The 57,671-nt window shown below is 55.4% G+C and carries 53 protein-coding genes (1 of these 53 running past the window's edge); 4 read left to right on the top strand and 49 right to left on the bottom strand.

The genetic code is table 11. The annotated features are described in order from the left end of the window. The coding region (locus ABNS66_RS06275) for a TetR/AcrR family transcriptional regulator C-terminal domain-containing protein (protein WP_348655250.1) at positions 1-223 on the top strand (223 nt) is incomplete at its 5' end. On the opposite strand, the gene ABNS66_RS06280 is transcribed toward ABNS66_RS06275, so the two are convergent. From ABNS66_RS06280 to leuC, 20 genes are all read right to left on the bottom strand, one after another. Further along, positions 211-741, bottom strand: coding sequence for a mechanosensitive ion channel family protein (locus ABNS66_RS06280; RefSeq protein ID WP_204995755.1), 531 nt, complete (start codon positions 739-741; stop codon positions 211-213). The genes ABNS66_RS06275 and ABNS66_RS06280 overlap by 13 nt on opposite strands. Then, on the bottom strand, positions 734-2,704 hold the full coding sequence (locus tag ABNS66_RS06285) for a DUF3488 and transglutaminase-like domain-containing protein (RefSeq protein ID WP_348655251.1): 1,971 nt from the start codon (positions 2,702-2,704) through the stop codon (positions 734-736). Before ABNS66_RS06285 ends, ABNS66_RS06280 begins: the two co-directional genes overlap by 8 nt. Continuing rightward, on the bottom strand, positions 2,701-3,669 hold the full coding sequence (locus ABNS66_RS06290; RefSeq protein WP_348655252.1) for a DUF58 domain-containing protein: 969 nt from the start codon (positions 3,667-3,669) through the stop codon (positions 2,701-2,703). Before ABNS66_RS06290 ends, ABNS66_RS06285 begins: the two co-directional genes overlap by 4 nt. Positions 3,670-3,671: 2 nt before the next feature. Continuing rightward, positions 3,672-4,598: a MoxR family ATPase gene (locus tag ABNS66_RS06295; protein ID WP_348655253.1), complete on the bottom strand. Its 927-nt coding sequence runs from the start codon at positions 4,596-4,598 to the stop codon at positions 3,672-3,674. Beyond that, positions 4,588-5,799, bottom strand: coding sequence for an O-succinylhomoserine sulfhydrylase (locus ABNS66_RS06300; protein ID WP_204995759.1), 1,212 nt, complete (start codon positions 5,797-5,799; stop codon positions 4,588-4,590). The genes ABNS66_RS06295 and ABNS66_RS06300 overlap by 11 nt, the downstream gene beginning before the upstream one ends. A 12-nt stretch (positions 5,800-5,811) precedes the next feature. Then, the gene (purF, locus tag ABNS66_RS06305; RefSeq protein ID WP_027873906.1) at positions 5,812-7,332 is read right to left on the bottom strand and encodes an amidophosphoribosyltransferase; all 1,521 of its coding nucleotides are present in this window, start codon (positions 7,330-7,332) and stop codon (positions 5,812-5,814) included. Between the two features lie 33 nt (positions 7,333-7,365). Next, positions 7,366-7,887, bottom strand: coding sequence for a CvpA family protein (locus ABNS66_RS06310; RefSeq protein ID WP_051171142.1), 522 nt, complete (start codon positions 7,885-7,887; stop codon positions 7,366-7,368). A gap of 66 nt (positions 7,888-7,953) precedes the next feature. Continuing rightward, positions 7,954-8,523: an SPOR domain-containing protein gene (locus tag ABNS66_RS06315; RefSeq protein WP_286695720.1), complete on the bottom strand. Its 570-nt coding sequence runs from the start codon at positions 8,521-8,523 to the stop codon at positions 7,954-7,956. 92 nt (positions 8,524-8,615) lie between these two features. Next, complete coding sequence (gene folC / locus ABNS66_RS06320; RefSeq protein WP_348655254.1) at positions 8,616-9,908, bottom strand: bifunctional tetrahydrofolate synthase/dihydrofolate synthase; 1,293 nt, start codon at positions 9,906-9,908, stop codon at positions 8,616-8,618. 15 nt (positions 9,909-9,923) lie between these two features. Next, a complete protein-coding gene (gene accD, locus ABNS66_RS06325) occupies positions 9,924-10,796 on the bottom strand; it encodes an acetyl-CoA carboxylase, carboxyltransferase subunit beta (RefSeq protein WP_027873910.1) in 873 nt (290 codons plus the stop codon). A gap of 50 nt (positions 10,797-10,846) precedes the next feature. Next, on the bottom strand, positions 10,847-11,668 hold the full coding sequence (gene trpA, locus ABNS66_RS06330) for a tryptophan synthase subunit alpha (RefSeq protein ID WP_348655255.1): 822 nt from the start codon (positions 11,666-11,668) through the stop codon (positions 10,847-10,849). Positions 11,669-11,680: 12 nt separating this feature from the next. Then, positions 11,681-12,904 carry a tryptophan synthase subunit beta gene (gene trpB, locus ABNS66_RS06335; protein WP_204995764.1) on the bottom strand — a complete coding sequence of 408 codons (1,224 nt, stop codon included), beginning with the start codon at positions 12,902-12,904 and terminating at the stop codon, positions 11,681-11,683. Continuing rightward, positions 12,905-13,540, bottom strand: coding sequence for a phosphoribosylanthranilate isomerase (locus ABNS66_RS06340; RefSeq protein WP_286695724.1), 636 nt, complete (start codon positions 13,538-13,540; stop codon positions 12,905-12,907). A 43-nt stretch (positions 13,541-13,583) separates the two neighbouring features. Next, a complete protein-coding gene (gene truA, locus ABNS66_RS06345; RefSeq protein ID WP_348655256.1) occupies positions 13,584-14,471 on the bottom strand; it encodes a tRNA pseudouridine(38-40) synthase TruA in 888 nt (295 codons plus the stop codon). Positions 14,472-14,473: 2 nt separating this feature from the next. Then, the gene (locus ABNS66_RS06350; protein WP_348655257.1) at positions 14,474-17,596 is read right to left on the bottom strand and encodes a FimV/HubP family polar landmark protein; all 3,123 of its coding nucleotides are present in this window, start codon (positions 17,594-17,596) and stop codon (positions 14,474-14,476) included. A 148-nt stretch (positions 17,597-17,744) separates the two neighbouring features. Beyond that, positions 17,745-18,710 carry an Asd/ArgC dimerization domain-containing protein gene (locus ABNS66_RS06355; RefSeq protein WP_348655258.1) on the bottom strand — a complete coding sequence of 322 codons (966 nt, stop codon included), beginning with the start codon at positions 18,708-18,710 and terminating at the stop codon, positions 17,745-17,747. Continuing rightward, positions 18,710-19,825 carry an aspartate-semialdehyde dehydrogenase gene (asd, locus tag ABNS66_RS06360; protein ID WP_204995768.1) on the bottom strand — a complete coding sequence of 372 codons (1,116 nt, stop codon included), beginning with the start codon at positions 19,823-19,825 and terminating at the stop codon, positions 18,710-18,712. The genes ABNS66_RS06355 and asd overlap by 1 nt, the downstream gene beginning before the upstream one ends. An 86-nt stretch (positions 19,826-19,911) precedes the next feature. Beyond that, positions 19,912-20,979, bottom strand: a complete 1,068-nt coding sequence (leuB, locus tag ABNS66_RS06365; RefSeq protein ID WP_348655283.1) for a 3-isopropylmalate dehydrogenase — start codon at positions 20,977-20,979, stop codon at positions 19,912-19,914. Positions 20,980-21,042: 63 nt separating this feature from the next. Then, on the bottom strand, positions 21,043-21,693 hold the full coding sequence (leuD, locus tag ABNS66_RS06370) for a 3-isopropylmalate dehydratase small subunit (RefSeq protein WP_204995769.1): 651 nt from the start codon (positions 21,691-21,693) through the stop codon (positions 21,043-21,045). Positions 21,694-21,703: 10 nt separating this feature from the next. Next, on the bottom strand, positions 21,704-23,125 hold the full coding sequence (gene leuC / locus ABNS66_RS06375; RefSeq protein ID WP_348655259.1) for a 3-isopropylmalate dehydratase large subunit: 1,422 nt from the start codon (positions 23,123-23,125) through the stop codon (positions 21,704-21,706). 115 nt (positions 23,126-23,240) lie between these two features. Between leuC and ABNS66_RS06380 the strand changes: the two genes are divergently transcribed. Then, entirely contained in the window at positions 23,241-24,125 is an 885-nt protein-coding gene (locus tag ABNS66_RS06380) for a LysR family transcriptional regulator (RefSeq protein ID WP_348655284.1), read from the top strand. Here ABNS66_RS06380 and ABNS66_RS06385 read toward each other — a convergent pair. The 5 genes from ABNS66_RS06385 to ABNS66_RS06405 all read right to left on the bottom strand — a co-directional run bounded on the left by ABNS66_RS06385 (position 24,107) and on the right by ABNS66_RS06405 (position 31,648). Next, positions 24,107-24,751, bottom strand: a complete 645-nt coding sequence (locus ABNS66_RS06385; RefSeq protein ID WP_348655260.1) for a nucleotidyltransferase family protein — start codon at positions 24,749-24,751, stop codon at positions 24,107-24,109. The genes ABNS66_RS06380 and ABNS66_RS06385 overlap by 19 nt on opposite strands. Beyond that, positions 24,751-25,707, bottom strand: coding sequence for an XdhC family protein (locus ABNS66_RS06390; RefSeq protein WP_348655261.1), 957 nt, complete (start codon positions 25,705-25,707; stop codon positions 24,751-24,753). Before ABNS66_RS06390 ends, ABNS66_RS06385 begins: the two co-directional genes overlap by 1 nt. A gap of 115 nt (positions 25,708-25,822) precedes the next feature. Next, a complete protein-coding gene (locus tag ABNS66_RS06395) occupies positions 25,823-28,423 on the bottom strand; it encodes a TonB-dependent receptor (RefSeq protein ID WP_348655262.1) in 2,601 nt (866 codons plus the stop codon). Between the two features lie 241 nt (positions 28,424-28,664). Continuing rightward, positions 28,665-31,037 (bottom strand): TonB-dependent receptor, encoded by a 2,373-nt coding sequence (locus ABNS66_RS06400; protein ID WP_286695731.1) that lies wholly within the window; start codon positions 31,035-31,037, stop codon positions 28,665-28,667. Between the two features lie 152 nt (positions 31,038-31,189). Then, on the bottom strand, positions 31,190-31,648 hold the full coding sequence (locus ABNS66_RS06405; RefSeq protein ID WP_239547685.1) for an NAD(P)H-dependent oxidoreductase: 459 nt from the start codon (positions 31,646-31,648) through the stop codon (positions 31,190-31,192). Between the two features lie 115 nt (positions 31,649-31,763). On the opposite strand from ABNS66_RS06405, the gene ABNS66_RS06410 reads away from it, so the two are divergent. Next, on the top strand, positions 31,764-32,204 hold the full coding sequence (locus ABNS66_RS06410; RefSeq protein WP_204995775.1) for a VOC family protein: 441 nt from the start codon (positions 31,764-31,766) through the stop codon (positions 32,202-32,204). A gap of 3 nt (positions 32,205-32,207) precedes the next feature. On the opposite strand, the gene ABNS66_RS06415 is transcribed toward ABNS66_RS06410, so the two are convergent. The 23 genes from ABNS66_RS06415 to ABNS66_RS06525 all read right to left on the bottom strand — a co-directional run bounded on the left by ABNS66_RS06415 (position 32,208) and on the right by ABNS66_RS06525 (position 55,212). Next, positions 32,208-32,813, bottom strand: coding sequence for a transglycosylase SLT domain-containing protein (locus ABNS66_RS06415; protein WP_027873927.1), 606 nt, complete (start codon positions 32,811-32,813; stop codon positions 32,208-32,210). Beyond that, the gene (gene ligA, locus ABNS66_RS06420; protein ID WP_348655263.1) at positions 32,813-34,834 is read right to left on the bottom strand and encodes an NAD-dependent DNA ligase LigA; all 2,022 of its coding nucleotides are present in this window, start codon (positions 34,832-34,834) and stop codon (positions 32,813-32,815) included. Before ligA ends, ABNS66_RS06415 begins: the two co-directional genes overlap by 1 nt. Positions 34,835-34,856: 22 nt before the next feature. Beyond that, a complete protein-coding gene (zipA, locus tag ABNS66_RS06425; RefSeq protein ID WP_348655264.1) occupies positions 34,857-35,768 on the bottom strand; it encodes a cell division protein ZipA in 912 nt (303 codons plus the stop codon). Between the two features lie 109 nt (positions 35,769-35,877). Next, positions 35,878-39,378, bottom strand: a complete 3,501-nt coding sequence (smc, locus tag ABNS66_RS06430) for a chromosome segregation protein SMC (RefSeq protein WP_348655265.1) — start codon at positions 39,376-39,378, stop codon at positions 35,878-35,880. A gap of 125 nt (positions 39,379-39,503) precedes the next feature. After that, a complete protein-coding gene (gene ccmI, locus ABNS66_RS06435; protein ID WP_348655266.1) occupies positions 39,504-40,721 on the bottom strand; it encodes a c-type cytochrome biogenesis protein CcmI in 1,218 nt (405 codons plus the stop codon). Continuing rightward, on the bottom strand, positions 40,718-41,206 hold the full coding sequence (locus ABNS66_RS06440) for a cytochrome c-type biogenesis protein (protein WP_204995780.1): 489 nt from the start codon (positions 41,204-41,206) through the stop codon (positions 40,718-40,720). Before ABNS66_RS06440 ends, ccmI begins: the two co-directional genes overlap by 4 nt. Continuing rightward, positions 41,203-41,751: a DsbE family thiol:disulfide interchange protein gene (locus ABNS66_RS06445; RefSeq protein WP_204995781.1), complete on the bottom strand. Its 549-nt coding sequence runs from the start codon at positions 41,749-41,751 to the stop codon at positions 41,203-41,205. The genes ABNS66_RS06440 and ABNS66_RS06445 overlap by 4 nt, the downstream gene beginning before the upstream one ends. After that, the gene (locus ABNS66_RS06450) at positions 41,748-43,712 is read right to left on the bottom strand and encodes a heme lyase CcmF/NrfE family subunit (protein ID WP_348655267.1); all 1,965 of its coding nucleotides are present in this window, start codon (positions 43,710-43,712) and stop codon (positions 41,748-41,750) included. The genes ABNS66_RS06445 and ABNS66_RS06450 overlap by 4 nt, the downstream gene beginning before the upstream one ends. Further along, on the bottom strand, positions 43,709-44,182 hold the full coding sequence (ccmE, locus tag ABNS66_RS06455; protein ID WP_204996043.1) for a cytochrome c maturation protein CcmE: 474 nt from the start codon (positions 44,180-44,182) through the stop codon (positions 43,709-43,711). Before ccmE ends, ABNS66_RS06450 begins: the two co-directional genes overlap by 4 nt. A 27-nt stretch (positions 44,183-44,209) precedes the next feature. After that, on the bottom strand, positions 44,210-44,395 hold the full coding sequence (ccmD, locus tag ABNS66_RS06460) for a heme exporter protein CcmD (protein WP_348655268.1): 186 nt from the start codon (positions 44,393-44,395) through the stop codon (positions 44,210-44,212). A 13-nt stretch (positions 44,396-44,408) separates the two neighbouring features. After that, positions 44,409-45,152: a heme ABC transporter permease gene (locus ABNS66_RS06465; RefSeq protein ID WP_027873936.1), complete on the bottom strand. Its 744-nt coding sequence runs from the start codon at positions 45,150-45,152 to the stop codon at positions 44,409-44,411. 30 nt (positions 45,153-45,182) lie between these two features. After that, entirely contained in the window at positions 45,183-45,860 is a 678-nt protein-coding gene (gene ccmB / locus ABNS66_RS06470; RefSeq protein ID WP_348655285.1) for a heme exporter protein CcmB, read from the bottom strand. Between the two features lie 5 nt (positions 45,861-45,865). Continuing rightward, a complete protein-coding gene (ccmA, locus tag ABNS66_RS06475) occupies positions 45,866-46,528 on the bottom strand; it encodes a cytochrome c biogenesis heme-transporting ATPase CcmA (RefSeq protein ID WP_348655269.1) in 663 nt (220 codons plus the stop codon). 140 nt (positions 46,529-46,668) lie between these two features. Beyond that, positions 46,669-47,475 carry an Hpt domain-containing protein gene (locus ABNS66_RS06480; RefSeq protein ID WP_286695740.1) on the bottom strand — a complete coding sequence of 269 codons (807 nt, stop codon included), beginning with the start codon at positions 47,473-47,475 and terminating at the stop codon, positions 46,669-46,671. A 137-nt stretch (positions 47,476-47,612) separates the two neighbouring features. Then, positions 47,613-47,993 (bottom strand): response regulator, encoded by a 381-nt coding sequence (locus ABNS66_RS06485; RefSeq protein WP_286696198.1) that lies wholly within the window; start codon positions 47,991-47,993, stop codon positions 47,613-47,615. Positions 47,994-48,072: 79 nt separating this feature from the next. Further along, entirely contained in the window at positions 48,073-48,900 is an 828-nt protein-coding gene (locus tag ABNS66_RS06490; protein ID WP_348655270.1) for a MinD/ParA family protein, read from the bottom strand. Next, positions 48,897-49,454: a hypothetical protein gene (locus ABNS66_RS06495; protein ID WP_348655271.1), complete on the bottom strand. Its 558-nt coding sequence runs from the start codon at positions 49,452-49,454 to the stop codon at positions 48,897-48,899. The genes ABNS66_RS06490 and ABNS66_RS06495 overlap by 4 nt, the downstream gene beginning before the upstream one ends. A gap of 3 nt (positions 49,455-49,457) precedes the next feature. Beyond that, positions 49,458-49,847 carry a flagellar motor switch protein FliN gene (gene fliN / locus ABNS66_RS06500; RefSeq protein WP_204995788.1) on the bottom strand — a complete coding sequence of 130 codons (390 nt, stop codon included), beginning with the start codon at positions 49,845-49,847 and terminating at the stop codon, positions 49,458-49,460. 18 nt (positions 49,848-49,865) lie between these two features. Continuing rightward, positions 49,866-50,819 (bottom strand): flagellar motor switch protein FliM, encoded by a 954-nt coding sequence (fliM, locus tag ABNS66_RS06505; protein ID WP_286695743.1) that lies wholly within the window; start codon positions 50,817-50,819, stop codon positions 49,866-49,868. 59 nt (positions 50,820-50,878) lie between these two features. Beyond that, on the bottom strand, positions 50,879-51,211 hold the full coding sequence (locus tag ABNS66_RS06510) for an Hpt domain-containing protein (RefSeq protein ID WP_348655272.1): 333 nt from the start codon (positions 51,209-51,211) through the stop codon (positions 50,879-50,881). A 29-nt stretch (positions 51,212-51,240) separates the two neighbouring features. Continuing rightward, the gene (locus ABNS66_RS06515; RefSeq protein WP_348655273.1) at positions 51,241-52,521 is read right to left on the bottom strand and encodes a FliG C-terminal domain-containing protein; all 1,281 of its coding nucleotides are present in this window, start codon (positions 52,519-52,521) and stop codon (positions 51,241-51,243) included. Between the two features lie 176 nt (positions 52,522-52,697). Then, positions 52,698-53,483, bottom strand: coding sequence for a tRNA 2-thiocytidine(32) synthetase TtcA (gene ttcA, locus ABNS66_RS06520; RefSeq protein WP_348655274.1), 786 nt, complete (start codon positions 53,481-53,483; stop codon positions 52,698-52,700). A 523-nt stretch (positions 53,484-54,006) separates the two neighbouring features. After that, a complete protein-coding gene (locus ABNS66_RS06525; RefSeq protein ID WP_027873947.1) occupies positions 54,007-55,212 on the bottom strand; it encodes a cytochrome P450 in 1,206 nt (401 codons plus the stop codon). A gap of 658 nt (positions 55,213-55,870) precedes the next feature. On the opposite strand from ABNS66_RS06525, the gene ABNS66_RS06530 reads away from it, so the two are divergent. Further along, a complete protein-coding gene (locus ABNS66_RS06530) occupies positions 55,871-56,644 on the top strand; it encodes an AraC family transcriptional regulator (RefSeq protein ID WP_027873948.1) in 774 nt (257 codons plus the stop codon). 133 nt (positions 56,645-56,777) lie between these two features. Here the strand turns inward: ABNS66_RS06530 and ABNS66_RS06535 are convergent, their stop codons facing one another. Continuing rightward, a protein-coding gene (locus ABNS66_RS06535; protein ID WP_051171146.1) for a cytochrome P450 crosses the window boundary here: on the bottom strand, positions 56,778-57,671 show its 3' portion. 468 nt of this gene lie beyond the right edge of the window; the window shows 894 of its 1,362 coding nt (coding positions 469-1,362); its start codon lies beyond the right edge, outside the window — the gene reads right to left on this strand; the stop codon is at positions 56,778-56,780.

The following is a 57,671-nucleotide window of genomic DNA, read 5'->3' on the forward strand; positions in this document are numbered from 1 at the left end:
GCTCTTCCGATCTCAGCTGCACGTTTTTTTGAGTAAACAATGCCAGTTGGGCAATTTGGTTATTCCCAATATCGACCAAGCCTGCAGCCAATTGATTGCCATGCTCCACGGTGAGGCTCACGCCTGCGCCCTACTCGGCATGCCCTGCGATGAAAGCAACAGAGACCTGTCGAATTACAGCCGCGCCTGCGTTGATATGTTTCTCTGCCGCTACGAGGCCTGATCGTCCTCTTTCAATGCCTTCGGCGGCGCTACCCACCCCGGCGGTAATTTAATCACCGGCTTCTGCAATAGCGCGCTATTCGGGTAGGTGATCGTGCCACCGTCGTCGCGCCGAATCAGCACATGGAACGAGGCAATTTCCACTATCTCGCCGGAAATATCTTCATCGGCATCAACCACCTTTACTCGGTCGCCAACCCGGTACGGGAAGGCAAAGAAGATAATCACCCCCGCCGTTAAATGACTCAGAATCGACCACTGAGCAAACAGGGCAATACCAATTACTGCGAGCACAGAACTGAGGAAGATATACACCTGGTGATACCCCAGGCCCAGCACGAAACACGCCGCCAATATAGAGAGAAGCACCATAGAAAAGTTGAGTAGCTTGCGCAGCGCAAACACTCGACGGCTAGCTATCGAGCGCCGCTCAGCAAAGTCGTCCACCAGTCTATTAAGGGCTCTATTGAAATAAATAAGGGCCACAACCACAGCAATGGCCAACAGTGCCTTAAGCATTTGCTATTTCCTTCTCACTGAGTTTTTTCGGGCGCTTTAATGCCCGCAACTGGGATAACGCGTCACTGTCTCGGCGGTACTGACAGCGCTCAAAGGCGCTGCTAAACGCGGCAAACCACGGCGCCCACTCCGGTGCTTGCTCACCGACCCGCCGAGAAAAAGCAGCGACCGTTTCCCCTGGCTCACGCCGCAGGCCCGTTCGCCGAGCCAGTCGCCGACACGCCGTATGATAATAACGCAATGCCGGCTCGCGGCGAGACGCACGCCAGGCGGGTTTGAACATCATTAATGCCACAAGTGCCATCGGCAATGCACCAAATATCAATAAACCCACCAACATCCGCTTAACACTGATCCCTCCCATCAGCGACGACAGCACACCACTCTGACGCTCGCTATCGTAATTCAGCACCCAATTTGCCCATGCGTAGTTCACGCTATCCAAGTACAGCCGTATATCCCGCGCCCAGTCAAAGCGTCGCAAAGACAGCGGTGATTTACCGAGAAAGCCCTGTTGCGCACTCAGCATAGAATCTGCACCCAATGCCACACGATCCGGCGCGACTGTCGATGTTGGATCAATTCGCTGCCAGCCTCGCGCTGGTAACCATACTTCGGCCCAGGCGTGGGCATCACTCTGGTGAACCAATAAATAGTTGTCGGTGGTATTGACCTCGCCACCTTGATAGCCCACTACCAGCCTTGATGGCACACCGGCGGCGCGCATCAAGAATACAAAGCTGCCGGCGTAATGCTCGCAAAAGCCCTGCCGGCTCTCAAAAAGGAACTCGTCGACATTGTCCCGCCCCAATAACGCCGGCTTGAGCGTATATTCAAACGGGCTATTCCTAAAATACCGCAGGGCGGCAGCGACGCGATCAGCAGGGTCCGGGTATTGTCTCGCCCACTGCAAGGCCAGTTCCCGCGCTCTGGGGCTATCGTTCCCGGGCAGTCGCAGGTTTCGCTGCAATACACGATTGCTGGCCTCGGTTCGCGGTTGCGTCAGCACAGAATCCACCACGTACTGAAGGCGCCCGGTCAGCGGCGCTTTTGGCAACCACTGATAGGCGCCAGCGTATCGAATATCATCCCGGTTTACCCGCGCGACCGGCAAGCTATAGAGCCACTCATGAGCCCCCGGCTCCAGCGTGACTACGTAGCGCTGTCTCTCCCCTTGTAAAGGCGGTGGTGGTGGCGTTGTCAGTCTCCCCATGCGGTTGACCGTCCACCGCTGGGAATCGTAATTTTCAAGCACCAATCCGCGCCAATAGCGCTGCGACGGGGGAGGCAATTGGCCACCTTCAAAGCGCACACGAAAGGCTAATGCAGCGTTTTGACTCAGCTCCGCAATATCCCCAAAACGCAGCTCATCCGACATACCGGTCTGGGCCTTTGCGCCAGGCAAGGGCATGGACCACAGCGGGCCAATGCGCGGAAATACCAAAAACAGGAAGAGCATTAGCGGTAAGGCCTGGATCAACATCAGCGCCGAAAGGCGCACACTCGCGGCAATAGCAGGCTTTTCTCGATACAACATTTGCTGGGCAGCAAGTATCGCCAGCAGTTGTAAAACGGCAACGGGCACCGCGTTGATCTGCTGCTCGAAAAGAAAGCGGCAGGCAACTACGAAATAGCACAGCAGCAATACCAACCAGTGATCGCGGCGCTGTTTCAGCTCCAGGACTTTGAGAATGACGGCCAGCACCAGTGTTGCCACCATCGGCTCTAGCGCTAACCACTGGCGATATTGCAAGTAAATGCCCGCGACAGAGAACACCACCAAGGCCACTTTCACCAGTGCCGACGGAAAGCTCCAAGCCGCTGTCACAATGCGCCAATACCACCACGCCACCGCGCCCCAGACCAAGACCATCCAAATCGGTATGGTGGGCGCCAAGGGCGCAATCGCGGCAAGCTGCGCCAGCAACAGCCACATAACAGCAGGGGCAGAAGTTCTGGTCACCGGCCTGCCTCTGCGGGATAAATGGCCAGTTCGCGCAGCACCGCAGCGAGATGGGCAGGCCCTTGGCCCGCCGAAATATCCGCGGTCGGTAAATGAAGGGAAAACGGTAACTCTCGGCGGTCACATTCCAGCGCCCAGGCACACAGCGTGCTCAACCGATCCTCTACTGCCAATTCGGGCAAACTCTCCCAATCCAACGATAGGTCATCGGCCCTGCTCTCTTCGTAGCGCTTGCTAAACAAGCCCTGCCCTTTGGCATATGCCTTCCAAAAAATACGTCGCGGCGATTCACCCGGCTGGTATCGTTCGAAGCCGCTGAACTCGTCGCTGTCACTGCGCATATCGAACACCTCTCCGTGCCCATCACCGCGCGCGCTGCTCATGAGTGGCCGCAGCGCTCTCGGGCGCGGGTACACCAAGCAGTGCCAGTCCAGCGCTGGCATTGCCCAGCAACGAATCACGCCCAATGGGTAATCAGAGCGAACTTGTATGCGGCCGGGATAGAGCCTCCCACGGCGCGGTGCCGGACAGGGCACCCTAACTTCAACGCCCTCGCCTTTGGCTAACTCGCTCACCTGCTTGCGTTGTTGGGGGAAACCGACCTGCAACTGGAAGCGCGGGCGCTGCTGGCTGTTGATATGAACGTGAAAATGCGCGGTATCACCAGCGAAAACCGGCTCACAGGCACCCGCCCGAATCTGCAAACCCGACAAATTGGTGTAGGTGTGCAGAATCACCACCAAGAACAAGCTGAACAGCAGGAATGCCAGCGCAAAAATAAGGTTGTTTTGGTAGTTAATGGCCAGCAGAAGCAAGCCCGATAGCATCAGTAAAAAACCGAGACCTGCTGAGGATGGGAAAATGAAGATCTTATTCTGACTCAGCACCCACGCGTTGCGCCGGGGGTTTCGCTTATCCAGCCACGCCTCGAAGCGTCGCTGAATTGCCGAGCGCAATGCTGACATGGCTAGGCCAGTACCGATACCTGCGCGAGCATCTTTGCAACCAGCTCGGCGCCATCGGCATTGCTATCTGCTGCAGGCTGCAAACGGTGCGCCGCCACCGGCTCTAACACAGCCTGCACATCGTCGGGCAGCAGGTAGTCCCGACCCTCGAGCAAGGCCCACGCCTTGGCACACTGCAGCAGGGCGAGACCAGCGCGCGTCGAGAGACCAAAGGCTATTTCGGCATCCTGACGGCTAAAAGCGATGAGGCGCTGAATGTAGCTGACGACGCTACTGCGCACCTCCACTTGTTTTACCAATTCCTGCAAACGCTGTATTTGCGCGTCATCGAGGCAACTTGGGAGCGTCGTCAGCATCTCTCTAGGGTCACCGCCCTCCAGTAGCTGTCGCTCGGAGCGCTCGTCGGGATAGCCGAGAGAAATACGCATTAAGAAGCGGTCAAGCTGGGACTCGGGCAGCGGAAAAGTGCCCGACTGAAACCAGGGGTTCTGCGTTGCAATAACGAAAAAGGGTTTCGGCAACGACCGCGTTTCCCCTTCGGTGGTCACCCTGCCCTCTGCCATCGCTTCCAACAGCGCACTCTGGGTTTTGGGGCTCGCCCGGTTGATCTCATCAACGAGCAAAAACTGGGTGAATACCGGGCCGGGGTGGAAGTGAAAGGCGTTACTATTGCGGTCAAATACCGACACGCCAAGAATGTCCGACGGCAGCATGTCACTGGTGAATTGCACTCTGCGGTAAGCCAAACCTGTCACCGCCGCAAAGGCCTGGGAGAGCGTCGTTTTACCGACGCCAGGCAAATCCTCGACCAGCAGGTGCCCGCCGGCAAGCAAACAACACATTGCCTGCTGTATCTGCCGATCCTTACCCAGCAGAACGCTACCAATCTCTGCGCGCGCGGCGCTCAGCTGTTCCAGATCAGACGGCATCTAGCCCTCTCTGCAAATCGGCCTTGAGATCGGTGAGCTCTTCCAGGCCCACAGCAAGCCGGATCAAATTGTCACTGATGCCGCTCTCGGCGCGCTGCGCGTCACTGAGACGGCCATGAGTGGTGGTCGCTGGATGAACAATCGTGGTCTTTGCATCACCCAAATTGGCGGTGATTGACACCAAGCGGGTAGCATCGATAAAGCGCCAGGCGGCATCGCGCTGCCCTCTCACGGTGAAAGACAATACACCACCAAAAGCTTTTTGTTGCTGCGCTGCAAGTTTGTGCCCTGGGTGCGAGGGCAAACCGGCATAATAGACCGTTTCAATCTTATCTTGCTGCGCTAACCATTGCGCCAGTGCCAGCGCACTCGCACTGTGCGCCATCATACGCAGACGCAATGTTTCTAGGCCTTTTAAAAATACCCAAGCATTGAAAGGGCTCATTGTCGGGCCAGCGGTGCGGATAAACCCGAGGATCTCATCCATATGTTCGCGGCGCCCAACCACAGCGCCACCTACGCATCGTCCCTGGCCATCGAGATATTTGGTCGCCGAATGCACGACGATATCGGCGCCCAGGGCCAAGGGCTGCTGTAGCGCAGGGGTGCAGAAACAGTTGTCGACCACCAGCAAACTGTCGCTCGCTTTTGCAAGCGCTGCCATCGCCGCAATATCGGCGACTTCGGCCAAGGGGTTGGAGGGCGACTCCAGAAACAACAGTCGAGTCTGTGGGCGAATCGCATCGCGCCACGCGTCCATATCCAGCGGCGAAACAAAGCTGGTTTCAACGCCAAGTTTGGCCATGTACTTGCTCAGCAAGTTGGTAGTGGTGCCAAACACACTGCGCGAGCAAACGATGTGATCGCCGGCTTTTAACAGTGCGATACAGGTGCTGAGAATTGCTGCCATGCCCGACGAGGTTGCCACAGCCGCCTCACCACCCTCTAGCGCGGCAATACGCTCTTCAAATGTGCGAACGGTGGGATTGGTATAGCGGGAGTAGACATTGCCTGGCTGCTCACCGGAAAAGCGCGCAGCGGCTTCCGCCGCAGAGGCAAACACATAGCTGGACGTGGTAAAAATAGGCTCGGCGTGCTCACCTTCAACGGTGCGGCGCTGCCCCGCCCTGACAGCCAGGGTGTCCAACTCGCACTCAGCGAGCACATCGAGGCGCTGCTGTTGGTAATCCGCTTCTGTCATAGTTGGCGCTCCCTACGACACATCGTTGTGTAAGCCTACCAGGGCACCATCGCCCACCGCCGCGTTACGCGCAGTTTGCTTACTGTCGTTGCGATCGGCAGCCAATTTATCCAGATAGGCCTGGTCGACATCACCCGTGACGTAATTGCCGTCGAATACTGCGCAGTCAAAGGCGTCGATGTTGGGGTTGCCCTCTGCGGAACACTCCACTAGGTCATCCAGGTCTTGATACAACAGCCAGTCCGCCCCTATCTCCTTTTCGATCTCCTCAACGCTGCGATCATTGGCGATCAGCTCCTGCGCCGATGGCATGTCGATACCGTAAACATTGGGGTAACGAACCGGTGGCGCAGCCGAGGCAAAATACACCTTGCGCGCCCCCGCATCTCTGGCCATTTCAATAATTTGCTGGCAGGTGGTACCACGCACAATGGAGTCGTCTACCAGCATCACGTTCTTGCCTTTGAATTCCAGGCCAATGGCGTTGAGCTTCTGTTTAACCGACTTCTTGCGCGCGCTCTGGCCCGGCATGATGAACGTACGACCGATATAGCGGTTCTTCACCAAGCCTTCACGGAATTTAACACCTAGAACGGAGGCCATAGACTGGGCAGCGATACGGCTGGAGTCCGGAATGGGTACGACAACATCAATATCGTGATCCGGGCGCTCGCGCAGAACCTTCTCAGCCAGGCGCTCACCCTGACGAAGGCGCGACTTGTACACCGATACGCCATCCATGATCGAGTCAGGTCGGGCAAAGTATACGTGCTCAAAGATACAGGGGCGGCAATGCGTCTCCGCCGCGCATTGGCGAACGGTGATCTCGCCCGCATGACTTATGTAGACGGCTTCGCCGGGTGCAACATCGGCCACCAGCTGAAAACCCAGCGCATCCAGAGCCACGCTTTCCGACGCGAGCATGTACTCCTTGCCCTGTGCGGTTTCACGCACGCCGTAAACCAGGGGGCGAATGCCGTTGGGGTCGCGAAAGCCAACAACGCCGTAGTTTGCGATCATTGCCACTACCGCATAGCCACCACGGCAGCGTTTATGTACGCCCGCGACCGCAGCAAAAATATCGTCGTCGCTGGGTACCAGTTTGCCCAACTTTTGCAGCTCGTGAGCAAAGACATTCAGCAAAACCTCCGAGTCTGACTCCGTATTCAAGTGGCGGAGGTCCGACTGGAATAACTCTTGCGACAGTTGCTCAGAGTTGGTCAGGTTACCGTTGTGGGCCAGGCTAATGCCGTAGGGTGAATTCACGTAAAACGGCTGTGCCAGCGCTGGGCTTGAACTGCCCGCTGTTGGGTAGCGCACATGGGCAATCCCCATGGTGCCCACCAGGCGCTGCATATGCCGCGTGTGGAAAACATCTCGCACTAGGCCATTGCCCTTGCGTTGGTTCAGGCGGCCATCCTGGCAAGTAACGATGCCCGCAGCGTCCTGGCCACGATGCTGGAGTACAGTCAGGGCATCATAGAGATCCTGATTGACGTTGCGTTTGGCGACGATGCCAGCGATACCACACATGCAGCCTTACCTCGTTGTTGCATATTGGTTAAATTAGCGGTGAGCATCCCACAATGAGGACACCCAGCCGACGAGATCGTGAAAACTTTGTTCAGACCAGTCTCTCATCAATAGAAACTCAGGAATCAGTGTCGACTCCTGCCACCATTGGTCGTTTTCAATGCCGGTAAGTAATGACGGCAGCAGCACCAAGGCCGCAAGCACCACAATCATGCCTCTGGTGGTGCCAAAAATCATGCCCAACAACCGATCGGTGCCGCTCAAACCACTGCGTTTAACGACTTCGGCAATCAGGTGAGTCGCCAGGCTCCCCAGTACCAGCGCCCCCGTGAACAACAGCACGTAAGCGAGAATATCGCGCAGGTACGGCTTATCGACCAGAGGTGCCAGCACCTCGACCATTTGCATGTGGAATGCAACAGCAATAAAAAAGGCGACCGCCCATGACACAAGGGATAGCGCCTCGCGGACAAAGCCGCGCAGTAAGCTGATCAGTGAAGAAACAATGACGACAGCAAGGATGGCCCAATCAGCCCAATTAAAGCTCGTCAGCACCGCGTGCGACTCCAGCGACCCGTGAAGGGGCGAATTCTACCAAGCTGTGCAGCCCAGCCCAAGCGTTTATCCTTCAAAGCGGCTGAGTATCGACTTCAGCGAGAAACGGCGGTTGATTTCCGCTTGCAAGGCCTCGGCGCGCTCACGACTCAGAGCCGGCCCAACAAGTACCCGATAAAGCGTTCTATCGCCGCGCTTCAAGGGCTCGCTGTAAGCTTTATAGCCGCCCTTGCGCAGGCGCTGCACAAGATTGTCAGCGTTACTTTGCTGGCCAAAGCTGCCACATTGAATCACCCAGGCAACAGGCAAGCCGCGTGCTTCCTTACTGGGTTCAGCGGGCGGTGTTTTGCTAACGGTTGGCGCGGCTGGTTTGGCAGCCGGTGTAGTTGGTGCTGGTCGGCTATCGGTCGCTACTTTCTTTTTAGTTACTTCGTTTTGCGATACCGGCGGTCGCTCTGGCAGCGCCGCTGCCGCTTTTACACCGTCGCCACTGTAGCGACCATCGCTGGGCTCGAGCACTTGCTGCGGCTCAACGATCGGCGCCAACGCCGAGGGGATATCTTTGGGCTTCTGGGGCTCTTGGACTTCGGGGGCCTCAATGCGCGGCGCCGGCGGGATTTGTGTACTGCGATCCAATTTGTACTCGGCGGGCCCCGTAAAGAGTAGCGACCAAAGTATCACGCCACCACAAAGCAAAACCAAAGTTCCAACTAATCGCTGTCTCATCATTAGTGCAAAGTCTCAACAAAAGCGGTAGCAGGCATCGCTTGCATAACCGCCGAAACGGTAAAGAACGAGCCGAATACGACCAAACAGTCCCTGTCACACAGCGTCGCCCGAATAGCAGGTAAGGCGCTGGCGACATCACCAACAGTGTGTACTGCAGCGCTATCAACACCTTCATTTAACAAGTGACGCGCCAACACAGCTGGCGCCATCGCCCGCGCTATGCCAGGTAATTCCGGCAAGTACCACTGATCAATATAGGGGCTTAGCTCCCTCAAGCTCCCCGCTATTTTTTTATCTTCCATCACCGCCAGCACGGCTGTGCACTTGCCACCGTTGGGCATGTCGGCCAACTGCTTGGCCAAGCGCGACAGGGCCGCTGGGTTGTGGGCAACATCGAGCAGCAAACCATGCTCACGCAAGGGCAGCACTTCCCCGCGGGCAGCGATGTGAACCTGCGCTAAGCCCTCTCGAATCGCCGTTTCACTGACCGGTAGTTCAAACAGACAAACAGCTTGCAGGACTGCTGCCGCGTTGTCCAACATCACCGGCGGTAGCGGTAGCGATCGCAGCAAGCGCTCAGAGCCATCTCGTCGCTGCCCCCGCCAATGCCAGCAATCTGCGGCCTCTTCGAAGAAAAACTCACTGCCCCGAGCATAGAGCGGCGCATCAAGTTGCTGCGCAATATCGACGACCGCCGCACTGCTGCGCGGATCACCGAAGATCAGCGGTGTGTTCGCCCTGGCAATGCCGGCTTTCTCACGGGCGATAGTTTCTCTGTTATTACCCAGCCATGCCTCGTGGTCGAGATCCACGGAACTGATCAAGGCGAGATCGGCATCGACAATGTTGACGGCGTCCAAGCGCCCTCCTAACCCGACTTCAAGAATCAGGACATCCAGCTGAGCGTCGGAGAAAAGCTGCAGCGCAGCCAGGGTGCCAAATTCGAAAAAACTCAGCGACAATGAGCCGCTAGCCCTATCGACCTTGTCGAAAGCTCGTACAAGGGCGGCATCTGCCACTTCTTCACCATCAATACGAACCCGCTCGTTATAGCGCAGTAAATGCGGTGAAGTGTAGGCCCCTACCCGGTACCCTTCCGACTCCAATATTGCCGACAACAATGCCACACAGGAGCCTTTGCCGTTGGTACCGGCAACGGTGATCACGGGCATGGTGAGCGCAAGATTCATTTGCTGAAAGACCGCTGAAACGCGGTCTAGGCCGAGGTCAATCTGGCGAGGGTGCTGCGCCTCCATCCATTGCAACCAATCTTGCAATTGCACAAACCGCATGGGGCGCTTACCTGTTTAGTTTTGGTAGAAGGTGAGGTTACCCAGCACTCTGGCAAGGGTGTCGCGCATATCTGCACGACGAACAATCATATCGATGGCGCCATGTTCTAGCAAAAACTCGCTGCGCTGGAAGCCCGGCGGGAGTTTTTGACGAATGGTCTGCTCGATGATGTTCGGCCCAGCAAACCCAGCGCGAGCACCCGGCTCTGCCACATTGATGTCGCCAAGTAGTGCCAAACTGGCAGAGACACCGCCATAAATTGGATCGGTCATTACCGAGATATAGGGCACGCCATTTTGCTTGAGGCGCTCAAGTACGGCACTGGTCTTCGCCATTTGCATCAAAGAAATCAGTGCTTCCTGCATGCGCGCTCCGCCAGATGCGGAAAAGCACACCAATGGACGACGCTCTTGCAGGGCGATATTCGCAGCCTGGGTGAACTTCTCTCCCACTGCCGAGCCCATCGAACCACCGTGGAAATTAAACTCGAACGCCACCGTCACAACAGGTACGTCTTTCACTGTGCCTTTGTAGGCAATAAGAGCGTCTTTTTCGCCCGTGCTTTTCTGTGCCGCAGCGAGGCGGTCTTTGTACTTTTTCTTGTCTTTGAACTTCAGGCGGTCAACAGGCTCGATGCCACTGAGAATTTCTTCGCGACCCTGCTCGTCCAAAAACAGCGCGATCCGGCGTCGGGCGCCAATGCGCATATGGTGGTCACACTTCGGACATACATCCTGATTTTCTTCAAGCTCAGGCCGGTATAACACCGCCTCACACTTTACACACTTCTTCCACAACCCTTCTGGAACAACACCGCCCGACTTCCGCTTTTCCGAAGGATCTGAACGGCGCACCCCTGAGGGCAGAATTTTATCAACCCAGCTCATTGTTATTTCCTGTCTGTTATCGTGCTTTTAGTTTTTACTGTGGCGCCGCTTCAAACGTCGGCTACCGCATCTATGGCTTTGCGAATATCGGCGATCAGTGACACCGCCTCCGCTATTTGTTTGTCAGTATCTGCAGCGTTATCCCATTTGGCAAGACGGTCCACCAGTGCGCTACCGACCACAACGCCCTCACACAAGGGCGCAATCGCCGACGCAGACTCACCGTCTTTAATACCGAAACCAACGGTTACCGGCAGATCGCTATGCTGGCGAATGCGCTGCATTTGCTCACGCACGCTGTCTATATCTAAGTGACCCGCACCAGTGACGCCCTTTAAGGACACGCAGTACAGGTAGCCACTCGCCAAAGCGGCCACTTTCGCAACGCGCTGATCGCTACTCGTTGGCGCCAGCAAAAAGATGTTATCCATACCAGCGTCACGCAACAACTGACTGGTTTCTCCGGCTTCCTCCGGGGGCATGTCAACAGTGAGCAGCCCGTCAACGCCTGCCTGCTTGGCGCGCTCGGCAAACTGTGAGTAACCCATGTGCTCAACCGGATTGGTGTAGCCCATCAACACCACGGGGGTTTCCGCGTTGGTTTGGCGAAACGCCGCCACCATGTCCAATACCTGGGAGAGCGACACATGGTGCTCCAACGCGCGCTCGTGAGCCAGCTGAATGGTTGGCCCCTCAGCCATGGGGTCTGAAAATGGTACCCCCAGCTCAATAATGTCGGCACCGCTGTCGACCAGCGCATGCATCAGTGAGACCGTATGCTGCGGCGCAGGATCACCCGCAACAATATATGGTACCAGGGCTTTCGCACCGCGCTCGGCAAGTTGTTCAAATACTTTCGCTAGACGACTCAATGTCCTTCCCCGTCAATCAATTCCAATGCCGTCAATGCCGGCTACCGTATGAATATCCTTATCCCCGCGCCCGGATAAGTTCACCACAATGCTTTGATCCGGGCGCATTGTTGCTGCCAGCTTCTCCGCGTAAGCGATGGCGTGGCTGGACTCCAGTGCCGGCATAATACCTTCAACTAAGGTGAGCTTGCGGAAGGCATCAAGCGCTTCATCGTCGTTAATTGCCACGTAATTAACGCGGCCAATGTCTTTCAACCATGAGTGCTCAGGGCCAACACCGGGGTAATCCAAGCCGGCTGATACTGAGTGCGTATGAATAATCTGTCCGGCCTCATCCTGCATCAAGTAGGTGCGGTTGCCATGTAATACCCCCGGAGTGCCATCGCTGAGCGGCGCAGCGTGCTCACCGGTGGCAACGCCGTGCCCACCCGCTTCTACGCCGTACATCGCCACGGTTTTATCATCGAGGAAGGGGTGGAACAAGCCAATGGCATTCGACCCACCGCCGACACAGGCCACCAGGGCGTCGGGCAGTTTGCCGGTCTGCTCGAGGTGTTGCTCACGCGCTTCGCGACCAATGACCGATTGAAAGTCGCGCACCAGCATCGGATAAGGGTGCGGGCCGGCCGCCGTACCGATAATGTAAAACGTGTCATCTACATTGGTAACCCAGTCGCGCATCGCTTCGTTCATCGCGTCTTTAAGCGTGCGTGAACCCGATTTAACCGAGATCACTTCGGCACCAAGTAACTTCATGCGATACACGTTCAGCGCCTGACGACGAATATCCTCTTCGCCCATAAATACCTGGCATTCCATGCCCAGCCGGGCCGCAACAGTAGCCGAAGCAACACCGTGCTGGCCGGCGCCAGTTTCAGCAATCACGCGCTTTTTGCCCATGTACTTAGCAAGCAGGGCCTGACCGATAGTGTTGTTAACTTTGTGAGCCCCAGTGTGGTTTAGGTCCTCACGTTTCAGGTAGATCTGCGCCCCGCCGACTTCACGAGACCAGCGCTCAGCGTGATACAGCGGTGATGGTCGACCTACATAGTAGGCAAGATCGCGATCGAACTCGGCCCGAAACTCAGGGTCCTGGCTCAAACGCTGGTAATTCTCAGCAAGTTCATCCAAGGCAAAAATCAGCGTCTCCGACACAAAACGGCCACCATAAGGGCCGAAATGCCCCTCCGCATTGGGGAACTGGCTAAAATCAACGTGCTCTTGCTGCTTACTCACTCAATACTCCCGTCGGTCTGCTTCTGCGACCGCTTGAAAAAACTGCCGAATACGCTCGGCGCACTTAACACCGGGCGCACTTTCCACTCCGCCACTGACATCCACCGCCCAAGGACGACAACTCGCAATCGCCGCGCCGACGTTTTCACTGTTCAAGCCACCGGCTAACAGCAGCGGAAACGCCCTTTGCGTCGGAATCTTTTGCCAGTCGAAGACCTCGCCTGTGCCGCCTGGAACGCCCGGCTTATAGCTGTCGAGCAGAATGGCTCGGGCGCCGCTGTAACTTGCGGCAACACCACTCACATCCATCCCTTCTCGCATTCGCAGTGCGCGCATATAAGGGTGTCCCAGCGATTCACAGAATGCCGGCGACTCATCGCCATGGAACTGCACAAGGTCGAGTGGACACACCGCCAAGGTGTCTCGCAACACCTCAATCGGTGCGTCGACAAACAAGCCAACGCTGGTAACAAAGGCGGGCAATTGCGCAATGATGTCAGCGGCCTGTTCAGGGCTCACTGACCGTGGACTCTTTTCATAAAAAACGAAGCCCAGCGCATCTGCACCGGCGTTAACAGCGGCTTGCGCATCTTCCAGCCTGCGAATGCCACAAATTTTTACGCGGGTTCGAAACACTCAGATTCAGCCAAGCTATTAAAGGCTGGAAATACTAGCAAATTTACGGCCTGTCTGCCGCAAATTCAGCACCGAATGAGCGGATAAATTCCGGCCCTGGCGATAGTTGAGGGAGGTCAAACTCGGAAGGGTAATTCACATCTACAAGATACAGACCGTGGGGTTTAGCCGTAACGCCCCCTTGACTGCGATCTCGACTGGCAAGCACCTCTGCGGTCCAGCCAACGGGCTGCTCCCCACTCCCCACCGCCACCAAGACGCCGGCGATATTGCGCACCATGTGGTGAAGAAAGGCATTGCCCTGAATATCTATCACAACGTAACGGCCGTGGCGGCTTACGTTGGCGTAATGGATATTGCGCATCGGGCTGTGAGACTGGCAGGACGCCGCGCGAAAAGCGCTAAAGTCCTGTTCACCCACCAACACTTGCGCCTCTCGATGCATCAACGCTTCGTCTAATGGCACATCGATATGAGTAACGCCGCCCACCAAGTGCGCGGAGCGCCGCAATTGATTCAGAATTACATAGCGATAACGGCGTGCAGTTGCGGAGAAACGGGCATGAAAATCACCGGCGACAGGGCACACCCAACGCACAGCGATATCAGTGGGAAGCAAGGCATTACAGCCCGCGTGCCACGCCTTAACACTGCGCCCCACCGGGGCGTCGAAATGAACGACTTGGTGACTGGCATGAACGCCCGCATCGGTCCTACCCGCGCAAATCACGGTTACCGGGCTAGCCGCAACGGAAGACAGGGCCGACTCCAACGCGTCTTGAATGGTTGCAACCTTTGGCTTGTCCTGGCTCTGCCAACCCCGATAAGCGCCACCTTGATATTCCAGCGCCATGGCTATGCGCGTTCCTTCAGGTAGCGTTTCGGTATCGGCGCGCTCGAATGCTTGCGGCTCGAAACTAGGGGTGCTCAATGTTACTTCAACTGCTCCATTAATGCCTGGGCTGCCTCTTTCTGTTCGTCGCTACCCGCCTCCAGCACTTCATTAATAATATCCCGGGCACCGTCTTCGTCGCCCATGTCGATAAACGCGCGGGCGAGATCCAGCTTGTTCGAAATATCATCACTGTCTGACAACTCAGGCATATCCTCCTCGGCCGAATCAGCAGAGAATTCATCAAAAACCAAGTCATCTAAATTCAGCGCACCGACCTCGTCGGCGTCACCCTGAGCTTCGTCGAGCGCCACGCCATCGGTTGACGTTAGCGGCTCCTGATCAGCATCGGCATCGGCGGCATCGACCACGGTTTCAATGGCCTGGTCCTCGGTGTCTGCCCCGGCATCCTCAGCCAGCGACAAACCCTCTACCTCGGCATCCAGGTCCGCCAATGCGGCGTCGAGATCATCCAATTCAGACAATTCCTCTGCCGCCGCCTCCGGCTGGGGCTCGCTGTCGTCGGTGCTCAACATTGACTCACCGAGGTCACTGTCTTCTAGACGAAAGTCAAAGTCGCTGAGGTCTGCACCAAGATCATTACCTTCTGCAACCGTGTCGCTCTCTGCAACGGCATCATCGCCAACGGATAATTCGCTCAGGTCGAGATCAGCGTCACCGAGCTCGTCCAGGGCTTCAAAGCTACCGTCGTCCAGCTCCAGATCGCTGCCTTCTGTCGACAATGCATCCAATTCCAACTCGTCATCACGACCATCGACGTCGAGGCTATCATCGGAAGCAAAATCAAAGTCCTCAAGCCCTTCCAAAACCGGCTCGTCGGCTGCCGTTTCGCTGCCAGTGCTGGAATCATCGTCCAGAGAAAGCGCCTCAGCACCCGCCGCCGAATTCGGGTCAGCTTCTGGCATCGGCGTAGCGTCCACCTCTTCGTCTAGGGCTTCGCTGCCATCATCTTCGTGCTGATCTTCTCCGTCCAGAAAAGCCAACTCTTCATCCAGGTTATCGAGAGACTCCAGCTCTTCGGCCACCGCAGACGACGGCTCATCACTTAACCAACCGCTAACACCCTCGATAGCAGACATCGACTCTTTAACGCGCGCCAGCGCATCGGCATCGCCATGCATTTCTAGCTGCTGATAGGCCTCAAGAAAGGCCTCCCGGTCGCGCGTATCCAGATAGATATCAAGCAACTTAACACGCAGCTCGGTGTTTTCCGGCTCGTTGGCAATAGCAGTCTTCAGTAAGCTCGCCGCCTGATCGTAACGGCCATAAGCCACATAAATTTCAGCCTCTGAAATCGCGTCGCCGGTCTGCGGCTGAACCGCCTCTTCCACCGACTCTTCCGCTGATTCGCTGCTGGGCTGCTCAGAGAAGTCATCGTTTAAACTGTGGAAATCGAAATCACCGGCAATCTCTTCGGCCGCGGCGTCAGCTTCAGCGCTCGGCTCATCAAGCTCATCGACAGGCGCTAGTTCGTCAGCCGAGGGCGCATCCAGATTATTGAGCGCTCCGGCATCGGCAAGTGGTGGTTCGATTTGTGGCTCTGCATCATCGTTGGCGCCAGCTCGGCGACGCACCAACAATAGAAGCAGTAGCAATACACCCAGCCCTGCGGCGGCGTATTGGTATAGCGGCACTAAGTACCACGGCGTCTCTGCCGGCGCTGGCAAGCGCTCCTGCTCGCTAGACATTGGGGGCACTGACTCTGCAGCTTCGCTCGCTACGTCGTCGGCATCAGCGGCAGGTTCGGCGTCACCACCCTCTTCATTCGCATTCGGGGCAGTCGCATTCAGGGCATTACGCGCCGCCGCCGTAATCTCAGCTTCGCGCTCTTCCAAAGCACGCTGGTCTTCCTCGAGGCTGGCTTCTACCTCGGCAATTTCCGCTGAGATGGCGTTAGCTTCCTCTGCCGCATCGGCAGAGTTGGCCGCCAGGCCAGCCTGCAGCGCGGCCAACTCGCGGTTTTTGAGTGCGATCAACTTTTGCAAGGTATCAACTTGCTTCTCCATTTCTCGCACACGGCTCGCCATGGAGGCATTCTCAAGCTGTACTTGTTCGAGCACTTCTTGCTCTTCGCTCAGTCGGCGACGCAGCTCATCAACCTCTTCACTTGACGCGGTGTCACCCGCACTGCCAATACTGAAGCGCACATCATCACTGGTCGCGGAAGCAACCGGCGCTTGTTCTGCCTTTTTTGTTGCGTCGAGTTGAGGTGCCTTTTGCTCGGACGCGGCACCCGCGTCTACGGAAACCGCACTGGAAGTCCGGCGTTGTCGCCAATCTTTCGCTTGCTGCCTAATTGTCTGAAGCGCTGTTTCATGATCGAGCGCGTTAATCTCATCCTCACTGGGGATCTCGAGAACATAACCCGACTTAACGCGGTTGATATTATTACCAATGAAGGCTTCAGGATTTTTGCGCAGCAGCGCGATCATGGTTTGTTCGGTTGTTACAAAGGCGCTGGGTCGAAGCTTTGCCGCCCCCTGCCACATCGTATCGTGATGTTGCACGCGGTATTGCCCGTCTTGATCACTCGACGGCAGATCGGTCTTTTTTTCCAGCGGCCGCGGCTGCAGGGCCTTTGCAGAATCATCCTGAACTGACGACACTGGAACCGGTGGCGCCACGCTAACGCTACCGCGCGAGCCGCCGGGCTCCCGCTCAGCGACAGAGGAAGACGGCTGCGCCGGTGAGGGTGAGACATTGGACACCGGCACCCGTGCAGCTTGGGTGGGAGCGGGATCAGATTCAAAAACGGGCAAATCCAACAGCACCGTGTATTCACGGAGCATGCGACCGTTTGGCCAGCGAACTTCAATAATGAAATCTAAATAGGGTTCAACAACGGGCTGGGTTGTGGTGACAATAATTCGGCCGCGGCCGTTTTCACCCACCTCGACAATAAAATCCAAACTATTGAGAAATTGTGTGCGATCAATGCCTGCATTGTCGAAAGCCGACGCGTCAGCAAGATCAACGCGCAACTGAGCAGCCTCCAAACCCTCGGCCTCGCGCAGTGGAATAAAGGCTTTAAACGGCTGGTTCAGGGAGGACGCCAGGGCGATGTCCCCTACCCCGAGGGCGCTCACAAAACCGCTTTGAATGACGCCCACCAATACTGCTACACGGGCCAGACTCTTGCTCATATTTCCACCGTCTCGTTGCTGCACCGCGTCTGTCGATCCCGAAACGAGGCGCAGCGCGGCGTGAATATCGAATAGCTTCGCAGTGTGGACCGCAAACTACAGGCGTTGTTATCTAGAATTATTCTTCGATAGTAAGCGTAAATATTAGCTATGTGTCGGTTTTTATCAAGATTTTAAGCGCTTCAATAATGTTAAGTGCGGCACCTTTACGCAAATTGTCTGCCACAATGGCTGCGCGCAAAACACGTTCGTCGCGACGATCGACAGCCCACTCAGCAATATCTATCGTTTCACTGCCCTGTAGACCCGCCGGACTCGCCAGTGCTTCCGCGTTGCCATCACGCAAACGGAACACATCGCTTGCCAGCAGCTGCTCGCGCCATTGCGCGGCAGCCACAGCGTCACCAAACTCCGCTCGCAGCAGCGTGCAATGGCCGTAAAACACCGGCGCCAACATAGCCTGACAGTGAACCTGCGCGAATTCATCCCGCCCCTGTGTCAGCAGGGTAGCCAGATTATGCTCAATATCTGCACTATTATCGGCAGTTAGCGGCAAAACATTAAAGGCAATCTGTGCTGGCAGCTGACTGGACTCAAGCGACTGCGCATTCAGCAGGCGCGCCGTTTCTGCCGCGAGGGTCTCAACACCATTGCTGCCCGCACTCGACACGGGTTGCGCGACCGCCAAGTCGATACGCTGCGGTGTCGGCAGCTGCGCAAGCAAAGCGTACACATGACTACTCACCGCATCGGCAATCGCGACACTTTTTGCCCCATCAGCCAACTCGCTGCCCGCACAAAATACGGGCACGTCACCGCGCTGAGACAACACATTGGCGGCATCAACGACCACGCAGCCCTCACACTCTGCGGCATCAACCAACTGCGGCAAGGGCTTGCCAGGCATAAATACCGCAACGTCCACAGCACTGAAATCCACCTCTTCCAGAGGCCGGAAATCCAGCGGACGTCCACGATACATTGCCGGCTCAGCGTCATAAGCGGCAGCGCTGTATAGCCGCAGCGTTGTTGGCGCAGCCTCCCATTCACTGAGCGCTTCCAGGAGGTGCTTTCCCTCCAGGCTATCGGCGGCAAAAATGGCGTAGTGGGTCATTAGGCAATATCACCTCGGATAATGCGCAACATCCGGCGCAAGGGCTCAGCAGCACCCCACAGCAATTGGTCGCCAACCGTGAAAGCCGAGAGGTATTGCTCGCCCATATTCAGTTTTCGCAAACGACCAACGGGTACACCCAATGTACCGGTCACTGCCGTTGGGGTTAGCCGCTCAAGTGTTGCATTGCGCTCGTTGGGAACCACATCCACCCAGTCATTGGCACTGGCAAGGATGGATTCAATGTCACCCATCGGTACATTTTTGTTCAACTTGATGGTTAGTGCCTGGCTGTGACAGCGCATTGCACCAACGCGCACACAGTTGCCGTCAATCGCAATCGGCGAGTCGTCGCGACCCAGAATTTTGTTTGTCTCAGCTTGCCCTTTCCATTCTTCACGGCTTTGACCGTTCTCAAGCTGGGTGTCAATCCAAGGCAACAGGCTGCCGGCCAGCGCGTGCCCAAATTCCTGAGTTGGGAAAGCATCACCGCGCATTGCCTCGGCCACCTTGCGATCAATATCCAGGATATTGCTGCGTGCATCAGCCAATTCCGGCGCCACCGCGTCGCGAATACTCCCCATTTGTGAGATCAGCTCACGCATATTTTTGGCACCGGCGCCGCTAGCCGCCTGGTAGGTTTGCGCACTCACCCACTCAACCATGCCCTCGCGGAACAGACCGCCAACGGCCATCAGCATCAAACTTACGGTGCAGTTGCCGCCGATGTAGTTTTTAACGCCGCGCTGCAGGCCCTGCTTAACCACGTCGAGGTTAACCGGATCCAGTACGATGATGGCATCATCGCTCATACGCAGTGACGATGCCGCATCAATCCAGTAACCCTGCCAACCGCTGGCGCGCAGGTCGGCGAATACCGCCTTCGTGTAATCACCACCCTGACAGGAAATAATCGCGTCCATGGCAGCGAGTTCAGTGATGTCGTGCGCATCCTTCAACGGCGCGATATCGCGACCGATGTCCGGGCCCTGCCCACCGACATTTGAGGTGGTAAAAAATTGTGGCTCGATACCATCAAAGTCGTTTTCTTCAAGCATGCGACCCATCAATACTGAGCCCACCATGCCTCTCCAACCAACAAAACCTACTTTCATTACTCATTCCTCCTTTCCTGCATGGCGACCAACCCACTCACAGGCCGGCGCCCCATTAGCCGCCGCAGGCGGCCAACGACGAGTGTTTACACTTCCGATAAAGCAGCCAAAACGGCATCGCCCATCTGCGCGGTACCCACCTTCTGGCAACCCTCAGAGTAGATATCCGCGGTACGAAGCCCCTTATCCAATACACGGCTTACCGCGTCTTCAATGCACTGCGCAGCATCGGGCTCAGACAGGGAGTAGCGCAACATCATTGCCACCGACAGAATGGTCGCCAGCGGATTCGCAATACCCTGCCCGGCAATATCGGGCGCGCTGCCGTGACAGGGCTCATACATGCCGCGGCCATTCACATCTAGTGACGCCGAAGGCAGCATGCCAATTGATCCGGTCAACATCGCTGCGGCGTCAGAGAGAATATCGCCAAACATATTGCCGGTAACGACAACGTCAAATTGCTTCGGTGCGCGCACCAACTGCATGGCGGCGTTATCCACGTACATATGGCTGAGTTCGACATCCGGATAGTCTTTCGCCATCTCGTCGACGACTTCGCGCCACAGCATGGTCACTTCCAGCACGTTGGCCTTGTCAACACTGCACAGACGCCCACCGCGTTTTTGCGCCAACTCAAAGGCCACCTTGGCGATCCGGCGGATTTGCGATTCGTTGTAAACGTAGGTGTTGTAACCTTCGCGCTCACCATTGTCGAGCTCGCGAATGCCGCGTGGCTGACCGAAGTAAATACCGCCCGTCAACTCACGTACAATCAGTATATCCAAGCCGGCAACCAGCTCTGGCTTCAGCGAAGACGCATCGGCTAACTGCGGATAAAGAATGGCGGGACGCAAATTGCCAAACAAATCCAAGCGCTTGCGAATCTCCAGCAGGCCACCCTTTTCTGGGCGCTCTGCGGGGGGCAACTGATCCCACTTAGGTCCGCCTACAGCCCCCAGCAAAATAGCGTCAGCTGCCTGGCATTTCTCGAAGGTTTCATCCGGCAGTGCCGTGCCCACCGCGTCGATAGCGGCGCCGCCAAGCAGCGCATCGTCTAGCGACAAATTAAGTTGGTGAGAGTGATTGATCGCTTCCAAGACCTTGCGGGCCTCGGCCATAATTTCCGGACCGATACCATCGCCGGCCAACATCAATACTTTGCGAGCAGTTTTTTCAGACACGTTTCTATTCCCGTATGTAGTTTGTCAGTATGTTTACGCGCGATGCTCGCGGAACAACCAAGGCGATTTTTGCTGCCAGTTTTTTTCAAAGTCGCGGATAGCATCGGCATCCTGCAGGGTTAAGCCGATATCATCCAGACCATTGATCAGGCAATGCTTGCGAAAGGCATCAACGTCGAAGGTTATGACGTCACCTGCTGGCGTGGTAATCGTCTGCGCGGGCAGGTCAACCAATAAGCGATAGCCCTCTGAGCTGTACATCTCATTGAACAAATTATCGACAACATCCGCTGGCAGCACTATCGGCAAGATGCCATTTTTAAAGCAGTTGTTAAAAAAGATATCGGCAAAACTCGGCGCAATAACGCAACGAAAGCCGTAATCCTCCAATGCCCAGGGAGCGTGCTCGCGGCTTGAACCGCAACCAAAATTTTCCCTCGCTAACAACACTGAAGCGCCCTGGTAACGGGCGTGATTGAGCGGAAAATCCGGGTTGATTGGGCGCTGGCTGCAGTCTTCGCCCGGGCGCCCTTCGTCCAGGTAACGCAGCTCGTCGAACAAATTTGGCCCAAAGCCACTGCGCTTAATCGACTTCAGGAACTGCTTGGGAATGATCATATCCGTGTCGACATTCGCGCGATCCATTGGCGCCGCGAGTCCGTCTAATTGGGTAAACGCTTTCATTGTTTGCTCCTTATATCCACTCGCGCACGTCGACGAAATGCCCTGCAATAGCCGCTGCTGCCGCCATCGCCGGACTCACCAAATGCGTTCGACCACCAAAGCCCTGACGCCCCTCAAAATTTCGGTTAGACGTTGAGGCACAATGCTCACCCGCTCCGAGCTTATCGGCGTTCATTGCCAAACACATAGAGCAACCTGGCTCACGCCACTGCAGCCCCGCCTCAGTGAAGATTTTATCCAGCCCCTCTGCTTCGGCTTGTTTTTTGACCAGGCCTGAACCGGGAACAACCAGCGCTTCTTTCAAACTCTCGGCCACTTTTTTGCCTTTCACTACCGCAGCGGCCTCGCGAAGATCTTCAATACGAGAGTTGGTGCAGGAACCAATAAACACCCGATCGAGGGTGATATCGGTAATGGCTTGCCCCGCGCTAAGCCCCATATAAGTCAGCGCACGCTCACAAGCACTGCGCTGGACAGGGTCGCTAAAGTCATTGGGAGCGGGGACTACCGCACCGACTGCCGCCACCATCTCCGGGCTGGTACCCCAGGTCACTTGTGGCTCGATACTGCTGCCGTCAAGCTCAACCACCGCATCAAAATGAGCATCGGGGTCACTGTGCAGTGTTTGCCAGTAACTTACCGCCTGCTCCCACTCTTGCTCATTGGGGGCAAACGGCCGACCTTTTACATAGTCGATGGTCGTTTCGTCCACGGCAACCATACCCACACGCGCACCGGCCTCTATGGCCATATTACAAATGGTCATGCGGCCTTCCATCGACATGTCGCGGATCACTTGTCCACCAAATTCAATGGCATATCCTGTGCCGCCAGCGGTGCCGATTTTTCCAATTACGGCAAGGACGACATCTTTGGCGGTAACACCGGCGCCGAGCTTGCCATCGATGCGCACCAACATGTTTTTGCTCTTCTTCTGGATCAGGCACTGGGTCGCCAATACATGCTCGACCTCAGAGGTGCCAATACCGTGGGCCAGCGCGCCCAGCGCGCCGTGGGTTGCGGTATGCGAGTCACCGCAGACCACTGTCATACCCGGCAGCGTTGCCCCCTGCTCTGGACCGACAACATGAACAATCCCCTGCCGCTCATCGTTGATCGAGAACTCAGTGATCCCGAACTCATCGCAGTTATCATCAAGTGTTTGAACCTGGATACGCGATATTTCATCTTGGATACCGCTCACACCCGCACTGCGCTCAGCGAGGACCGTGGGCACATTGTGATCCGGTGTTGCGATATTCGCACTCACGCGCCAGGGCTGACGCCCGGCAAGCCTAAGGCCTTCAAATGCTTGCGGCGATGTCACCTCGTGGACAAGCTGGCGATCAATATAGATCAAGGCCGTACCGTCATCGCGCTCTTTTACCAGATGCGCGGCCCATAATTTGTCGTAAAGCGTTTGTGAAGCCATGAATGATCCCCCAGTCTCCTCTCATTGCAGGCAATTTTACGCAGCCACATAAAATAAAACAAATTCATATTTTTTATTATTTCAATTCCAAAAAGGAATGAATAAACTTGCTTCCATGGACACACAATCACTACAAGCGTTTCTATGTGTTGCCGAATGCAGCTCATTCTCAGGCGCGGCGGAGCAGCTCCACCTCACCCAACCCGCAATCAGCAAGCGTATTGCCACACTGGAAAAGCAGCTCAATACCAAGCTATTTGACCGCATTGGCCGGCATATTCACCTTACCGAAGCCGGTCGCGCACTGCTGCCGGAAGCGCAGCGCATTCTTCAAGACATCCGCGAAGCCCGTCGACGCATCGACGACCTTCGCGGCAGCGTATCGGGCCGCCTGTCGATGGGCATCAGCCACCACATTGGGCTACACCGCCTGCCTCCGGTATTGCGGGAATTCAGCCAACGATACCCAGATGTCCAGCTGGATATCGACTTTATGGATTCAGAGCAGGCCCACCACCGCATCCTCCACGGCGAGATGGATTTGGCAGTGATCACCCTATCGCCAAGCCAGGAGGAACATTTAAGCTTCCTGCCGGTGTGGCAAGACCAGCTCACCGTGGCGGTCGCGAACGACCACCCACTGAGTAACGCCGGCGTGGTAACCGCCAAGATGTTAAGCCAACACACCGCCCTGCCACCCGGACTGAACACCTATACTGGGCAAATTATCAAACGTCTTTTCGATGAGGCCGGGCTGGAAATGAATATTGGTATGTCCACCAACTACCTTGAGACCATCAAGGTCATGGTGAGCATCGGTTTAGGTTGGAGCATCCTGCCGCAAACCCTTCTGGACGACAGTGTTACCGCCCTGGAACTGAAGAACATGCAACTGAGTCGCACCCTGGGCTGCGTACACCACCGCAACCGCAGTCTGTCGAATGCATCGCGCGCCTTCATAGACCTTTTACCAAATATTGATCACGGCGGCGTGAAGTGAGGAGCCAAGGCCAGCAATTGCTCTGGCGTATCCACGTCGCTGTAAATACCCGGGTCACTGACGTCGATAAACCGACGCGTCGACGCTGGATCTTGGATTACTCCCTTCCCGCCCTGCTCGCCCATTACCGCACATAGCGCCGGCCAATATTTTCTACCAAAGGCCACCGGGTGACCGACCCGCCCTTGACAGCGTGGCACGACAATATCGTCCGCAGAGGCAGCGTTAATCAGCTGAGAAATCGTGGTAATTCGCAGCAGCGGCAAATCTGCCGGCATGATTAATACCGCCTCAGGCAAGCTCGGCGGCAACGCGTGAGAGCGCAACTGCTCTTCGGTGCAGTCGAAGTGCTGCAACAACGCGCGCATACCCTCGGCCAAGGAGAAGCCCATGCCTTCTTCCGCTCGGCGTGCATAGAAACACGGCGCATCGAGCTTTGCCGCAACGTTATTGTGGCGGTCGGACTCACTCAACACGGCGAAAGCCTGCGCTCCCGCCTTGCCAGCCCGCCGGATTAAGGCAGGCAGCATCTCACCACCTTTGGGAAGCGGCGTGAATCGCTTGTCCTGTTCGCCAAAGCGACGACTGCGGCCAGCGGCCAACAACAATAACGGCAACACCGCCATTACACAGCCCGTTTACCACTGCGCAACTGGGTTAACTCTGCCATGACCGCCACAGCGATTTCCATCGCCGACTTACTGCCAATGGGCAAACCCACCGGAGCGTGAAGGCGATCAATTTGCTCGGCACTTAAGTCGAGCTGAAGCAGGCGTTGGCGGCGCTTTTCAGACGTTCGCAATGAACCCAAGGCGCCGACGTAGTAGCAGTTTTCGCACAAGGCCTGCATCAAGGCCATATCGTCGATACGCGGGTCGTGGGTTAGGGTAATGACGATGCTATGCGCATCTGCGGCATGTTCTGCCACCACGTCATCGGGCATGCCTGGCAACACCGTAACCGCAGGCAAGGACCAGCGCTGTCGCCGGTCATCGCGCGGGTCACACACGAGCACGCGATAATCCATCGCCAAGGCAAGCTCCGCAATGCAGCGAGCCAGCTCGTTAGCCCCAACCAGTAATAGCTGAAAGCGGGGGCCAAAATCCTGCTGCAAGGTCGTCTCGCTAAGGCTCAACGCCTGGCAGTGTTCCAAGCCTTGCAGAGACCAATCCCCGCTTTGCAAATCAACCTGCCTACGCATCGCCCTGCGCTCATCCAAGGCGAGCAAAAGGCGGCGAATATCTGCTAAGTGGCTGGCGGTAAGCGGCTCGATGAAAATTTTCATGCGGCCGCCACAAGGCAGCCCAAAGCGCTCGTTCTCCTCTGGGCTGACACCATATTCCAGCAACTCACAGTGAGTGGCGGCGAGTTGCCCGGATGCCAGCTTCTCCAGGAGATCATCCTCTATACACCCACCGGACAGCGAACCTGTTAACGCGCCGTCAGCGGCCAGAAACGCCATCGCCCCGAGCGGCCTGGGCGACGCGCCAAATGTCGCTGCTATCGTACATAGCCAGCCGCCCTGCCCCTCGTCAACGGCGCTAGCCGCAGCAGCCAAAACCAGTTGATCGGTATTTTTCAAATGCCATCCCCAGATTTATACAACCCTAAACATCCCCAACATTATGAAACCAGCCATTTAAAAAAGGCAAAAAAAACGCCGCATAAAGCGGCGTTTATAGCGTACTACCGACGGATCAATACCAGCGGTAAGTACCCTGAATAGCAAAGCTACGTGGCGGCTCAACGAAACCGTAGTGGCCCGTGCTACCGAAGATGCTGTTCGCCAGCGGCGTGTCGTTGGAGTAAGAAATTACCGTTTCATCGGTTAAGTTCTTAGCCAGTAACGCTACTTCCCATCCAGCAGATACATCTGACAAACCCAGACGCAGGTTAGTCTTCACGTAGGCATCCTGCTCCTGGCTTGGATCGAGGTTTTGCGACGAGTTGTAGTCACCAGTGAAGACGAAGTCCGCACCACCGCGGAATTCGATATCACTGGTCAGCATCGTGGTGTATACAAAGGTCAAGTTACCAGAGTAATCAGCTACGTACTGGTTGGTCTTACCTTTGTAATCACAATAAGCAATCCCTTCAGCAGTCACCGTATCTGGCGTCTGTCCTTGATAGCACTGACCGTTTTCATAGTCGGTAAATTCAAAGTCAAGGAAGGCCAGAGCACCGGTCATCATCAGGTTTTCAGTTAATGCGATACGGCCATCAAGCTCGATACCCATAGTCGTCGCAGCACCGGCATTACCCACATTGAAGCCGAGCGTACCATCAAAGATACTTACCTGAAGGTCGTCGTACTCAGTGTAAAACGCCGCGATGTTCAACTCAGCAGCGCCATCCAGCAGCGTTGTTTTCGCACCGATTTCCAAGCTCGTCGCCTGCTCTTCTTCATACTCAAAGCTACCAACAATAACCACTGGATCGCCGTTATCTAAGTTCTGTAGCGGACGAATCTGATTGGTTGCCGGAGACGCATTGGAGCGCGCATCGTAACCACCTGATTTGTAACCACGCGACAATGTACCGTAGAGCATCGCGTCATCGTTCACATCGTACTGCAGGTTCAACGACGGCGAGATATTTTCCTCGGTACGTGAGCCACTCAAGTCGTGACGCTCAGCGGAGAAGTTCTTCGCCACAACGGTGTCGATCTCACCCTCATCTGGGCGCTCACCCGTCGCACGGTTAACGAAGTCTAACTTACGGCTACCATCTTTAGTCTCATGCGAATACCGCAGCCCTATGGTTGCTCGGAACAAGTCTGTAACGTTCCACGTTGTTTGCAGGAAAGCCGAGAACAGCTCTGTCTCCGTAGTGAAGTAACGGGGGGTGCCCAAGTCGCGAATTGCATCCCCTGCATCACCGAAACCACCCAAATCCAGCGCGTTAAGCAAACCGGCGTCAGCTGCGGGCTGCAAAAGTGCTTCAAGGGGGGTTCCAGCGAAAAGGCCCAAAGCCACATTATCCAGAGGGCCGCCTTCAATATCACCCGGTGGGCGTTCACCGCGAGCACCCGCTTCTTGAATATCCGCAGCATTCAACAACCCGGGCAGGATATCACTGTCTACACGGATGCTATCAAAGAACTCAAGCTCACTCTTTTGATAGAAACCACCGGCGATAAATTCAAAGGTTTCACCGACAGGCGATACCCAACGAAATTCCTGGCTGAACTGGTCGTAGTTTTCTTCAGCGCCCACACTGAATACTGGCGCGCCAGTGAAGTCACAGTCACACAGCTCTTCGGTATCGTACCCCAGCAATCCAGTGATAAAAGTAAACTGGTGGCCTTCGCGATAATAATCAACGTTCAGCGTGATGTTCTGCGTGTCGTTGTAGCTGTAGTCACCGTTCGACGAACGCTTAAAGTCCTGTTTGTTGTTCAGTACAGAAGAGTCCGCATCAACAGAGGCCAATACAATGGGGCCGGCTGCAACTTCAGTGAAGTCAAGAATCTCGGCGTAGGTGCGGCCGTTGAACGAGCCTGTGCTTGAGGTTGACGGCTGATCATTGATGATTTCGATCTGGCGGCCATCAACATCAAACTTACCTACTTCCAATTTCAAGGCTGCAACCAAGTTTTCCGTCGCATCCCATTCAAAGATTGCCCGAATGGTCCCCTCGTCGCGCGTTGGCTCGTCGCGATTCAAGGTCAGGTTTTCCATGTGACCGTCGATATCGCGCTTACGGATCGCAAGACGCGCACCCACGGTATCCGTTAACGGACCAGACAATACCAAATCGATAATTTGCTCGTTGAAGTCGGGCTCGTATGTCGCCGACACAGAGCCTTCAAACTCTTGTCCGGGACGCGCTGAAATCAAGCTTAGCGCACCAGCAATACTGTTTTTACCAAACAGGATATTTTGCGGGCCACGCAAAACTTCGACGCGGGCCAGGTCAAGAAAAGGTGCGCGCGTCAGCTGCGCACGACCGTAGCTGACACCGTCAAAATACATACCCACGGACTGTTCAAAACCCGGGTTGATACCCGAGCCGATACCGCGAATATAGATGTTTGTGCCGATACCCGTCTCTGACATTGTCAGGTTGGGTACGTATGCTTGCAGGTCTTCAACTTTGGCGATACCCGCCTCAGCCATTTTGTCGCCGCTCACAGCGTTCACGGATACCGGAACATCCTGCAAGCTTTCTGCCCGCAGTGTTGCAGTAACAATAACTTCTTCCAAAGCGGGTGCTGCAAACAGCGGTGTTGCTGCTACAGAAACCGCCGCTGCCAGCGCCGAGCGCCGAAATCGTGCTAATGATTTATTCAAGGTCATATGACCTCCAGATGCCTTGTTTTATTATGACTGACCCCACTGGCGCGAATGCTCCAGTAATGTCCCCTCCAGGATTCCCGCGTCGCATTGCTGCGCGCAAGGTAATGTGATCGCCGACAACATATACGAAATAAGGTGTCTACGCAATGTCACGAAAGCTTATCGTTGTAGAGCATATAGCTCAAGGTTAAAAGCAAAGGCGCCGCTATAATGCGGCGCCTAAGTGTAAGCCAGCTTGTGCTTACCAGCGCCAGCTCGCTTGAACTGCTACGCTGCGTGGTCTTTCAATAAACGCATAGTGGTTAACGCTGCCGAAGCTACTGTTCGCCAACGGCGTGTCGTTGGAATACGACACCACCTCTTCGTCAGTCAGGTTTTTACCGACAAGCGCCAATTCCCAACCGTCCTTCACATCGGCGATCGCCAAGCGCATATTCACTTTCACGTAGCCGTCTTGCTCCTGGCTAGGATCGAGGTTTTGCGAGGAGTTGTAGTCATCGGTAAAGACAAAGTCAGTGGCCGCACGAAACTCCATGGCATCGCCAAAGCTATGCGTGTAGTTGAATGCCAAGTTACCTGAGTAATCGGCAACGTATTGGTTAGTCTTGCCCTTGTAGTCACAGAAGGCGACCCCATTCACGACAGAGTCTGGAGTTTGCCCTTGGAAACACTGACCGTTTTCGAACTCAGTGAATTCAAAATCAAGGAAGGCGATCGCTGCACTCATCACCAGTTCATCGGTAAGCGCAATACGGCCATCGAATTCAATACCCTGAGTTTCAGCCTTACCAGCATTGCCGACATTAAAGCCGAGGGTACCATCGAAGATACTCACCTGGAGATCGTCGTACTCAGTCATGAACACGGCAACGTTCAGCTCAGCACGCCCGTCCCAAAAACTGCTCTTGGCGCCGATTTCTAAGCTGGTTGCTTCCTCTTCGTCGTATTCAAAGGAGCCAATGATGACGCTGCCCGCAGCGTTGGGAGCAGCGCTTGGCGATGCGTTTGAGCGTGCATCAAAGCCGCCGGACTTGTAGCCGCGGCTCGCCGTTGCGTACACCATTACCTCATCGGTCGCATCAAACTGAACATTGATCGACGGGGCGAGCTGGTCAGTGTCTTGAGTGTCTTCCAAGTCATGCCGTTCAATTTTGAAAACCCCCGCTAGAACACCGTCCACCGTACCCAGTGGCCGTTCGTTGCCCTGCAGGTCAGCAACTGTCAGGCTACGCGAGCCGTCTTTTTCCTCTTCAGAATAACGCAGGCCGAAGTTGGCGCGTAAGCGATCTGTAACATTCCAGGTGGTCTGCCAGAACACTGACCACAGCTCAGCGTCTGAGCTGAAGTAGCGTGGTGTTGTGGTATTGGCAATGGAGTTACCCGCCGCTTGCGAGCCTGTTCTCAATGCTACTGCAGTGGGGATAATCGCACTATCAATCACAATGCTGTCATAGAAATCGAGCTTGCTGGTCTGATAGTACAGGCCACCAATATGCTCAAAGGTTTCCCCTACCGGTGAGGCCCAGCGAATTTCTTGGCTGTACTGCTCATAGTCCTCGCTGAACGGAACGCTAAACACATTGGCGCCAGTGAAGTCACAGTCACAGAGCTCATCAAACTCGTACTCCAATGCCGCGGTAATGAAAGTCAGCGTGCCTTCACCCAGCGCATAGTCAACGTTCAAGGTAAAATTACGCGTCCGGTTATTGCTGTAATCCCCATTCGAGGAGCGCTTGTAATCCAATCCGGTATTCAGCACCGAGGGATCCGCACCAAACTGCGCTACAAGAATTTGACTGTAGCTCGCGCCACCAAAGGCCGGATTCGTTGAGGGCTGGTCGTTCACAATTTCAATTTGGCGACCGTCAACATTGAATTTACCCAACTCGAATTTCAACATCGCCGTCAGGTCTGCACTCGCCTCCCAGTCCAAAATTGCGCGGAAAGTACTCTCATCACGAGCTGGCTCATCGCGGTTCAGGGTGAGATTTTCAATGTAGCCGTCCATCGAGCGTTTGCGCATCGCGATGCGCGCGCCCAAGGTGTCGGTAAGTGGGCCCGACAAAATAAAGTCGACAATTTGTTCTTCGTGATCCGGCTCGTACAACACCGATAGCGAGCCTTCCTGCTCGTCTCCTGGTCGCGCAGAAATCAGGCTCAGTGCGCCAGCGATACTGTTCTTTCCGTAGAGAATATTTTGCGGACCACGCAATACCTCAACACGGGCCAAATCTAGAAAGGGTGCCCGCGTTAACTGGGCTCGGCTATATGAAACGCCATCAAAATACATACCGACGGACTGTTCAAAGCCGGGGTTGATCCCAGACCCGATCCCCCGAATATAGATGTTTGTGCCAATGCCTGTCTCCGACATTGACAGGTTGGGTACATAAGCCTGCAGGTCTTCGATTTTGTCGATACCGGCTTCCTGCATTTTTTCACCACTGACCGCGTTCACCGATACCGGCACGTCTTGCAGACTCTCGGTTCGCAGGGTTGCGGTTACCAAGACCTCTTCAAGAGCTGGGGCGGCAATCGCTGACGACAGTGGACTTAACCCTGCTGTCATTGCCGCCGAAGCCAAACCAATGGAGCACACACGCATTATCTTCATGAACAGACTCTCCTAGGAGCTACTTATTGTTTTAAACATAACCTTACGCACTTTTTGTCGCGCACGATCATGTCCCGATGAAGTCTATATAGTCGAATATAGCTGTCTAATGTGGGATTTACCTATTCGTTAGCGTGAATAGTAGTAGTTTTTTAATAAATACCCATCTCCAGTCCGGCTACCATCGCTTCCGCAAGCTCTTCTAGCGCCGCAAAGTCTTCAGCTTGCGGTGGCCCTTTACAGATAATCGCCTCGGTGACCGGCTTCAATACCATGCCTTTAGCAATGCGCTGAAGCGCTCGCACTGCACCTTCGCCATCATTGCCGGTGCACAAGTACGCCGCGTAGGGAAGAATCAGTTCGCGCGCGCAGGCGGGGTAAAAACTTCGATCCAAAAAATCCTTCAATGCGCCAGGAAGCTGACCAAAATTTTCAGGGAAGACCAACAACAGCGCTTCAGCCCATATGACATCTCGACTACCCGCCTCGCTCGCGCGAAGCAGGCGCACGCTAGCGCCGGCTGCCTCAGCACAACGCGCTGCCGCGTAGGCGAGTCGTAAATTTCTACCCGACTGACTGTGATACACAATAAGTAAATTGCTTTTAGCCACACTTACTCCGCCTGATATTTTGTTGGTACTGTGTTCACTCGGCTCTGCCCCTAGCGGTAAGATAACGCAGCACAGCCATTGCCATCCATAGACCACCAACTAGAAGCCAGAATTTATGAAGTATCTACATACCATGGTGCGGGTCGCCGACCTTGAGGCGTCAATGCATTTCTACTGCAACCTACTGGGCCTGACAGAAGTGGCGCGCTATGACAGCGAGCAAGGGCGCTTCACGCTGGTTTACCTGAGTGCAAGCGCAGATAAAGAACAAGCAGAAAGGGACAAATGCCCCACGCTGGAGCTGACCTATAATTGGGACCCAGAGAAGTATGATGGAGGACGTAATTTCGGCCACTTGGCGTACCAGGTAGACGATATTTATGCCTTGTGTAAAAAGCTGCAAGACGGCGGGGTCGTCATTAACCGACCTCCTCGCGATGGCCATATGGCCTTCGTGCGATCGCCAGACAATATTTCCATTGAGCTTCTGCAAGCAGGTGAGGCGCTGCCTCCGGCAGAGCCCTGGCAGTCCATGCCCAATACCGGCGAGTGGTAGACCTTAGAAAAGACCGAAGAACCAACCGCCTTTTTTAAGGTCCTCTTCGCAACGTGCCAACTGCGCAGCGTAGCTGCGCGAGCGCGCCGACACTTTGCCGGCAACACGCTGTAACCAGGGCTTGCCGGCGAAGGTCCGGCGTTTAAAACCGCCGTGGCCCTCATGGTAAGCCAGATACAAAGAATAGGTATCGGTGTTGGCGATGCCATTGGTGCGTCGGCTCACGTTGTTGTACCAGCCGATGAAGTCTATGGCATCCTCAAAGTCATCGCGATCGGCGCCCCAATTGCCCGACTTATCCTTGTACCAATCCCAGGTTGCATCTTTAGCCTGAGGATAGCCGTAGGCGTCAGACATACGCCCTGCAGGAATAAAGCCCAACCAGTATTTGCGTGGCGGCTTGGCGTCAGCCACGAAACGCGATTCCTGATACATAATCGACATCATCACTGGAATGGGCGAGTCCCAGCGTTTAGACGCCTCGCTGGCATCGTCATACCAGTCGTCTTTCTCGCGAAAAATCGCGCAAATATCACCGGGGTTACGCGGGGGCGCCGTCGTACACGCCGTCGATAGCAGCAGTGCGAGAACCAAGAAAACATAGCGCATCAAAGCTTCTCCCGGTCGAACAGTGCCAGCAGCTCGGCCTCGTTAATTATTGAAATCCCCAGTTCCTCTGCCTTGCGCAGCTTGGAGCCGGCATTCGCCCCGGCGGCCAAACAGTCAGTTTTTGAGGACACGCTGCCCGCCACTTTCGCCCCCAAGGTCTGCAACTTTTCCTTGGCCTGACTACGCGTCATCGATTCTAAGTTACCCGTTAACACCCAAGTCTGCCCGGCAAGCGGCTGGTCGGTATCGCTGCGCGAAACCACCTCGGGCCAACTAACACCACAGTCGCGAAGTTGGCGAATCACCGCGCGGTTGTGATCACTCGCAAAAAAGCTATGTATATGACTCGCCACGATCGGGCCCACATCAGCAACCTCCAAGAGCGATTCTTCAGAGGCCTCGGCCAGAGCGTCTAGTGTTTGAAAGTGCTGGGCTAAATTCAGCGCCGTGGCCTCGCCCACTTCGCGAATACCCAGCGCATACAAGAATCGTGCAAAGCTGGTATCTTTTGAGGCAGTCAGCGCCGCCAATAAATTCTCCGCCGACTTCTTACCCATACGCTCTAGCTCGACGAGCTGATCGAGAGACAGCTTATACAGGTCTGCCATGGTCTCGATCAACCCGGCATCCACCAGCTGTTCCACTAACTTATCGCCGAGGCCATCGATATCCATCGCCTTGCGACTGGCAAAGTGCTTAATCGCTTCTTTGCGCTGGGCCGCACACACCAGCCCACCCGTGCAGCGCAATACCGCCTCACCGGGCGCCCGCTCGAGCTCGCTGTTACAAACAGGGCAACACGCCGGCACCGCGATGTCTCTAACGCTGGCTTCTCTGCGCGCCAATACCACCTGCACGATTTGAGGAATAACATCACCGGCGCGGCGCACAACCACCGTGTCGCCAATTTTTACGCCGAGACGATCAATTTCATCAAAGTTATGCAACGTGGCATTGCTCACCGTTACGCCGCCCACAAATACTGGCTCCAATTTTGCTACCGGGGTTACCGCACCCGTTCTGCCCACCTGAAATTCCACATCGCGGAGAACGGTAGTTTCTTCCTGCGCTGGAAATTTGTGTGCAATCGCCCAGCGCGGCGCCCGTGAAACAAAGCCCAGTTTTTGCTGCAGCGCGACGTCGTCTACTTTGAAAACAATGCCGTCGATGTCGTAACTCAGGCTGTCCCGGCGAGACAACAAGCGATGGTAGTAATCCACACAGGCGTCTACGCCCTCAACAACCGCCATTTCAGCATTGACGCGGAACCCCCAGTCGGCCAATCGCGCCAGCGCGTCACTGTGGCGCTCAAACCACGAGTCACCGGCAACAGCAACGCCGTAGCAGCACATTTCCAACGGCCGCTTGGCGGTGATTCGGCTGTCGAGCTGCCGCAAACTGCCCGCTGCCGCATTGCGTGGATTAACAAAGGTTTTGCTGCCCTGCTCCCGAGCCTCATTATTGAGCTTTTCAAAGCCCGCTCGGGGCATATAAATTTCGCCGCGCACTTCCAGCTCAGAGGGCCAACCCTCGCCTTTCAATTTCAGGGGTATAGACTGAATCGTTCTGACATTTTCACTGATATCTTCGCCTGTTTGGCCATCGCCACGGGTCGCTCCCCGAACCAGCACGCCGTCGACATATAACAGGCTAACGGCGATACCATCGAGCTTTGGTTCACAGACATAGCCGAGCAGATGCTCGCTTTCTAAGCGACCGCGAATACGCGCATCGAAATCCCGCAGTTCCTGCTCTGAAAAAGCGTTGTCGAGCGACAGCATTGGCGTTTCATGACGCACCTGGCTGAAAGCCGCCAGCGGTGCTCCCCCCACCCTGCGCGTTGGTGAGTCGTCGCTACGCCACTCCGGATATTGCTCTTCCAGCTCCTGGAGTTCGCGGAACAAGCGGTCATACTCCGCGTCGGGAATACTGGGTTCGTCGAGCACATAGTAGCGGTGACTGTGCTCGTGAAGCTGCTCGCGCAGGCTTTCCAAGCGTGCGCGGGAAGAGGCATCGGACATTGATAAGACCGTAGTAGCGAAATTACATCAGGGTGAGTTGGCGGCGTTCAAAATCGCGAATGATCTGCCGGTAGTGCTCCAACGTTTGTTTCGTCGCCACACTGTGGGTTTGGTCTCGCAATTCACCACCGAGGTTTTTTACCAAACAACGCGCGGTTTCCAACATGGCATCGAAGGCTTGCATGCTATCTTCGGGGCCCGGCATATTCATAAAGAAAACCACCCCCGGGGTGGAGAAACCGTCGATTGCATCCAGGTCAAAATTACCTGGCTCGACCAAATTCGCAACGCTGAACTGCTCGGCACCACTGCCGTCGGCCTTTTCAAAACGGTGGAAAATATTCATCCGTCCATAGCGCAGGTCGCAGGCCAACAACACCTGCAATAAGTCGGCCCCGGCATAGGGTTTACCCTCATCGGCAACAACATTCAGTACGATGAGTTCCTGGGGCTCACTCGCCGCCGGTTTTTCAGACTGGCGGGGAGCAGGCTCGCGCTCTACCCGACGCGGCGCAGACACTGCCTCATCAGTAAATGCCTCGTCCGGTTCGATAGCGGGCTCAGTTGTCGATGCCTTGCCCAGTGCTGGCTCTGAATCAGGCACCACCGGCGTCTCGGCCACAGGGCCCTGTGTGGTTTCAGGTGCGGAATAATCACGCATCAACACGTCGTCATCGTCGTGGGACGCCTGCGGCCTATGCTTTTGGCTGGCGTCGCGCTGGTGCAAGCTCGGCGCCTCGCGAACCGCAACGACCCTTGCCTCACCCGGTAGCTCGGGATTAATCAGCTCTTCTTCAGCTTCGCGGCGCTTTTTCGAGGCGAGCCGCAGCGTGTCTTTACGCTCATTGCGCATCCGGCGAAAACCGTCTAACAAAACGGCTATCGCCAACAATGCCCCTATGATAATCAACCAATCTCTTACGCTGAGATCCATTATTCGGCCCTTATCTGCCTGTTATACGGCCCGCTCAACACACTCGACGCGGACTTCGTCCTGTTCGAGTCGCATTTGGCGATATTGTTCCACGCGGGCACCGAAATATCTAGGAAGCGATCATCTCTGCCGCTTTCTCCAAATCCACCGACACAAGGCGTGAGACACCTGGCTCATGCATGGTGACCCCCATTAGTTGGTCGGCCATTTCCATCGCGATTTTATTGTGGCTGATGTAGATAAACTGCACGTCGCGGGACATCTCTTTCACCATGCGAGAGTAACGGCCAACGTTGGCGTCATCCAGCGGCGCGTCAACCTCATCCAACATACAAAATGGCGCAGGGTTAAGCTGAAAGATTGAGAATACCAAGGCAATTGCCGTGAGCGCCTTTTCCCCGCCGGAGAGCAAGTGAATGGTCGCATTGCGCTTACCCGGAGGCCTCGCCATGATAGAAATACCGGTATCCAATAGGTCGTCGCCGGTCATTTCCAGATAGGCGCTACCGCCGCCGAACACTTTCGGGAAAAGCTCCTGCAAGCCGTTGTTCACCCGGTCAAAGGTTTCTTTAAAGCGGTTGCGCGTTTCTTTGTCGATACGGCGAATGGCATTTTCAAGCGTTTCCAACGCGTCCTCTAAATCGGCGTTCTGTGCATCCAGATAATTTTTGCGCTCTGACTGTTGCTTGTATTCCTCTATCGCCGCCAGGTTAATCGGCCCCAGGCGGGCAATGCGTCGGCCCACAGCCTCTAACTGCTCTTGCCAGGCGGCTTCGCTTGCCTCATCGGGCAAGCTTTCGAGAACGGACTGAAGGTCAAATTGTGCTTCTTGAAGTTGGTCCTGCAGACCTTTGCGCCGTACCTGCAAGCCCTGATTCTCAACCCGGGCGCCCTCGAGCTTACTGGCGACTTGTTGCAGGCGCTGCTCGATGTCGTGCCGTCTTTGCTCGTGCTGACGAAGCTTCTGATCTACCTCTTCCAATGCGCGACGCGCCGCGCTGAGCTCTTCTTCAACAAGCAGGCGCTGCTCAAGGCGGGCCTCTAAATCCAGCTTCAAATCATCGATTGGCGAGTCATTGTCGTCCAGGTTCTCTCTGAGCTGTTCTTTGCGCTCGCGCAATTGCTCTAACTGTTCCTCTGTGCGGGCAATATTTTGTAGAGCAGCATCGCGCTGGGTTTGCAGCGACTGATAGCGCATCGCGAGCTGGTGGGCGTGATCCTTGCTCTGCCGCGCTTTTTGACGAACGGCATCGAGCTGCGAGCGGTTGTTGTCGCGCTCACTAAGCAGTTGTTCGCGACGCCCCGAGTCTTGTTCCATCGCCTCAATGGCATCCTGCAAGGTCATGCGTGCATCGGCCAGCGATTCCTGCTCCATCTCAAACTGATTGCGCAACTCGTGAATATCACTGTCCAGCCGCTGGCGGCGCTGGCTCTGCTGCTCGCTCTTTGCCTGCTGAGCACTTAACTGCGCCCGCAATTCACTCTGCTGCCGGCTGTGTTGCTGAAGCTCGCGCTGCACCGTTTCGCGATCGGCCTCCAGCTGCTTCAGCTGCTCCCGGCTTGCATCCAGCTGTTCGGTAAGCGCCGCTAGCGCCGCTTCGCCCTCATCTATCGCTGCTTTGAGTTCTTGCAATTCTTCCTGGCGCTGTAATACGCCGCCTTGCGCCGTGTCTCCGCGCCGAACGCGAAGCCAATCTCTCCCCAGCCACAAGCCCTCCGGGGTCACCAGTGACTCACCCGCTGCAAGGCTCGTTCGACGCGCCAGGGCGTCCGCCAAACTGTCAGCCGTTTTCACATTCGCTAGCACGCCTTGCAACGCCGGCGAGCCGGAAACCATCGCGGCGAGGCTATCCGCCTTCACGCCAACATCGCCACTTTGCGCCTGTTCAACAACGCAGAGCTGGCCCTCTTGAAGCTCTGACAACAGGCTTTGAACACCCTCCAGGCTGTCGATACACAGCGACTGCAGCTGCTCGCCAAGGACTGTTTCGACGGCGGTCTGCCAGCGCTCTTCCACTTGCAAGGCCTCGGCGACAATAGGCTTATCTGCCAAGCCATGTTGCTGCAACAATTCAGAAAGGGCTTTGTCACCCTGCCCTAAGGCCGCCTGCTGCAATGCTTCAAGAGATGCCATCCGCCCACGTAAACGCTGCATTTCACTGCGTTGGCGGTCCACCTCATCACTGGTTTCACGAATGCGCTCACGACATTGGCTAATTGACGGTTGCAGCTGGTCGTGGCGTTCCTGCAAGGCCTCGCCTTCGAGCTCAAGGGCCATTGCTTGTTCCTGCAATAACTCCAGATCACCGTCGTCACCTTCAGTCAGCCCGGCGCGCTCTCCTTCGGCTTTCTGAATACGCTCCTGCAGGCGCTGCATGCTCAGCTCTAAATGTTGAATGCGAGACTGCTCCACTTCAGCCCGTTGACGCGGCCCCGCCGCATTTTGGTTGAATTCGTCCCAGCGCTGCTGCCATGACTGCATCGCATCTTCTGCTGCCAACAAGGACTCCGAGGCACTCTCCTCTTCTGCCTGGCTGATTTCCAGCTCAGGTTCGATGCCCGCCAGCTCCTCTTCCCACAGCTGAATTTTACTGCGGTCACCGTCCAGCAGACCGGCCGTCTCCTGGATATTGATTTCAAGCCGCTGCAGGTCAGCGTCCAATTGGCTGCGGCGCTCTTGCTGATGCTGGATACTCTGTTCTACGCGGGCGATATCGGCGCCAATACTGTAAAAGCGCCCCTGCACCTCATTGAAGGTATCATTGAGCTGAGTGTGCTCGTCGCGCGACTGCTCAATGGCGGTGCCCAGCGATACTTGTTCGGTGACAACCGCTTCCCGGTCCAGCTCCAGTTCGCGTATCACCGCCTCTTTCTCGCCGACCTGGCCATCCAGCGCCTTCCACTGCAACACCTGCAGTTGCGCTCGCAACAGACGCTCTTCTTTTTTGTATTCGGTGTATTTTTCAGCGGCGGCGGCCTGGCGCTGCAAGTGCTGTAGTTGTCGTTCTAACTCGTCGCGTAAATCTGTTAAACGTTCCAGATTCTCATGCGTTCTGCGCATGCGGTTTTCGGTCTCGCGGCGGCGCTCCTTGTACTTAGAAATACCGGCCGCCTCTTCGATAAACACCCGCAGTTCTTCTGGCTTCGATTCGATCAAGCGCGAAATCATGCCCTGCTCAATAATGGCATAACTACGCGGCCCAAGACCGGTGCCAAGAAAGATGTCGGTGATGTCCCGGCGCCGACACTTGGTGCCATTCAGGTAGTATTCTGAGGCGCCTTCGCGAGTGACTTTGCGTCGAATGGCAATTTCGTTATAGCGGGCATATTCGCCGCCTAACTTTCCCGCCGTGTTGTCAAACACAAGTTCGATAGAGGCTTGGCCAACGGGCTTGCGGTTAACCGACCCGTTGAAGATGACGTCCGTCATCGATTCGCCGCGCAAATTTTTCGCCGAGCTCTCCCCCATGACCCAGCGCACCGCGTCGATAATATTGGATTTTCCGCAGCCATTTGGACCAACAACCGCAGACAGGTTGCTGGGAAAATGGGCTGTGGTGGGGTCGACAAAAGACTTAAAACCCGCCAGTTTGATACTTTTCAGACGCATAAAAACCGTAACCAAGCTTTGTGCCTATCCCTTTGTTGTTATCCGCAGAATGCCTGCGTTGGGATAGGACCAGATGTATGCAAAGCGCGATTATAGCCCGAGAACCGGGCAACATCAGTAGAAATTCAACGTGCGGCGGGCTGTAGCTGATCAATAAGCAGACTGACCGGCTGCGACGTGGCGTCACCACGCAACGTGGCGGCTGCCGACACCCAGTCACCGGGGCTGCGCATCGCCACCGCTTTAACACTAATGTGGGCGGAAACGCGCAGCGAATCAAAATCACTGAGGGTCGCGCCCTGGCGAATCACGTCACTGTCTGTCACATACACCGTCAGCGGAAAGGCCGCCGTGCCAGCCCGCACTGGAAGCCGCACTGCGGCAACCGGCATAGGCGAGCCACTGGGCTCTCGCACAACCACAAACAGCACGCCATTTGGGAAGTCACCCAGCGCCGGCGCAATATCCACACTCAGCTGCAAGCCCTCAATAGCCCCGGTTTCAATCGCCAGGCGCTTCGCTTCGTTTAAACCAGCGGCGATAACCATCGCCTCGCCCGTCTGCGGATCGAGCCCCATCTGAAGACGCTGCCAGTACGTGATCGCATTGAGATAGTCACCGGCAGCAAAGGCGTCGATACCGAGCACGCCCAGAGCCGTGCCCTGCTGGGGATTCACTGCCAGTGAGCGCTCAAGCAGGCTGCGTGTCTGCGCATCTATCACGCGGTTAGCCGATAAATAGCGCGCCTGGGCCAGCTGGGCGAGAATATCGGCATCCTGGGGAAATAAATTAAGCAGGCGCTCGTAGTACTTCACCGCCTCCGCGTAATTACCCTGCTGGCGGCGTATTGATGCCATCGTCATCAATAACTCCGCGTTCTCAGGCCGGCGAACTAAAATATCATCGACCAGCGCCTCGAACCGATGTAGATCATCTTCGCTGGGCTGGTCGGCGGCAAATAACTGCTGCTGAACGTCGAGAAGCCGATAATCCAGCCGATAGCCAAGATAGTCGTACAACGGCAGGGCAAGCGCGGGAAGCAATAGCAATGACAGCCAAAGCACCGGCCCGCGCGAAATTCCAGCGCGAGCCGAAAACTCTGCATTCTCTTCCAGCAACTGCTTGTCCAGCTCAGCGTTGAGCTCAGCCATTTGCTCCTCGCTGATCAAACCCATCTCACGGTCGTTGAGTAGCTCACGCTGTCGCTGGCGATAAAAATCGCGCTGCGCCTGACGGTGCTGTGCTTTATCGTCACCGATCACCCGGCGCGAACGAAACGCCAGCAAGCACAGGCCCATGGCTAGCGCCAATAGCAAGATAACACCGAGTACAAGTGGACTCATGAATTACCCCCAGAGCGTTCAGAAGGCTTTTCTTCGTCGCTGAGCAACGAGTCGAGCGCAGCGCGGTCGTGATCATCGAGTGGCTGAATCGGCACGCGGCGGGTTCGCCGCGACGCCATCAGCGCCCAGATTGCCAAGCCACCGAGCAGCAAGCCCACCGGCAACAACCAGAGAACCGCCGTCGCGGCATTAAACCGCGGCCGATACAAAATGAAGTCGCCGTAGCGATCAACCATGTATTGGGTAATTTCAATGTCTGACTTGCCGGCCATGATCATGGCGTGTAACTGCCGACGAAGATCCTGAGAGATTGCCGAATCGGAACCAGACAAATTTTGGTTTTGACACTTTGGGCAGCGCAGCTCTTCGATAAAGGCATTGTAGCGCTGGCGCTGCAAATCGGTATCGAACTGGTAGGTTTCAATAACCGCCCAGGACGGCAACGCCAAAAGCAGCAGTGCGAGGAGCAACACGCGGTGGTTCACGGCGACGCCTCCTCCAGTGAGCTGAGCATGGGCGCGAACTGCTCATCCCAGACTTTTTGATCCAGTGCGCCCTGATAACGGAAGCGCACAATGCCCTCGGCGTCGACGAGGTAGGTTTCCGGTGCACCGGTCACCCCCAAATCCAAACCTAAAGTGCCCTGCTCATCAAATACCGTTGCAAAGTAGGGGTCGCCCTTTTCCGCCAACCACTTCAGGGCGGGCTCGCGTCGATCCTTGTAGTCAACGCCCAAAATTGGCACGCCGCGCTCCGCTAATTCCACCAGGAAGGGGTGCTCGTAATGACAGGTCGGGCACCACGTTGCCCATACGTTGACCAGCAACCACTGTTTTGGAAGCTCTGCCCGGCTGAGCGACTCACCTTGCAGGGTTGGCAAAGAGAACTCCGGAAAGGGCTTATTGAGCAATGCCGATGGCAGCGCCGTGGGGCTGTAGTCGCCGGTTTGCACTCGGCGCTGCACGCCGAAGAAAATGGCCACCAGCACTAAAAAGATAATCAGCGGCAAAAATAGTTTAATCCTGCTCACGCTTTCCCCCTCGAACCACCAGTAATTTTTCCCCGGTAGCGCTTATCGCAAATCGCTAACAAACCACCCAAAGCCATGAGGATGCCCCCCAACCAGATCCAACGCACAAAGGGTTTAATATGTATTCTGACCGCCCAAGCGCGCTCGGCAACAGGCTCGCCAAGCGCGATGTACACATCGCGCAGCACGCCGGCATCGATCGCCGCCTCGGTCATCACCTGCGATGCGCGGGCGTGGTAGCGGCGCTTCTCGGGCGTTAACTGCGCCAGTAGCGTGTCACCGTCATACAAACTAAAACGCCCCTGCTGCCCCTGATAGTTAGGGCCATTAATGGCCTGAAGGTCGTCGAAAACAACCCGATAGCCAAAGGCGGTTTCGGTACTCTCTCCCACATTCATACGCAGGTCGCGTTCGTCTTGAAAGCTGGTCACCATACCCACGCCGATAAGGGCCAAGGCCAGCCCGAGGTGGGCCACAAGCATGCCGTAGTAAGACGGTGTCAGGCGTCGCAAACCCGCGACAACATTCGACGCATTGCGGGTCTTATCGCGCAAATTAATCAGTGTCGTCGCGACAATCCATACAAATAGCAAGGCCCCGGCACTGGCAGCGAAATGAAATTCGCCGCCGTACAGCCACGGCACCGCTACTCCTAACAGCATTGAGGCCAACAACGCCGCAAGCATCGCACTCATCCAGCGCTGGGTATTACTGCGTTTCCACTGCGAACTGGGGCCAATACCCACCAGCAGCGCCAGCAAGCAGGTAATGGGTACAAACAAAGCATTGAAATACGGCGGCCCCACCGAGTATTTACCCAGGCCGGCAAAATCCATAATGAGGGGGAACAGCGTGCCGAGCAGCACGGTCAATGCGGCAACCACCAGCAAAATATTATTTGCCAGCAGCAGCGCTTCTCGCGATAGCAACTCGAATGGCTTGGCACTATGTTGCGACGGCGCCTTTAAGGCATACAGAGTTAACGAGCCGCCAACCACGACAACGAGAAAAGCCAGAATAAACATTCCTCGGGTGGGGTCTGCCGCAAAGGCGTGCACCGACGTCAGCACCCCGGAGCGGACCAGGAAGGTGCCGAGCAAACTCAACGAGAAGGCAAAAATCGCCAGTAACAGTGTCCAGGACTTAAAAATGCCCCGTTTCTCTGTGACCGCCAAGGAATGGATCAACGCGATGCCTACGAGCCAAGGCATGAAAGAGGCATTTTCGACTGGATCCCAAAACCACCAGCCACCCCAGCCAAGTTCGTAGTAGGCCCACCAGCTACCCAGTGTGATACCAATGGTTAAGAACAACCACGCGATATTGGTCCAGGGTCGTGACCACCGCGCCCAGCTGGCATCCATACGCCCGCTGAGTAAGGCTGCGATGGCAAAGGCGAACGCCACGGAAAAGCCCACATAGCCGATGTAGAGCATCGGTGGGTGAATGACCATGCCAGGGTCTTGCAGCAGGGGGTTGAGGTCTTGGCCATCTGCAGGGGTATTCAGAAGGTTGCGCGCAAACGGGTTCGAGGTAAACAGGGCAAAGCCGAAGAAGCCAATGGCAACCATGCCCATGACCGACAGCACTCTCGCCAAAATATCCAAGGGGAGTTGCTTGGAAAACACCGCCACGGCAACGGTCCACAGGGTCAGAATCTCCAACCACAATAACAAGGAGCCCTCGTGACCACCCCACAGCGCACTGAATTTATACGCGACGGGTAATTGAGAGTTGGACTGCAGCGCCACAATATTGACGGAGAAATCATCGCTGAGAAAAGCGTAAAACAGAGCGCTTATGGCCAGCGTGGTGAACAGACACTGCCCCCACGCCAGGGTCGCGCCTGCAGCCATTGCGCGCCGGTCTCCACGCCAGACACCCAACATGGGAACAACCGCTAATAACAGCGCAAAAGCAAAACCAAGAATGAGCGAGAAGTGCCCCAGTTCAATAATCACGAGCCGTTGTACTCCTTGCCTGCTGTCGCCTCCTCGGCACGTGACTGCGCAGATTTTTCCAGGGCTTCGCTGACTTCCGGCGGCATATAATTTTCGTCGTGTTTGGCCAGCACTTCATCCGCGTAAAACACCCCGTCTTCAGCAAGCCGACCGGTAACCACCACGCCTTCGCCCTCGGCGAAGAGATCAGGCAAGATCCCTTCATAGGCCACCGCTACGCTGGCACTGTAATCCGTCACGCGAAAGCGAACTTTCAGGCTGTCAGTGGCACGCTCCACGGAGCCCTCTTCCACCATCCCGCCAGCGCGAATCTTTTTGTCGACCGGCGCTTTGCCCGCGACAATATCGGCAGGTGGGTAAAACAGGTTAATGTTCTCTCGCAAGGCGTAACCCAAGAACGCCGCCGCTGCCGCACTGGCAAGTAAAATAAACACGACGATTCCAAGGCGCTGTTTACGCAGGGGGTGCATGGCCATTACAGCCTCCGTAGCAATAATTTAAAACTGATTTTCAGCCTGACGACGGCGGGCCGCTGCCGCCGCTAGCGCCCGCGCATTGCGACCGCGACGCCGCGATTCAAATACCAGAGCAACCAGCACGATCGCACTGGCGGCAAAACTGAACCACACGTAAGGGCCGTGACCATCCATTTGCCAAAGCTGTTGAAGATTTGCAAATACCACTATTACCTCTCCCTTACTTGCCGCTCACCAACGCTTGCACCCAACGGGTATTTTTCTCTCGCTCAATAATTTCGGCGCGAACGAACAGCAACAGTACCCAGCCAAAAAACAGATACATACCGCTGAGCGTTGCCATCAACGGGCGCAACATCGTCGGGTGAATTGTTGATTCACCGACAAACTTGATGCTGGCAGGCTGGTGCAGGCTATACCACCACTCGACAGACCAGTAGATGATCGGGATGTTCACCGCCCCAACAATTGCCAGCACCGCGCAAGCGCGCGCAGCGGCGTCGCGGTTTTCAAAAGCTTGATGCAGGGCGATCAGCCCCAGATACAGGAAAAACAGAATCAATACGGACGTGATGCGGGCGTCCCACACCCACCATGTTCCCCAGGTGGGTTTCCCCCACACAGCGCCAGTCAACAGCGCAAGAAACGTCAGTGCCGCGCCAATCGGCGCCGCGGATTTCATGACAATGGCCGCCAGCTTCATACGCCATATCAAATGTACTGCGGCCGCGGTTGCCATCAGCATATAGCCGCCCATCGCAACGGCGGCGGCGGGAACGTGGATGTAGATAATGCGAAAACTATTACCCTGCTTAAAATCAGCGGGTACAAAGGCGAGCCCCCACACACAGCCCCCAACAAGCAATAGCAAGGCGGGAATCGCCAACCAAGGCAACAGGCGCCCGCTAAATTGGTAAAACCAGCGTGGGGAGCCCCATTTGTGAAACCATTGCCAATTTGCCAAAGCCAGTCTTTCCTTAATTCAAACCAATACTTACTGATCCACGCTAATGCGCAGGGCGCCCCCAATGGCCAGCGGCGCCAGCGCGAGGGCTGTCATCAACAGCGCCGCCAACACCGCCAGCGGCGGCAGATATGCCATGCCATCGATGGCGCTTTTCACCGCTGCACTGCCAAAAATCAACACCGGAATATACAGGGGTAAGACAATCAACGACAGCAATAGTCCACCCTTGCGCAAACCGACCGTCAAGGCGGCGCCAATCGCACCGATAAAACTCAATACCGCCGTGCCAAGCAACAGGCTAACCATCAGTACAACAAGCCCCCCAGAGGGCAACTGCAGGATGGTTGCCAACAAGGGCGACAACAGGCTCAGCGGCAAACCACTGACCAGCCAGTGACCGAAGGTCTTCGCCAGCACCAGGGGGTACAGCGGTAGCGGGCTCAACAACAGCTGTTCCAAAGTCGCGTCGTCGTAGTCTCCGCGGAACAGGCCATCTGTTGCCATCATTGACGCCAGCAAGGCCACCACCCAGATAATGCCCGGCGCTAACACGGCCAATTGCTGTCGCTCGGGGCCGATACCCAGCGGAAACAAACTGCAAACCATTAAGAAAAACAGCAGGGGGTTGCTCCACTCGCTACCGCGTCGCAGCGCAGCCTGCAAGTCGCGTCGCAACACGGCAAACATCACCGCACCAGTGCCCATCGGGATCACGACGCCCTCCCCAGCTCTATACGGCGCAATGGACGGGGCAACGACAGCGGATGGTGGGTGGTTAACAACACCATTCCCCCGTTATCGGCAAAGTCGCAGATCCACTGCTCTATTTCCGCGACACCGCGCTGATCTATAGCGGTGAAAGGCTCATCCAATAACCAAAGCCGGGCCGGGCAGCAAAATAGTCGCGCCAGATTTACACGTCGCTGCTGACCCGCTGACAAGCTGTAGCAGGGCTGCTGAATAAAGTCGCCCAGCCCCACTGTCGTCAGGGCGCGATGCAAATCGGTGTCGGCAACATGCTGCCCCCGCACCGCACAACTCCAACGCAGGTTTTCCAGGGCGGTCAGCTGCGCTTTGATACCGCTGCCGTGCCCCAGATACAAGCTGTGCTGCCGAAAGTCTTCGCGTTGGGTGATCAAATTCTCACCCCGCCAGTGAATGTCGCCCTCGTAGCGTGACGACAAACCGGCGAGAATCTTTAGCAACGTGGTCTTGCCACTGCCATTGGGGCCGGCCAGTTGCACAACGTCTCCAGCGCTAACAGACAGCGACAGGCCCGCAAACAACACGCGCTCATCTCGCTCGCTGTATAGGTTGTGTAACTTGAGGTCTGGTGACGACAAACTCACTCTCGCTGCTAAAGGCCACCGCATGGCGGCAGTCCGATTTAAAACGCGGGTAAGTATATACGAAATAACATTGAAATCCGCGCCCGGAATCTGGCGCGGCAATTTGTCGCAGCGGCAAAAGCCTCGCTGACAGGCCGGTGAGTGCACCCACTACGAGGTGGCGGTTACTGACCGCCGGATTGATGGCGCTGTAGCCAGCGCTCCATATCCTGGGTCACGAGGTCGAGGTAGGCTAACGCCTTATTCAGCTTGTCGCCCTCACTCTCACCTCGAAATCCCATCAAGCGATTGCGCACCCAGGCCAATTCGCTGACGAGGTCACTGATTTGCGGCTCGCTGACACGCGCCGCCGCGGGTGCCGATTTCAATTCCTTGTCCACCACCGAAGTCGCTGGGCTATACAGGCTATCCAGCAAGGTGTTCAATTTTGCATCGGATTGCGGCGCGCGACCAGAGGTGGCGGCAGGCCGTGGGTTCGCCGCCGATGACCGCCCCCCTGCAGCCGCGTCGAAAAATACATCCAGTAAGGCATCGCCACTACGCGGCGCGGGCGCTTCGGGCTTCGCTTTCGACTCGTCACCAGCCTGCCCTGCAGCCTTCAGCAGGCGTCCTCTGAGTTCATCGGGAATTCGATTAACGGTTTGGTGATTAATCAGCCGGCTCAACATCACTTCAATCGCGCTTGTCGCACCGATAATCAGCGACACCAGACTCGGGCTGAGGGCAATACGCCGCGTTCTGAGCCTATCCATTACGCGTTCACTTAAACGCGCACACTCGGTTAGCTCGGCCAGTTCCAGGACCGCAGCACCGCCATAGAGGGTGTGAAAGCCACGGTGGATATCATCCAGTATTCGCTGACCATCATAGCCGTACTGCAGCTCTTCCAGCTGCGCAAACAAGCCCTTAACAATATCTTCGGCTTCCGCCAAAAATATCGCCAGGATACCTTCGTGTTCGTTTGCGTCCACAGTATGCACTCTATTGTTATTGATCTCAGGCCAGCTGGATCAGCGAATCCGGATTTGTAATGGCTGGCAATTATGCGCAAAGTCTTGCAGTAACACTGTTGGCCCGGTCACAAAGGGCCAATTTTGTAATCAAATGGTCATGTTTTCGACGTATTCGTGCAAAACAGCTCACGAATTTTGCTTTCCAGCATTGCCGCCGTAAACGGCTTAACGATGTAGGCATCCACCCCAGCCTGCGCAGCGGCGAGGATTTTTTCCCGCTGCGCATCAGCCGTGACGATCATCACCGGTATATGCCTCAGGGCACTATCGGCGCGAATAACCCGCAACAGCTCCAAGCCTCCCATTTCAGGCATCAACAGATCGGTAATCACTAAGTCGAAGTGTTGGTTGTGAAGCATCGGCAATGCCACGCTGCCATCATCAGCTTCACTAATGCGCGCATAACCCAGATCGTTGAGCAAATTGCGCATCACACGACGCATGGTGGCGAAATCCTCGACCACCAGAATTCTGATATCGCGCAAGGACGACGCCCCCCGGGCGGGCGAGTCGCTACCGACATCACTGCTGGCAAAAGGATCGGGGGAGCGCTCATCACTCATGCGGCGCCTCCATTCCAACGGGCTGCTGAATCAGGTTCTCTAGGAAAAACGCAAGCTGGCCCGACGGCTTGCGCGGCAGAGGCCAATCGCTCACCCGCATTGCCAAGTCCCGGAACGCCCGCGAGGCCGGCGCACTCGGGGCATAATCGACCACTGGCTGTTGCTTTTTCACCGCCTCTCTCAATGCCGGGTCAAATGGAATGCTGCCGCTGTAGATGAGACTGACTGTTAAAAACTGCTCGCAGACACCTGCCAGCTTTTGAACCAAGCGGCGCCCCTCATCTTCGTCGCTAACCATGTTGGCCAGAATGCGGAAACGTTGGCGGCCAAAATCACGATTCAATAATTTGATCAGCGCATAGGCGTCGGTCAGTGACGAGGGCTCATTACAAACCACCACCAGCACCTCCTGGCAGGCGTTGGTAAAGGTTAAAACGGTGTCGGTGATCCCCGCTGCCGTGTCGACGATCAATACGTCCAGCTGCGAGGCCAGGTCACTGAATGCCCGGATCACACCGGCATGCTGTAACTCACTCAGGCGAGTCAGCTGCCGTGCGCCGGAGGATGCCGGGATTATGCGCACACCAGACGGCCCGCTAATCATTGCGTCTTCCAGCGAACACTCACCACTAAGGACCTGCTCAATAGTCTGCGGGGCCGACAGCGACAACAAAACATCAACGTTAGCCAAGCCAAAGTCGGCGTCGAGAATCGCCACGCGCTTACCCTGGTGCGCCAGCGCCACAGCGGTATTGATAGCGACATTGGTTTTTCCTACACCGCCTTTGCCGCCGCTTACCCCAATAACCTGAACCGTCATAAAGCGCGTCTCCCGGCAAGGGTGTTTTGCGGGTATCGATAGCTACCAAGATAGCGGTGCCGGGTATCGAGGTATCGCAATCCGATTTGGGCCAGCTCGCGCCTAAGCAGTCGCTGATGCAATGTGGGGCAATCAACAAATACCAGGCCGCTGGCGGTCGACCACGCTTCCCGGTATGCCTCATACACGGGATTTACGCGCATGGTGCCGAGTAAGCCGCCCAGCCAAAGCCCAAAGAAAATCAACGCGCTGGGCAGGGCGTAGCGAACCACTGCCTGCATCGCCTCGGAGAGCTCGCGGCTGTATGGCCAGAGTACGGTAATCAACACCGCTGACATGACAGCGGCCCAGACTGCACCACGCCAGCTGAGCCCAGGAATATCACTCAGCTGCAGCTCATTGAGATGTGGCAACGACGCTGCCGGAGAACGCGCCTCGTCCCTCGCCCACAACCTCAGGCGCCAGTGCGTGCCCTGCTCACGCTGCATCTGCGCCCAACATTCCAGCGCAGACAGTGCGGATGCATCGGGAATAACAAATACCAGTTTATTCATAAGCTATCGCAGCGACTGTAAGCGTTCGGTGGCACTCACAACCTCGGTCAGCCGAATACCAAGTTTGTCATCAACCACCACCACCTCTCCCCGCGCAATCAGTCGGCCATTGACGAGGACATCCAGCGGCTCGCCTGCTTGACGATCCAACTCCACCACCGCGCCCTGCTGCAACTGCAACAGGTCGCGGATGGCCATGTCACTGCCACCCACCTCCAGCGTGACGCGCACGGGAATGTCCATCACCATATCGAGGTCCGGCGCCGCCGCTGTGCGCTCTCGAAGTCGGGCCTGCCCCAGCAGGTCAGATGCTCCAGACGACTCTCCCTCTTCCGCTTCTATTTGTTGGCGCAGCATCTCACGCTCTCGCCGCAGGTTTTCTGGCTCTGTCATTGCCTCACTCCTTATACGCTATGCGCGCCCTTTTATTTTTAACGCCAACTGCCCCTTGCTCATACCGACACTGGCCTTGAGCAGCGATACGCCGGATGCCCGAATTTCGGCTTGCTGACAACTCCCCAAGCTCAGCACATCCCCCACTTTTAAATTGGCGACCTGCCCCAGTGTCATCGCCTTATCTGCCAACACGCAGCGGGTAGGCAGTGGCGTATCCAGCACGGCGCGCTGCATGGCGCCTTGCCACTGCGGGTCGGGTGCCCGGCTCTGCGCCAACTCACTCTGGGAGAGACTCTCTCGCAAGGGCTCGAGCATTGCCAGAGGAAAACACATATGCAGCTCGCCACCGCCGCCGCCCTCGGCATCCAATTGAAAACGGCAAACCACAACGGTGTCCGCCGCGCCAACGATATTGGCCAGCGAGGGATTCAACTCGGTGCCCATCGGCTTACACTGCAGTGCGGCAACAGGCTTGCACGCCTCTTCAAAGTCAGCGTGAGCGCGGCTGAGGAGCTTGCCGATCAGCCGCCGCTCGGAGGGGCTAAAATCGCGACCATCCGGCACACCCTGGGCCTCACTGCCGCCGAAGTAGATTTCCACTAAGCGAAAGACCAAGCGCGCATCAAAGACCATCATCGCCGTACCCAGTAGCGGCTCGACGCGCATTAAATTCATACTTGAGGGGATATACAGCGAGTGAAGATATTCCGCGTAGGGCGAGAATTGTAGCTCCAGCAGGCTGACATCAACGTCCTGCCCCAGCACGTCGAGCAAACTACTGCGAAAATGTTCGGCAAAGCGCTTACTCAGTTGCTCTAAACCCGGCAGGCGACGTGCCTTCGGTTGCTGCCGACTGGCCAGATCAAACTGGGCATAGCTGGGCTTGGGCTCGATGCCGGGAACTGCTGGCTCGTCCTTCACGGCGGCCAGTAGCGCGTCTATCTCTGCTTGAGAAAGCAAATCCTTCATCGCTGCTTCTGCCCCCTCGGCCACCACCAGCCTGTGTTAGTCAAAAAAATGACGCGCACTTAACAACGCTCCCTGAGTACCCGAAGTGTTGTTGCAAAATGTTCCTCAACACGCCGAAGCGCCAGGTTTGCCGCCGCGGAATCTGTGTCCTTTGCGGCACCCTCCAGGCACTTGCACTCCTCAGCCAAAGCCAATGCAGCCATCCCTAATGCCCCCCCTTTTAAGGTGTGCGCAATGCGTCGCAGCCGCTCAAAGTCGCTGGCGGCGAAGGCGTCTTGCGCATCAGCGATACGCTGCTGACAATCGCGCTCAAAACTCGCGACCAACACACCGATATCGCTGCCCATAACCCGCCGAAGTTCGTCGTATTGTTGCTGGTCAATTGTTGTCATAGCTATCCCTGCAAAAGCCAATAAGCTAGTTAGTTTCCAAGTGATAATTTGCGACTGTCGAGCACGATCTCGCCAACACCTGCCAGCCGTTTAGCGGCGGCAACAAGCTCCTGTTTGGCGAGCTCTACTTCGCCGTTAGAGGGCTGCCCAAGCAGACGCTCTTCAGGGTGCTGACTCTGCAGCGCATTTTGCAATGCCGCACGTAATTCACCGGTGGCGCCTTCAAGCGCACGCAGCGCGGTCTGCGGGTTGAGCTGAGATACCAGATTTTTCATATCGGCCTCCGTCAAGCGCTGCAACTGATCAAAGCCAAACATCTGGTCTTCAACACGCTCGGCCAGGCCTGGGCGATGCTCCCTCAAGCCCTCCAATAACGCACTTTCATCGGCAACATCCAGCTCATTAAGCAGCGCGGCTGCCAGGCTTTCCCCGGTTAAACGGCGGCCACTGTGGCCACGCGCGTTCAAGTATTCTTCAATCAACCAATCCAATTCCGCCAACGCAGCGGTCGACAGGGACTCCAGCGACGCCAAGCGGCTGAGTAACTCCCTGCGTCGCTGGGGGTCAAAACAGGTAATAACAGCCGCCCCCTGCGCCGGCTCCAAACAGGCGATCAGTACGGCCTGTATTTGCGGATGCTCCCTGCGAAGCATGTCCGCTATGGTATCTGCCGCCAACCACTTTAATTTAGCGATCTGCTGCGACTGCCCCTGCAGTGCCAGGTTGCTTTTCACTAGGGCCGCCCGCTCTTCACCGAGGGCCTCCTCAAGCAAATCGCGAATATCTTCTGCCTGGCTGGGCCGCACCAGGGAAAACTGCAGCATATCGTCGTTAAAGCGTGCCAGTAATTGCGCTAGCTGCCCGGCATCCGGCGTTGCCAGGGTGGCCATGTAGCTGGTCAATGCTTGAATTCGTTCCGGGCTGAATTCGCGCATCACGCTTGCGGCAACCTTCGCCTCCAGGGCCATTAGCACCATGGCGGCTTGCTCGGGGGAGCACTGTGAGGTTTGCCCGTCCAGCCAGTGATCAATCACCGCCGCGACACGCGCTGGTTCATCCTCAGCGGTGGTGCGCAGCAAACGCAAATGAACACCGTAGTCGACCCGTTTATGTTTTTTGACTCGGGGTTTGGTCGCTGGCTGCGACATAAGCTGTATAAATAGCGCAACGGCGAGGCTTGCGCCGCCGGACAACAGGCTCACACTGAGCCACTCCGCCTGCCTGAGCAGCGCCGCGACAGCTGCGCCGCCGAGCAATGCGACCAGCAGGAAAAACTGGAATGTAATCAGCACGCGCGGGGCTATTGCCATTGGCTAGCCCCTCCACTAACAGTCATTTTTTTGACAGCGCTGATTTTCAAAGCCACTCAAACCCGTTTCGTCAAATTATTGACAGCAGCACCTGCGCATATACATTGGTTATCAATGACTTACGCGACTAGTTACTGCCTACACTGACTGTGATGCAGGTTTTAGGCCAGCTGAGCTTACAGCCGCACTTCGACAAAAGGCAGAGACTGAGGGCCACCCGCATCAATGCTCTGGGCGGCGTCAAAGGGGTGAGCCTCGCGCTCGGCAGAGCGGTCAATATTGAGGTTGGCAAAGTCAAACAAGTCGCGATCTGCGAGCTGTGAGGGAGCAATGTTTTGCATTGCTGAGAAAATTTTCTCTATACGGCTACCATCCTGCTTTTCCCACTCCAGAAGCATCTTGCGGATATTCTGGCGCTGCAGATTTTCTTGCGAACCACAGAGGTTGCAGGGAATGATGGGGAACGCTTTATAGGTTGAAAAGCGTTCGATATCCGCCTCCCGGCAATACGCCAGCGGGCGAATAATGACATTGCGCTTGTCGTCAGACAGTAGCTTTGGCGGCATCGCAGCCATCCGGGAGCCATAGAACATATTCAAAAACAGCGTCTGTACGATATCGTCTTTGTGGTGTCCGAGTGCGATTTTCGTGGCGCCAATTTGCTCGGCAAAGCCGTATAGCGTTCCCCGCCGGAGTCGCGAACACAACCCACAGGTGGTCTTGCCCTCGGGGATTTTCTCTTTGACGATTGAGTAGGTGTCTTTGTTAACGATGTAGTACTCGATACCCAGCGTCTCGAGGTATTCGGGAAGAACATGCTCAGGGAAGCCCGGCTGCTTCTGGTCCATATTCACCGCGATCAACTCGAAGGAGACCGGTGCGCTCTTTTGCAGGTTCATCAGGATATCGAGCATGGTGTAACTGTCTTTCCCTTGTATCCGGTAAGAAATCACAATAAGCACGATAAATTTCGAGGATAAAACAATTTTTCCATTATAAAGCAATAAGATAAGAAACAATTTACCCACACATATTGGGATATTTTTTTACAGCAATCTATTATTTCGTAAAGCACGAAACGGGGGCCCAATAGTAAGGGCTAAGAATGGGTCATACTGCCTAAATATCCTTTACAAATCTGAAGTCGAGCCAGCGGCTCTAATAGCGGCCTAATATAACTCTCTACCGGCGACCACCTACCAAAAGCGTATCGATTCACCCATAACTTGGCCGCTTTGGCCATCTTATGGTAGAAACCCGTGATGGCCAATTTATGGTAGGTCAGTTCCTGCCCAACGCAAGTAAAGTCGGCTGCTGGTAATAAGCGGACGGCTGGCCTGGACATCAATATGGCTGGTAGCAGCTCTTTCCAGACATTCCAACTATTTCGCTGGCGTGCCTGCTCCCGACCCATAGCAGCCATAGCGCGAACAGCCACGACTGGTTAAGGCGTGGCAATTAGACAACCCTGCGGCGTTCATGGCGTCATACTTTACGAATCATGGGTAGCTTTATCCACCCGCGCAGAACTGGTACGGGAATGCGCAAACCCTCTTCAGGTTTTAACTCAAAGCCAGGGAGCACGTCTACCAGATGCTCAAAGGCTATTTGTGCCTCAAGTCTTGCCAGGGCTGCACCCATGCAAAAATGCACTCCCTTTCCCAGTGACAAATGATCATTAGGGCTTCGCTCAATAATGAAACTTTCCGGGCTTTCAAAATGTCTCTCATCCCTGTTGGCTGAGGCGAACATTATCCAGACATTGTCATTTTCCCTAAGTTTCTTCCCTTTGTATTCAATATCTCGAGTTACTCGACGGAAGAGCCCATTTACCGGCCCTACGTAGCGAAGTGCTTCTTCGACAAATTGAGGAATCAGTGCTTTATTATTTTTCAGCTTCTCAAGTATCTCGGGTTGCTCCTGGAGTACAACCGCAGCGTTTGTTATTAAATTCGTGGTTGTCTCGTTGCCGGCAATCCACAACAATTTACAAAACCCTAAAAGTTCATTCGGCTTTAGCTGCTCGCCATCTTCATCGGCCAATTTAACGAGCGACGAAATCAGGTCACCTGCAGGGTTGAGTCGTTTTTCCTCAATGATTTCGGATAAAGTGTCGTTCATTTCAGTTGTGGCGTTAAAACGCTGTTTTTCTGTATAGCTTCCGCCGACACCAACTCCCAATGCCTCATTCCAAAATTTAAGCCGCTCGTAATATTCCAACGGTATTCCTAAAAGCTTTGCAATAACTGCCACCGGTAATGGACTTGCAAAATCTTTGTAGAGGTCTAACTCTCTTCCTTCGGAAGATTTGTTTTGTAAGTCAGAAATCAATTGATCGGCGATTCCACTTATCTCAGATTCCAATTGCGTTATGCGGCGCGATGTGAAGCTTCTGGCAAATATAGAGCGCAACCTGGTATGTTCTGGCGGGTCGTTTTGAATCATCGGCAAAAAGCCTACTACGTCCTCAGCTGAAGCATCATCCATTCGCAAACCACCGCCAGGGCCGCTCGAAGATGAAAAGTCTTCCGGCCGCTTTGCGAAATTATCCACGTCCTCATAGCGAGTAACCACCCAAAAGTTGAATTCCTCGCTCCAATACAGCGGGGCTTCCTCTCTCAGCTGTTGCCAGTACGGCTCAGGATTGTCGATATAATTCGGATCCAGCATGGGAAATAATTGTGTTGCCACGGCCTTCTAGCTCCTGCTAATCAATGTGTCGGACTTTCCAACTCCAAATATAGCAATAGAAACCTTGCGCTAAAATAGGTATATCTGACCGAATGATGGAGATGTGTGATCTGGACGCGCACCGCCTTTAAAGGGGGGCTTTCATGGTTTTGGCAACCCGATGTATCCCGCAGGTTTCTCCGACTTCGCGCAAATCCAGGAATACCCGTGGGGAGCCATAAACGCCCCGGCTTGCTGCATACGATGACCGGGTTAAGCCGGCACCCATAAATCTTCCATTGCCCCATCAGATAGCGATATTTGCGGCCATTGGTAGAAGCCGGCTCGTGCAACATTCAGTGAAAGACACATCGTTGTTACCGCAAATTCATACCGGTGTGCATTAACGAACTGGCGACTGAAAGTCCTTTGTCAACTACTTGGCGAACGGCCTCGTCCTTGAATTTCGGGGTATATCGTTGACTGCTCATATGACTTCCTCCTATGCTCAAGAATAGCGCGGAAGTGTCTATCTTTCTCGGGGAGTCCAAACATTCCTCCGACGAATGGTGTAATATGACCAATTGATGGCTATTTGTGATATACAATATAGGGTAGGCCACCCGATTATTTATGCTGGATAGAATAAGCCATCTTTTTTTAAAGCCAAGTACAGTTTATGAAAGAAGAAGGGAATTTCCGTGTAGACCTTGTCAGTTGCGAATATGTTTGGGTAGACAAGAATATTGGCAACGTTCCCATGAACACCAAAGAGTGGTGTCTTTACTACAATGCCGAGATTACCGCGGCTCTGCAGTATGAAGGTCGCCAAATTTTTCTTGAGCCAAATTGGATCTATTTAATACCGCCGCATACGGAGGTATACGGCACGCTACTTTCATCGTCTTTCCAGTTGGTACTTTATTTTTACCTGCCATCGATTCACCTCAATATAGAACCTGGTATCTATAAGGCTCCTGCGATTGACATAGTGATTGATCGGGTTACTCGGCTTAGTTCCATGGCAGAGAAAGATCGATACGGCTTAATTGGACAACTTTATAGCAACCTTTTAGTTAGTTACACCTTAAGCCAATTGGATATCACGTTATCCCAAAGAACGGTAATCGATCATCGCATTCAAAAATCAGTCACCTACCTGAATCGGTCTTACACACAGAATATCGCCATTGAAAATCTGGCTAACAGTCAGAATATGACAAGGGAGGCATTTAGTCGCTTGTTCAAGAAAGAGCTAGGTAGGCCACCTTTCGATTACATTAGCAACCTAAGAATGAACAAAGCACGGCTGCTTCTTCAGAATACAAATCAGTCGATTAAGTCAATCGCGCAAGCGGTGGGATACAGCGATCAATACAATTTTTCTAGGCTATTTAAAAAGCATTATGGCATGTCACCAAAAGCTTACAGGCTATCCCATCCTAAAGAATAAACTGGGGTATGAGATGCAAAGCATCTGCGAAGCTCGCTCGAACCCATGCCTCATACCACAGAAAAGTCCGGCGAACCACGCCAAAATTGTGCTGGTGCGATGGTTGGCCTACAGGGAGGCCCCGGCAGACGTATTACCCTAAACGCTTCAAATGCAGTGGTAGATCATCCGCTGGCTTGGGCAGTGGAACGGTCTGAAGTTTTTCACCGGAATCAGCCGCCAATGAGAACTCATAGCGACGCAGAAACTGGTGTAAAAAGTTCTTGGTCTGTGTCAACGCGAAGTGCATGCCGATACATTTATGAGCGCCGCCGCCGAAGCCGACAAAACTGAAGGGGTGGCGCTTGTGCTCGTTGCGAGGCTCCAGCCAGCGCTCAGGATCGAAGGTATGAGGATTATCCCAGTACTCGGCCATACGGTGGGTATACTGGGGCACCAGAAACAGAAGGGTGTTGGCAGGTATGCGGTAACCGCCGAGTTCGCAGTCGCGAATTGTTCTCCGCTGCGCCACCATCGCTGAGGGATGCAGTCGCAGGGTTTCCTTCACCGCCGCGTCGGCCAGTGGCATCTTTTCGAGATCGTCGTAATCCAGAAACTCCTTATCGATCGACGCCGCTTCCTCGCGCAAGCGCTGCTGCCACTCGGGATTCTCCCCGAGATGCAGCATCAAGTGACTAAGGGCACTGGTAGTGGTGTCGTGCGCAGCGAAGAGCAGGAAGCTCATGTGCGCGATGATGTCTTCGTCGCTGAAGTATTCACCGTCCTCAGTGGTTTCCCGGGTGAAGTAACTGAAGGTATCGATGCCTTTGCCGCGGCGTCGCTCCTCGATCAACGAACCGAAGAACTCCTGCAAATGGCGCTGGGCCTTTTTACCCCTGGCGTATTTAGTGCCGGGTATTTCCTTGGCGAAAAACCCCAGCAGGCCATTGGCGATGTCCAGGAAGGCATGATTCAAATTGGCGGCGCGATCATCGTCCTTGTCCAGCCCGACAAAAATTGTAGCGGCCACGTCCAACAGGGCCTGTTT

Origin of the sequence: uncultured Spongiibacter sp. (assembly GCF_964011655.1) — a bacterium.
GTDB classification, from domain to species: domain Bacteria; phylum Pseudomonadota; class Gammaproteobacteria; order Pseudomonadales; family Spongiibacteraceae; genus Spongiibacter; species Spongiibacter marinus.

Bases quoted from the DNA above. Each gene is read 5' to 3' on its own strand.
- ABNS66_RS06280 (WP_204995755.1), bottom strand. From the start codon at position 741: ATGCTTAAGGCACTGTTGGCCATTGCTGTGGTTGTGGCCCTTATTTAT.
- ABNS66_RS06290 (WP_348655252.1), bottom strand. From the start codon at position 3,669: ATGTCAGCATTGCGCTCGGCAATTCAGCGACGCTTCGAGGCGTGGCTG.
- ABNS66_RS06295 (WP_348655253.1), bottom strand. From the start codon at position 4,598: ATGCCGTCTGATCTGGAACAGCTGAGCGCCGCGCGCGCAGAGATTGGT.
- ABNS66_RS06300 (WP_204995759.1), bottom strand. From the start codon at position 5,799: ATGACAGAAGCGGATTACCAACAGCAGCGCCTCGATGTGCTCGCTGAG.
- purF (WP_027873906.1), bottom strand. From the start codon at position 7,332: ATGTGTGGTATCGCTGGCATCGTCGCCAAACGCAACGTCAATCAGGAT.
- folC (WP_348655254.1), bottom strand. From the start codon at position 9,908: ATGCGGTTTGTGCAATTGCAAGATTGGTTGCAATGGATGGAGGCGCAG.
- accD (WP_027873910.1), bottom strand. From the start codon at position 10,796: ATGAGCTGGGTTGATAAAATTCTGCCCTCAGGGGTGCGCCGTTCAGAT.
- ABNS66_RS06350 (WP_348655257.1), bottom strand. From the start codon at position 17,596: ATGAGCAAGAGTCTGGCCCGTGTAGCAGTATTGGTGGGCGTCATTCAA.
- ABNS66_RS06355 (WP_348655258.1), bottom strand. From the start codon at position 18,710: ATGACCCACTACGCCATTTTTGCCGCCGATAGCCTGGAGGGAAAGCAC.
- asd (WP_204995768.1), bottom strand. From the start codon at position 19,825: ATGAAAGTAGGTTTTGTTGGTTGGAGAGGCATGGTGGGCTCAGTATTG.
- leuB (WP_348655283.1), bottom strand. From the start codon at position 20,979: ATGTTGGCCGGCGATGGTATCGGTCCGGAAATTATGGCCGAGGCCCGC.
- leuD (WP_204995769.1), bottom strand. From the start codon at position 21,693: ATGAAAGCGTTTACCCAATTAGACGGACTCGCGGCGCCAATGGATCGC.
- leuC (WP_348655259.1), bottom strand. From the start codon at position 23,125: ATGGCTTCACAAACGCTTTACGACAAATTATGGGCCGCGCATCTGGTA.
- ABNS66_RS06380 (WP_348655284.1), top strand. From the start codon at position 23,241: ATGGACACACAATCACTACAAGCGTTTCTATGTGTTGCCGAATGCAGC.
- ABNS66_RS06385 (WP_348655260.1), bottom strand. From the start codon at position 24,751: ATGGCGGTGTTGCCGTTATTGTTGTTGGCCGCTGGCCGCAGTCGTCGC.
- ABNS66_RS06395 (WP_348655262.1), bottom strand. From the start codon at position 28,423: ATGACCTTGAATAAATCATTAGCACGATTTCGGCGCTCGGCGCTGGCA.
- ABNS66_RS06400 (WP_286695731.1), bottom strand. From the start codon at position 31,037: ATGAAGATAATGCGTGTGTGCTCCATTGGTTTGGCTTCGGCGGCAATG.
- ABNS66_RS06410 (WP_204995775.1), top strand. From the start codon at position 31,764: ATGAAGTATCTACATACCATGGTGCGGGTCGCCGACCTTGAGGCGTCA.
- ABNS66_RS06415 (WP_027873927.1), bottom strand. From the start codon at position 32,813: ATGCGCTATGTTTTCTTGGTTCTCGCACTGCTGCTATCGACGGCGTGT.
- ligA (WP_348655263.1), bottom strand. From the start codon at position 34,834: ATGTCCGATGCCTCTTCCCGCGCACGCTTGGAAAGCCTGCGCGAGCAG.
- zipA (WP_348655264.1), bottom strand. From the start codon at position 35,768: ATGGATCTCAGCGTAAGAGATTGGTTGATTATCATAGGGGCATTGTTG.
- smc (WP_348655265.1), bottom strand. From the start codon at position 39,378: ATGCGTCTGAAAAGTATCAAACTGGCGGGTTTTAAGTCTTTTGTCGAC.
- ccmI (WP_348655266.1), bottom strand. From the start codon at position 40,721: ATGAGTCCACTTGTACTCGGTGTTATCTTGCTATTGGCGCTAGCCATG.
- ccmE (WP_204996043.1), bottom strand. From the start codon at position 44,182: ATGCACCCCCTGCGTAAACAGCGCCTTGGAATCGTCGTGTTTATTTTA.
- ccmB (WP_348655285.1), bottom strand. From the start codon at position 45,860: ATGGGCACTGGTGCGGTGATGTTTGCCGTGTTGCGACGCGACTTGCAG.
- ccmA (WP_348655269.1), bottom strand. From the start codon at position 46,528: ATGCGGTGGCCTTTAGCAGCGAGAGTGAGTTTGTCGTCACCAGACCTC.
- ABNS66_RS06490 (WP_348655270.1), bottom strand. From the start codon at position 48,900: ATGACGGTTCAGGTTATTGGGGTAAGCGGCGGCAAAGGCGGTGTAGGA.
- ABNS66_RS06495 (WP_348655271.1), bottom strand. From the start codon at position 49,454: ATGAATAAACTGGTATTTGTTATTCCCGATGCATCCGCACTGTCTGCG.
- fliN (WP_204995788.1), bottom strand. From the start codon at position 49,847: ATGACAGAGCCAGAAAACCTGCGGCGAGAGCGTGAGATGCTGCGCCAA.
- fliM (WP_286695743.1), bottom strand. From the start codon at position 50,819: ATGAAGGATTTGCTTTCTCAAGCAGAGATAGACGCGCTACTGGCCGCC.
- ABNS66_RS06510 (WP_348655272.1), bottom strand. From the start codon at position 51,211: ATGACAACAATTGACCAGCAACAATACGACGAACTTCGGCGGGTTATG.
- ABNS66_RS06515 (WP_348655273.1), bottom strand. From the start codon at position 52,521: ATGGCAATAGCCCCGCGCGTGCTGATTACATTCCAGTTTTTCCTGCTG.
- ABNS66_RS06530 (WP_027873948.1), top strand. From the start codon at position 55,871: ATGAAAGAAGAAGGGAATTTCCGTGTAGACCTTGTCAGTTGCGAATAT.